Source organism: Acuticoccus kalidii, assembly GCF_021556395.1.
In the GTDB taxonomy this organism is placed as follows: domain Bacteria; phylum Pseudomonadota; class Alphaproteobacteria; order Rhizobiales; family Amorphaceae; genus Acuticoccus; species Acuticoccus kalidii.
In genome coordinates this window covers 172669-230184 of the sequence record NZ_JAKGCS010000008.1, presented here as the reverse complement: position 1 = coordinate 230184, position 57516 = coordinate 172669, and the positions used below count along the sequence as shown (strand labels likewise).

Sequence of the window (57516 nt, the reverse complement as noted above, 5' to 3'; positions counted from 1 at the left end):
CTTGAAAAGGTCAAAAACTACGAAGCAGACAATATTAACCGCGCGGGTATCGTGGACGCCGTGTTTGCGACGCTCTCTTCTCGGGCGGACAACGGCTTAGGCCAATTCCGCGCCATGTTACAGGCGCTTATGAACTGGTCGCATTTTGATCCATACTATTTTGAGAAACTGCAGAAGCTGGATCGAAAAGAAGCCCAGAAGAATCTAGATCACCTGCGCCAGCTTGCCGAGATCAGGGACGCGAGAATCAAAAAAGAGCGACGGGATCGTGAGGAAAGGCGCAAGGCGGGACAATCGACGAAGGAAACTCTCTCATCGCTCCGTGAACGGTTTTTGGAGATGTTCGCCGAACGTTCCAGGGCTCAGGAGAGAGGGTACAAGCTCGAAGCCTTACTGAGCGACATGGCGAAGCTCGAAGAAATCGAGGTGACGGCACCTTTCAAATGTCTGGGGGAGCAAATTGATGGCGCGATCAAATATGATGGCGAGCACTACATCGTAGAAGCCAAATGGCACGACCGCTTTGCCAGCACGGAGCCGCTATACGCATTTGCCCATAAGATTGATGGAAAGATGTATGGGAGAGGCATTTTCATTTCTGTGAACGGGTTTAGCAAGGATCCGGTTGATGCGCTTGTCCGGGCTCTAAGGCCGGGGGGCAGTACTGCATGTCCAAGGCTCCGGCCCAAAGAGTGCTGCGGTCGTCTTGCGGCGATTTTGAAACGGTGCGCGCAGGACGGCTTCCCTTCTGGTTTGTCGACCCCTGGGGAAGCTCCAGCGGGCACGGCAAGATCCTGGTGCGGGACGAGCCGAACGCCTCGATCTTGCAGGAAGCCCTTGAGGGCTACGCCTCGGGCCGCTTTGCGGCCCAGGTGGAGGTCAAACGCTTTCTGGAGCGGCAACCGTCCTTCCCGAAGGACCTGCCCAACGGCGAAATCCGCAACCAGCGCATTTTCGAGCTGCTGACGCGCCCGATCTATGCCGGGTATGTCGAAGCGCGCAACTGGGGCGTCGGGCTGCGCAAGGGCCATCACGAAGCGCTGATCAGCTTCGAGACCTTCGAGAAAATCCAGGCGCGCCTAAAGAGCACCGCCAAGGCTCCGGCCCGCAAGGATATCAACGCGGACTTTCCGCTGCGCGGTTTCGTTCTCTGCAACGACTGCGGCAAGCCGCTGTCGGCCTGCTGGTCGCAGGGCAAGTCGCGGAAGTACCCTTATTATCTCTGCCCGACGAAGGGATGCGCGAGCTACCGCAAGTCGATCCGGCGCGAGGAGATCGAAGGGGCCTTCGAGGACGTCCTCCAGCGTCTGGAACCGTCAGAATCCATGTTCGCTCTTGTGCGGGCCATGTTCAGGGACGCGTGGGACATGAGGCTTGCCCAGGCTACCCATGCGGCGGGCGCGATGAAAGCGACCGTGCAGAATGTCGAAAAGCAGATCGACCAGCTGCTCGACCGCATTGTCGAGGCCAGCAACGACTCGGTCGTGGCCGCCTATGAGAAACGGATTGCGAAGCTGGAGCGCGAGAAGCTGCTGGCGGAGGAAACTCTCGCCAAGACAGGCAAGCCTCGGCACACCTTCGAGGAGTCGTTCGAACTCGCGATGCGGTTTCTCTCAAGCCCTTGGAGTATATGGAGAAACAGCGATCTGACTATGAAGAAAACGGTCCTGAGACTGGCATTTTCGGCACCCTTGCCGTACTGCCGGAATCTGGGACTTCGAACACCAGATTTAGCCTTCCCGTTCAAGGCTTTAGATGGGATTCACAGTGGAAACTGCGAGATGGCGCGCCGGGGAGGATTCGAACCCCCGACCCCCAGATTCGTAGTCTGGTGCTCTATCCAGCTGAGCTACCGGCGCCTGCCTCGGTTCGGCCTTGCGGAGAACCGCCGCGCGTCGTGCGCGGGAGCCATCATCTAGCGGGATGGATCTCGAATGGCAACACCAACGGGCGACGAAATCGGGAAAATCACGTGACGGCCGCGCGCCTGTGGAATTCTTCCTGGTCCCAGACGCCGGACTCCAGGATTTCCGCCAGGATCTCCATCGCATCGAACACGTCGACGAAGCGCGTGTAGAGCGGAGTCAGGCCGAAACGCAGGATGTCCGGGGCGCGCATGTCGCCGATCACGCCGCGGGCGATCAGCGCCTGCATCACCGGATAGGCGTCCGCGCAGCGCAGCGACACCTGGCTTCCGCGCTCGGCCTGGTCGCGCGGGCTCGCGAGGGCGAGCGAGGGGCAGCGCGCATCGGCCCGTGCGATCATCATGTCGCCGAGCGCCACCGATTTCTGACGGACCAGATTCATGTCGACGTCGCCATAGACGTCGAGCGCGGCATCGAGGGCCGACAAAGAGAGGACGGGCGGGGTCCCCGTCAAAAAACGGTCGATGCCGCTCGCGGCGCGAAAACCGGGCTCGAATGCGAACGGCGCCGCGTGACCGAACCAGCCCGATAGCGGCTGCACCGCATTTTGATGGCGCGGCGCGACCCAGACGAACGCCGGCGCACCCGGACCCCCATTCAGATATTTATAGCCGCAGCCGATCGCGAAATCGGCACCCGCCCCCTCGAGATCGACCGGAAACGCCCCCGCCGAATGAGCAAGGTCCCAGATCACGAGCGCGCCGAGCTGATGGGCGCGTGCCGTCACCGCGCTCATATCGTGGCGGCGGCCGGTGCGATAATCGACCTCCGTCACCATCAGCACCGCGACGCTCTCGTCGAGATCGGCCATCACATCGTCCGACAGGCGCAGCGTCGCGCCGAAGAGCGGGGCGACGCCCTCGGCGATATAAAGATCGGTCGGGAAATTGCCGCGCTCCGACAGGATCACCTGGCGCCCCGCCGACTTGTCGAGCGCGGCCGACAAGACCTTGAAGAGGTTCACCGAGGTCGAATCGGTCACGATGAGATCGGCGGCCGACACCCCGATGAGAGGCGCGATCTTGGCCGCAACGGTGTGTGGAAGGTTGATCCAGTCGGCCGTGTTCCACGACCGGATCAGCCCCTCCCCCCACTCGCCTTCGACGGCCTCGACCAGCCGCCTTTTGGCTGCGCGGGTGAGCGGGCCGAGCGAATTGCCGTCGAGATAGATGACACCCTGCGGCAGGATGAAGGCGTCGCGAAAGGGCGCGAGGGGGTCGCGTTCGTCGAGCGCCGCAGCGTCCTCACGCGTTTCGACGGACTTGGGAGACAACACGCTCAGCTCTCCTTTCGCGGCTTGGCCGGTCGGGAGGGAGCTTGGCCCTGTCCGCCCGTCCGCGTCGACCGCATTTTTACGGTCCCCCCCGCCGTCCGTTTCGGCTTCGTTGAAGCCACTCCCGGTTTCGAGGCCCGCTTGCGGCGCGCGGCGGCGAGCGCGCCGTCGATATAGGCGGCGAGCATCGCCGTGTCCTCGAAGGCCGCCTCGGGCAAGCGCCAATAGCTCGTCTCGACCCGCCGGGCTCGCGTCTCGTAGACAAAGGGCGCGGATTGCGCCGCGACGAAGGCCTCGCGGTTGATCGGGTCGGTCTTGAAATAGAGCTCGCCGTCGGCGACGAGGGCGAACATCTCGCCGTCTTGGAAGACGCCGATCCCGCCGAACATGCGCCGCGTCGCGAACGCGAGATGCGGGCCGAGAAGGTCGGCGAGATCGTCTTCGTTCATGATCGGGGGCGCGGTGCGAAGGCTGCGTTCATCGAGGCGGACGACACCATGTCGGGCAGCGCGACGCGCCCCGCTTTGAGCGCGGTGGCGGCGTCGAGAAAGGCGCCGATCGCCACCTTCATGAGGTTCGAGCCGAGCGAGATCCGTGTCACGCCGAGCGCTTCGAGCTTGGCGAGGTCATCGCTCACGCCGCCGAGCCCGGCGATCACGTTGACCGGCACATCGACCGCGTCGACGATCGCCGCGACCTCCTCCTCCCGCGTGAGGCCGGGCGCGTAGACCACGTGGGCTCCCGCCGCCGCATAGGCCTTCAGCCGCTCGACGGCGATCGAGAGCTTGTCGGGAAGGTCGGTGAAGAACACTTCGGTCCGCCCGGTGAGGACGAAGTCGCTGCCGGAGCGGTCGATCGTATCGCGGGCGGCCTCGATGCGCCGTGCGGCCATATGGACGTCGTAAAGCGGTTCGGGACGGTCGTGCGCGAGGTCCTCGACCGAGCAGCCGGCGACCCCCGCGTCGATCGCCGCGAGGATCGTGTCGGCGACCTCAGCCGGCGTCTCGCCATAGCCGGATTCGAAATCTCCGTTGACGGGAAGCCCGGTCGCGGTCGCGATCTCGACCGCATGGGCGATCGCGCGTTTGCGCGTCACGTGCCCGTCCGGCCGCGCGTCCGACCAGGCGAGCCCGGCCGAGGAGGTCGCGATCGCTTCAAATCCAAGATTGGCGAGGAGCTTCGCCGTTCCCGCGTCCCAGGGATTGGGCATCACGAGAAAGCGCGAATGCAGCGCGCGAAACCGCGTCGCGGAGTCTGGCATCGAGACCTTCGGCTCGAGCGGATAGGGGTGAGGTCCAGGCACGGGAAAGCTCCATTCGCAAGCGGCCGGCAACCTTAGACCGAGCCTTCATCCGGTGCACTAGTCGGTCGTCGCCGGGCCCCGACGATCCCGACCGGAGCCACGCGAGCGACGGCGGCGAACGGACCGGGCCAACCATTTGGAGCGCGGCGCGCCATGGCCAAATGGGACGGGGATGGCGTTAGCCGACCAGCGCGTCGGTAAGCCCCGAGGCCGGATCCGTCAGATCGGCGATTACGTCGAAATGGTGCCGATCGGGGGCCTCGACATGGCGGACCGAGCGGGCGAGCCCCTCCCAGATCAGCGGCAGAAGGCGCGACTGGCGGCGCAGTTGCGGGCGCTCCGCATCGCCCACCCAGGCGACGAGATCGATCTCGGCGGGATCGGCGAGCGCCGGGCTCTCCCGCCGCGCCTCGGCACGGTCGAGGCCGAGCGTCTCGTTCATGCGTGTCGCGAGAAGGGGGCGAAGATCGTGCAAGCCGGAGATCGTGACGATCCGGTCGATGCGGCCCGCGGTGTCCGGCGAAAGCGGCGCGTCGCGGCACCCCATGCGCGCCGCGAGATGTCCGCCGGCCGAGTGGCCGGACACGGCGATCGGCCCGTCAATGGTCGCCGCGGCATGGTCGATCGCAGCCCCCACCGAGGCGACGATCGCGCCGATCCGCACCTCGGGACACAGCGGATAGCTCGGCAACATGACCGCCCAACCGCGCGCCAAGGGGCCGGCGGCAAGGTGCGACCAGAATGACTTGTCGAACGCCATCCAGTAGCCGCCATGAATGAAGACGGCGAGCCCTTCGCAGCGCCCTCCGGGCGGAAGAGATCGTAGCGCTCGCGCGGGGCGATGCCGTAGGCGACGTCGATCGCACCGCGATACGCCGCACGGAATGCGGCCGCCGCATCGGCCCAATGGCGGGTGAAAGCCTCCGCGCCCGGAATATAGGCGCTGTTCTCATAGGCGCGGTCGATCGCCCGTGGCGGCGCGTCGTCCGCCATGTCTCAGCCCGCGGGGACCGACGGCGCGTCGAGCGTCGCGACCGTCTTCAACGCGCCGTCGAGCTGGGTGCCCGCCTCGTCGACGAGCGCCGCCTCGCGCAGACGGCGCAGCCAGTCCGCACCGTCCGGCCGCCCTTCGAGGAGCGGCAGCGCGGAGAGGACGCGGTCGAACTTGGAGAGGCCGCGCGCGTGCGTGTCGCTGTAGCCTTTGACGAGACGGCGACAGCGCAAGACCTCAACCGCGAGGTCGTAATTCGTCGGGGCGAGACGGTGAGCGGTCGCGAGCCAATCCTCGAGATGCGCCACCTCGATCCGATGGCGCAGGAGACGGCGCCGGACCGGACGCATCGCGGAGACGAGATAGAGCGGCAGGAACCCGCGCAGCCGGTCCGTGCGGATCCGCCGGCCGCGATTGACGGCGGCGTCGACGAGATCGAACGCCCAGCGCCGCTTCTCGATCGCCGCGCCGAGGCGCGCCGGCAGCATTCCGCACACCTCCTCGCCGCGCGGATGCATATATTCGGTAACGTTGAGGAGCTCCGCCTCGCCGGCGCCGACCTCGCGTTTCACCCGCGCCATGCGCGAGGCGCGGACCTTGAGATCGGCGACGCGGATCACGTCGTCATAGGCCATCGCGTTGGCGATCGCCTTGGCGGCCGCCTCGGTGAGGCTCGCGCCCTCGCGGCCCGCGGTGATCTCGTGCGCCGCGAACGCCTCCACCCGATCGAGATAGTCCGCACCATAGGCGACGTCTTGGAAGTCGACGACCTTCTGAAGGCCACGCCGCGCCATCGCCGCCGCCCCCTCCGGCAGCGCGTCGGCGCGGGCGAGAAGCGCCGCATAGGCCGAGCGGAGCGCCTCCGGGCCGGAAACGGCCTCGTCCGCGGCGGCGGTGGGGGCGGTCTCGGCGGGCGCGGACTCCGCAGTCCGCACGGCGTCGTGGCCTGCGGCGAAGGCGGCGAGGCTCGCCGCCACCCCCTTGCCGGAGCGGCGAATGGTGTCCTCGAAGGCCCCGCGCGGGAAGGGCAGCGCCTCGGAGCCGGCGAGCGCGCCGAACAGGCTCGACGAGATCACCGAGCCGTTCTTGATCGCGAGCGTGTCGAGATCGGCGGCGAGGAAGCGCAGCGAGGCCTGCTCCGCCGCCTCGAGAACCGGCTCGCGATCCAGAATGCCGAGACCGGGCGCGGCCTTCTCGGAGACGGCATAGGTGCGGTGGCTGGAGGCGATCAGCGTGGTGCGGCCGGGTGTCACGAAGCCGCGCTGGATCGCGCGGCCCGCCTCCATCAGTTCGGCGGCCAGCACGATATCGACGTCGCCGGGCGACGGCATCAGGGACAGGATCGGCGCCCTCTCCCCCTCCGGCACCATCTCGACATAATAGACCGTCGCCCCGGTGCGCTGGGCGACACCCGGCACCGACGTCGACTGCGCATAATAGCCGTTCGCCTCGGCCAGATCGATCAGCCAGGCGGTGACGACGCCGCCCCCCTGCCCGCCGACCGCGAGGATCGCAATCTTGATCACCCCGCCCGTCTGATCGCCCCGCTTCGCGGGCTCAACATGAACGTTCATGCCCCCTCCTCAGCGCGCGAACACCAGGCGCCGCGCGTCGCGCCGGCGTTGAAGCCAGGCGATGACGCCGCCGCGCCACCGCGCGAAGCGCGTCTCCAACCGGCGCGGATTGTGGACGATATCGGCCTGATAGAAAGACGGGCACAGCACCGCCGCCTCCGCGACCTCGCCGCAATTGCCGCAACCGACGCAGGAGGAATCGATCGCCGCGACCGGATCGTCACGCAACGGATCGTCGAGCCGTTTTACCGAGAGGGAGGGACAGCCCGAAAGGCGGATGCAGGCATGGTCGCCGGTGCACACGTCCTCGTCGACGCCGAAACGGGGCTTCACGAGCCGCTTGCCGTCCTTGATCGCCTTGGCGGCGAGCGGCTTCTCGCGCCGCTGCCGGTTCAACATGCATTCCGACGAGGCCACGATGACCTTCGGCCCCGTCTCGTCGGTCGTCAGCGCTTCGGTGAGCGTGTCGCGCATCTTGCCGACATCGTAGGTTCGATCGATCTGACGCACCCAACCGACGCCCACCCCACGCACCGCCTCGGTGATCGGATGCTTGGTCGACCGGCTCTTATTGTCGGCACGGGAGGAGAGGATATCCTGGCCGCCGGTCGCCGCCGAATAGTAGTTGTCGACGACGAGGATCACCCCGTCCTGTTGGTTGAAGACGGCGTTGCCGACGCTCGACGAGAGACCGTTGTGCCAGAAGCCGCCATCGCCCATCACCGAGATCGGCCGCTTCTTCGCCTTCACATTGAAGGCGGAGGCGGACGCCGGGCCGAGGCCGTATCCCATCGTCGTCGCGCCGAGATTGAAGGGCGGCATCGAGGAGAAGAGATGGCAGCCGATATCGGCCGCGATATGATGCTCGCCGAGCTCCTTCTCGACGAGCTTCATCGCCGCGAAGATCGGCCGCTCGGGGCAGCCGGTACAAAAACCAGGCGGACGCATCGGCACCTTGCCGGCAAGGTCCGGCAACTCGATCCGCGCGTCCGGCGCATTGGGGGATCGCTCCTGCGGCGGCAACAGCTCCGGCGCATAGGTGCGCAGGAAATCGGTGAAGCCGTTCAGCATCACCGTGCCGGTATATTCGCCGGCCATCGGCAGGATGCCTTTGCCTTCGAGCTTCACCGTCCCGCCGGACTTGTAGAGCATGTCGCCGATCGCCTGCTCGATATGCTCGGGCTGGCCCTCCTCCACCACGAGGACCGCATCCTTGCCGGCGCAGAAGTCGACGATCTCGTCCTTGATGAGCGGATAGGTGACGTTGAGGCAATAGATCGGCACGTCCGACCGGCCATAGAGATCGGCGAGGCCGAGCCGCTGGAGCGCGCGGACCACCCCGTTGAACATCCCGCCTTGGCAGATGATGCCGACCTTGCCCTCGGCCGGCCCGAAGAACTCGTTGAGCTTGCGCGCCTTGACGAACTCCACCGCCTTCGGCCAGCGCGCCCTCACCTTCTCCTGCTCGTGCATGAAGGAGGCGGGCGGCAGGACGATGCGCGCGGTGTCGCGCTGCGGGTTCTCGACGGCCTCCGCCATCGTCATCCTGGGGCGCTGATTGTCCTTGGCGATGAAGCGACCATGCACGTGACAGGAGCGGATGCGCACCTCGAGCATCACCGGCGTGTTGGTCGCCTCGGACAGCGCGAAGCCGTCCTCCACCGACTTGACGATGGTTTCGAGATTGGGACGGGGATCGATGAGCCACACCTGGCTTTTCATCGCGAAGGAGTGGCTGCGCTCCTGCATGATCGAGGAGCCTTCGCCATAATCCTCGCCGACGATGATGAGCGCCCCGCCCTTCACCCCGCCGGACGCGAGATTGGCGAGCGCGTCGGATGCGACATTGGTGCCGACGGTCGACTTCCAGGCCACCGCGCCGCGGACCGGATAATGCACCGAGGCGGCGAGCGTCGCGCAGGCGGCCGCCTCGCTCGCGGAGGCTTCGAGGTGGACGCCGAGATCGGACATGATCTCCTCGGCATCGGCGAGAACGTCCATCAGATGGCTGATCGGCGCGCCCTGATAACCGCCGACATAGGAGACGCCGCATTGGAGCAACGCCTTGGTGATGGCAAGGATCCCCTCCCCGCGAAACTCCTCACCGGCGCCGATCTTGAGCTGCTCGACTTCCTTGGCAAAGGATCGCTCGGCCATGGCTCGCCCCCCTCGCGACATTTGATCTATTCAAATGCATATATCGGCTCGACGCGCAATGCATCGCCGCCCCGCCAAGAGCGAACGATACGCTTCGAACGCCCGGTTCGCCGCAACTTTTGCGACGAGGGCGCCGCTCAGAACGGGTTTCGCCGGATGTTGCGCAGGATCGTGTGGAGCGCGGCGAGGAACGCATCGCGTTCGGCCCGCCCGATTCCGGCGAGCATCGCCTCCTCGGCCTCGCGCATCGTCGGAAGAACGCTCTCGAAGGCGGCCTCGCCCGCCGCCGTCAGCGCCACCTCGCGCACCCGCGCGTCGCCGACCCGCGCCTTGCGGGAGACGAGGCCGGCGCTTTCGAGCGCGTCCAGCGTGCGGCTCATGGTCGACTGTTCCATCACCGCATAGACCGCGAGCTCGTTCACCGTGATGTCGGCATGGACAGAGAGGACTGCGAGCGCCCGCATCTGCGGCGTGGTGATCCCGCGCGCCTTGAGCGCTTCGGCCATGTCCGCGTTGTAGCGGGCGGAAATGCGGTTGATGAGGTACGGCGCGAACGCTTCGAGATCGAGCGCATCATGCGTCTCGACGGGATCGACGGGCTCGGCCGCCACAATGTCCGGGCCCTTCATGACAGCGCCTTTGCGAGGAGATAGCCGGACGTGCCCGAAAGGCCCGGTCCGGGATGGGTCGATGCGCCGATATGATAGACGCCGGGCGCGAACGTCTTGTGATTGACCTGACCCGTGAAGGGCCGGAACAGGAAGGACTGGTCGAGCCCGCACGCCCCGCCATAGGGCTCACCGCCGACGAGATTGATGTTCATCCGTTCAAGGTCGGCGGGCGACAGCACCTTGCGGACGATCACCGTGTCGCGAAAGTCCGGGACATGGGCGGCGATCATCGCCTCGACCCGGTCGGCATAGGCCTCCCGGACGGTTTCGCTCCAACGGCCGTCGGAAGGAATGTCGATCGTCCCCGCCGCATCGCCGAGGATCGTGGTCGGACAATCGGGAATCTGGAGCCACAGGACCGCCTTTCCCTCCGGCGCGCGGGAGGGATCGGCCGCGCTCGGCTGTCCGACACAGACGGTGGGGCGCTCCGGAAGCAGCCCGCGCTCGGCCTCGTTCGAAGCTTTCGAGACGGCGTTGAGCCCGTCGCTGAGATGGAGAAGCTGAACGTCCGCGAGCGCCGGATCCGGCCAATCGACGGGCCGCTCCAAGGCATAATGGATCTGCATGTCGCCGCGGCCATATTGGTAGCGCCTCACGGCGGCGCGAATGTCGGCGGGAACCTTCCATTCGCGCAGGAGGCGGCCATAAAGCTGCGTCGGCGTGACGGAGCAGATGACCGACCGGCCGGCGATCTCCTCTCCGTCCGAAAGCCGCACGCCGCGGGTGCGGTGAGCCCCGTCGGCGAGGACCGCGTCGACATCGGCATCGGTGCGCACGCTGCCGCCCCGCTCCTCGATGAGGGCGACGAGCGCCTCGGCGACGCGGGCCGCGCCCCCGGTCGCGATCGACGCGCCGATCGCCTCCAGCGCGAACGCCATCACCTCCCCCATCTTGCCCGAGAAGGGCTGTTCAGGCGTGAGCCCGGCATGGAGAGGCCACGGTGCATGGAGCGCGGCGACGAGATCGCTGCCGAACGCGGTCGACAGGCGGCGACGGTTCGTGACGAGCGCCTCGCCGAAAAATGCGGCGAGACCGCGCGGCCCCATCCTGAAGGCCGCCTTGCCGAGCTGCATCGCCATGTCGCGCGTCCACAAAGCGGAGTTGAACAGGCCGAAGATCAACGCAGCATTCGCCTCGATCCCCGCCATCTCGGCGGCATAATGCGCCCCGTCCCCCGGATGGAGCGCATCGAAGGCGGCGACGTTCGCCGCCCGGTCGTTCGACATCGCGAGCGCTCGGCCGTCCGACATCAGGACGCCGGTCGGATGGCCCGTCTTGGAGAAAGCGAGCCCATGGCGCGTGAGATCGGCCTCGAGGGCCGCGAAGGCCGGCGCGGCCTGGAAGAGCACGAACGTCGCGGCCATCGGGTCGTAGGTGAAACCCGGATGGAGCGTGCCGGACCGCATCGTCCCGCCGGCCACCGCCTCGCGCTCGAGGACCGTGACACGCGACTTCGCCGACAGCATCGCCGCGCAAACGAGTGCGTTGATGCCCGAGCCGACGATGATGTGGTCCCTGGTCGCCACGCTTTCCTCCTGCCCGACAGGAAGACCCGCGCCGCGGGCGAACGGGAGCGCGGCGCCCGCACGCCCCGCCAGTATCAGCCCCCGACGAGCGCCAGCGCGCGGATCGGGCTTCCCGTGCCGTGCACGATCTTGAGCGGCGCGGCGATCAGCACCGCCCCTTTCGGCGGAAGCTGATCGAGCCGGCAGAGGCTCGCAAGCCCGTAGCGCCCGCTTTTATGAAGAAGATTGTGAGCCGGGAACGGCGGATCCATGCCGCCGGCCTGACCGGCGTCGGTGCCAATACATTCGGTCCCCCAGCCGATCGCCCCGCGCTCCACCACGAGCTCGACGCAATCGACCGACGGGCCCGGCGAATGCGGCCCGGTGGCGTCGGCATTGAGGAAGGTGTCTTCCGAACCATTGCGCTTGTACCAGTCGGTGCGCATCACCACCCAGGAGCCGGGCTCGATCGCGCCATGCTCGGCCTCCCAGGCGCGGATCCCATCCGCGGTCAGGAGAAAGTCCGGGTCGGCGGCCGCCTCCTTCGAGCAGTCGATCACGCACACCGGCGCGACGATCTTCTCGACCGGCAAGGTGTCGGTGGTGTTGTTCGGCTGGTCCTTGCCGGTGATCCAATGGGCCGGCGCGTCGAAATGCGTGCCGGAATGCTCACCGAGCTTCAGCCAGTTCCAGGCCCAGAAAGGGCCGTTCTGGTCATATTCGGAGATCTTGTGAATCTCGATCTTCGGGGTGTCGACAGCAAGCTCCGGCGGGAGCTTCAAAAGCGGCGTATCCGGCCCCAGCGGCGCCGACAAATCCACCACCTTGACGCGTCCCGAAACGAGTCCCTCGGCCAACTCTTTGAGTGCTGACATCTGAAGCCCTCCAACAGCGCGCCGGAAGCGTAGGGGCAATTTCCATGCAAATGCAAATGCCTCTTGCGCCGACATCGAAGCGCCCCCGCGCGCACCGCCGGCGCGAAGGGCACGCCGCCCGAAGTCGACGCACCCGCTGGACACCCGCGGGGGCGCCGCCTACCTCGTTCACAGGATCCGGAACGCGCCGGACCAGGGTCAGGAGCCAAAGATGTCCGCCGATCATCCCGTCGGAACCAGCGTCCGCGACGCGGTCGAGCAGAAATTTTGCTATCGCTGCGGTGCCTCGATCCCGCTCGACGCCACCGCCTGCCCGACGTGCGGCGCCCCGCAGGCGCCGGTCTATCCGCGGAAGAACAAAGTCATCGCCGCTGTCCTCGCCTTCCTGTTCGGCTCCTTCGGCGCTCACCGCTTCTATCTCGGCCAGATCGGTTGGGGGCTACTCTATCTCGTCTTCTTCTGGACCGTGATCCCGGGGATCGTCGCGATCATCGAAGGCATCATCTACCTTGCCACCAGCGACGAAGCGTTCGCCCGCAAATATGGCTGATCGCCATTCCCCTTTGCGCGATGTCTCCAGGAGTTCGGTGGGGTCAAGCGTCCGCCCGGAGCCACGCGCAGCGCAGCGAGCATGGCGAGGACGGGCGCTTGACGCCGCCGAACTCCGACCCAGCCTCATGGCGGTTTGAAGGTCAGCCGGGCGCGCAGCGACCGTCTGTCCTGCAAACCTGCCGGCCGGCGAGGCGGGGGGAGCGCGAGGGGGGAACGCCCTCGCCGCAGCGGTTCCGCCGGCACCACCCCACGACACGACGGACCTTGCCGCAGCGCCGCCCCCCGTCGTGCCGTGCCGGGGACGGCCCGATCCATCATGCCGCGAGGGTCGCCCGGCGGCCCGGATCCGTCAACGGCTGCGCCGTCCTCCGCTTCGCTCCGGCCCTTCGGGTGACCGATCCGGGCCGCCGGGCGATGGCGTTCGCATGACGGCTCCGGAGGAATGACAGGGCCAGACTCTCCAAAGGAATGAGAGGGCGTCGTTCAATCACGGCCCCGCCGTGCGTGGAATCTAGCCGGTGTGGGCGCGCTTCGACCTGATTTCGAGATAGGACACCAGGCGAACCGCCGGCCACAGGATCACGAAATAAATGAGGGCGGCGGCGATCAGCGGGGACGGGTTCGCCGTCAACGCCTGGGCATCCGTCGCCTGTTTCAAGAGGTCCGGCATCGCAACCACCGAGGCAAGGCTCGTGTCCTTCGCGATCGCGACGCAGTTCGAGGTCTGTGGCGGCACGGCGACGCGCACCGCCTGGGGCAGAACGACCTTCCAGAGCGTCACCGGAAAGGGCAGGCCGAGGGCGCGGGCGGCCTCGAACTGACCCGGCGGCAGGCTCTCGATCCCGGCGCGGAAGACCTCCGCCGTGAACGCCGCGAGCACCAATGAGAGCGCGAGGGCGGCCGATGTGAAGGACGACAGGCTGATGCCGACGAACGGCAACGCATAATAGATCACGACCAGGATGACGAGGATCGGGATCGCGCGGAAGACGTCGATCAGGAAGACTGTCGTCCAGCGCAGCGCCAGCGTCGGCCCGTAAAGGCGCAGCAGGCACCACAAGATACCGAGGAGCACCCCGCACACGATCGCCGTCGACGACAGGAAGACCGTGTTGACGAGACCCCGCCAGAGCATCGGCAGGGTCTCGGCCATCACCTCGACATTGAAGAACGTGTCGAGGAGGCTCATCAATCGGCGGTCGGCAGATCGAGCACCGTCACCGTGCTCGTCCCCGGATCGGGCGCGACTCCGAGATGGGTCTCGTAGATCGCGGCGAGCGTGCCGTCTTCCTTGAGCGCCGAAATCGCGTCGTTGACCCGTTCGGTGAGGGGCGAATTCTTCGCGAGCATCATGCCGTAACGGTCGCCGGTCTTGATCCGCGCCGCGACCTTGAGGGCCGGCATCTTCTCGAAGGCATATTGGAGGCCCGTGATGTCGCTCACCGCGCCCGCGATGCGGCCGGCCTGCAGGTCGAGGAGCATGTCCTGATAGGCGTTGTAGCCGCGGATCGCCGAGAAGCCGTAGACGGCCTGGTTCTCCTTCGCCCACGCCTCGCCCGTCGAGGAGGAGAGGACGCCGACGGGCTTGCCGTTGAGGTCCTCCACCGTCGCGACATCGCCGTCGGCGCGCACGCCGAGCCCGATATCGGCGTCATAATAGCCTTGCGTGAAATCCTGGTTCTTCAGGCGGTCCTCGGTGATCGTGATCGAGGAGATCGCGACATCGACACGGCCCGAGCTCGTCGCCGCGAAGAGGGCCTGAAAGCCGAGATCCTGAAAGGCGATGTCCATGCCGAGCTTGCCGGCGATCGCCTCCGCGAGGTCGACCTCGAAGCCTTCGAAGGAGCCGTCGGCCGCTTTCACCTCCCAGGGCGGATTGGCCGGATAGGCACCGACCGTGAGCGTCTCGGCGGACGCCAATCCGGTGCCGGCGACGAACAGAATTGCTGCGAAAAGGCCTCTCATCGTGGTCCTCCCGATCTGAGTGTCAGGGTGAGTTCGGACCAGGACGTATGAAAATGCAAGCACCTCTTCGCGGGGGATCGGCGTTTGGGCGGCCGGTCTTCAGGCCGGCCTTTTCGGCGGCCGTTCGGCAGGCGACACGCCGAGCTCGAGCTTCATGCCGAGATGGGTGCCCTTGAAGCCGAGCCGCTCATAGAAGGCGTGCGCGCGGGTTCGGCTCTTGTCGGAGGTGAGCTGAACGAGCGAGGCCCCGTTCTCGCGAGCAATCCCGACGAGGTGGCGGATGAGGCTCGCGCCGACGCCCGTACCGCGCTCACCGCCGGCGACGCGGACCGCTTCGATCAGCGCGCGCCGCGCGCCGCGGCGGCTGAGCCCGTGCAGGATCGTGAGCTGCGCACACGCGATCACCACGCCATCCCGCTCGGCGACGATGATCCGGTCGTTCGGGTTGGCGAGCACCGCGTCGATCGCCTCGAAATAGGCGGGATCGGGCGGATCGGACACGGTCTCGCGGGTCTTGCCGAGCTCGTCGTCGGCGAGCATGGCGACGATCGACGCGACATCGTCGCGGCCGGCTTCACGGTAGATCACGCTCACGAAGTCTCCTCTCAGCGCAGGGCGGCGGCGATGCGGCCGGCCGCCTCGCGCACGGTGCCGGTATCGCGAAAGACGCACATGCGCAGGAACGGCCGCGCCGCCTCCCCGAACATGAAGCCCGGCGCGAGCCCGACCTTCGCCTCCTCCAGGATCCGCCGGCAAGCGGCGCGGCTGTCGTCCTCACCCTCGAGGCGGAAAAAGGCGTAGATGCCGCCGAGCGGCTTTTCCGGCAGGTGGACGGACGGAATCTCGGAGAGGATCTCATAGGCCGCATCGAGCCCGCTGCGGCAGCGCTCGCGGATCTCGGCGACCAGCGGCTCGCCCTCTTTGAGCGCCGCGGCTGCACCCGCCTGGACGAACGCGGCCGTGCCGGAATTGACGTATTGGGTGACGGCCGACAGCACCGGCTGGATCGACGGCGGATGGCCGAGCCAGCCGACGCGCCAGCCCGTCATCGCCCACGCCTTCGAGAAGGAGTTGACGGTGAGGACGCGATCCTCCGGCTCGGCAAGGCGCATCATCGAGGGCGCGGCCGCTTCGTTGCCGAACCAGAGCCGGTTGTAGACCTCGTCCGAAATGACCCAGATGCCGCGTGCCCGGGCGAAGTCGAGGATCGCGGCGAGTTCGTCGGCCGAGGCGGTCCACCCGGTCGGATTGCAGGGGCTCGAAAAGCAGATCGCGGCGGTGCTCTCGTCGCAGGCGGCGAACAGGCGGTCGAGGTCGAGCCGCGGCCGGTGCACCGTCATGTCGAGCCCGACGGCGATCGGCCGGCCGCCGGCAAGGGTGATCGCATGGCGGATATTGGGCCATTGCGGCTCGACATAGACGACGTTCTGGCCCGGATCGCACACGAGCATCATCGCCAGGTGAACGGCCTGCATCCCGCCGGGCGTCACCGTCGATCGATCCTCGCCGATCGGCCGGCCGTGGAGCGTGGTCTGATACCGCGCCAGCGCCGCGACGAGCTCCGCTCTGCCGCGCATATCGGGAACGTAGAACGTGTCTCCGGCGTTCATCGACGCCGCCGCCGCCTCGCGAATGAAAGGCGGCGTCACGATATCACCTTCGCCATACCAGAGGCGCACGACATCGCCCATCGCGTTCGCCTTGGTCGCGAGATCGGCGATATTGTCGGTTTCGAGATTGCGGATCAGGGGGCGAAGACCGGCCTCCGCCAGTCCTTCGCGGGGCCCGTTCGACGGCGATTGATGCATGGACATCGACTTTCGTTGCTCGGCGTGACGAGGCCATGTTTGGAGCGGCGCGGTCAACCCAATACGGTCCTTCGGCGTCAGCTCCCACCCGCGCCACATCGCGGCCGTGCGGTGCGCGGTCAAGACCGCTAGAGTGCCCTTCGCCGACGAGGGCCGGACGCCCTCGTTCTCCGATCGCAAGCGTCTCACGACCGGTCGATCCGACCGAGAGCGAGTCGCTCCGAAAACCGAAGCGAGGCTCCCGATGCTCGACCCCTCGAACCCGCGGCTGAAGCCCGCTCTGACCTCCGGGACGCCCGTCGGCGTCATCTGGTTCACCCTCGGCCATATCCCGCTCATCGAGATCGCCTGTCGGCACGATCCGGACGCGATCGTCGTCGACATGCAGCACGGCCTCTTCGACCGCCTCTCGCTCGAAGCGGCGATCGGTATCTCCTCCGCCCCCGTCATGGTGCGCACGCGCGATGATCATCCCGCCTCGATCGGCGAAGCGCTGGACGCCGGCGCGGAAGGGATCATCGTGCCGCTCGTCGAAAGTGGCGCGGCGGCGCATGCCGTGGCGCGCGCGTGCCGCTATCCGCCGGATGGCAATCGCTCCGGTGGCGGGATCCGGCCACTCGCCGACTTCGCCGGCCACATTGCGAACGCCAACGGGGCGATCGTCGCCGGCGTGATGATCGAGACGGCGGCCGGGGTCGAAGCGGCCGAGGAGATCGCCCGGTCGGGCATCGATTTCGTGTTCATCGGGACCGGCGACCTGTCGCTCTCGCTGGGTGCCGCACCCGGCTCGCGCGAGCACGAGGCCGCGTGCCAGACGATCCTCGCCGCCTGCCGCAAGGCCGGCATTCCCTGCGGCGCCTTCGCGATGGATGCAGCCGGCGGCACGGCGCGCGCCGCGCAGGGCTTCGCGCTCTCGGTCAGCGCGATCGACAGCGAGATCTACGAAAAGGGGATGGCCGCCGCGCTCGGTGAATTCGGCGCGGGAACCGCGGCGACCACCACCCGCCAAGCCCGCGCCGCCCGGCGGGGACGGGCCGCTGCGCCGGCGGGCACGTCCCGCCCACGGCGCCGACGTTAGCCAGCCCCGGCGCGCATGATTCGGCGGCGGCGCGATCCGGACGGTTCGCGCGGGCCGGGTCATCGCTCGCGGCCGGGCGCGCGACGTTCAGAGATAACCCATACTCTCCCGCTCGAGGCGCATCGGGTCGTTGCGCCAGCTCTCGAACGTCGCGGCGGCGCGCGGGCCGATCGCCACATAGTCCGACGTCGCCTCGAACACGTCGAGGAGCGCACCGGCGAGCGTCACGGTGTCCACCGTGTCGTCGACGAGGGCGGTGACGACGCGGAGCCCCTCGGGGCGCCATCGCTGGCGTGTGGCGCTCACCAGGCTGAAGGCGGCGGCCGCGGCGGCGGCGCCTCCGCTATCGTTCGGCGCGGGGCAGAGCGCGCGGTCGGGCAGAACGGCAACGAGCGTCACCGGCTCCTGCGCCACACGTTCCATCAGGAGTGTCGCCGCGGTACGCAGATGGTCGGCCATCCGCTCGGTCGCGAGGAGGAGGTCGCCGAAGCGCATGTCGCGCGCGCCCGCGTCGATCGGGTCGAGCGTCGGTAGCATCACCACCACGCCGTCCGGCGCTTCGCCACCTCGTCCGCTGATACTCACCCTCGGACCGATGCGCTCGATCGCATCGGCGAGGCGGGATCCGCCCCCGAACAAGGCAATCTCTCTCACGCTCATCGACAGTCCCAGACTTTCCCGCACCTCGGCCACGCTCGGATGGCCCATCCCCCGCGGCACCGCGACAAGGACGGCGCGGCCCGTCCGGTCGAGTTCGGCGAACACGTCGACCCGATCACCATAAGTGACATTGGCATGGGTCAGCGCGATGATCTCGGCGCCGAAATCGAGATGGACGATCGCGACCGGCACCGGCGGGCGATCCACGTGCGCACGGCCGAGGGCGGCGTGGACGAGCGTCATCGCCTCGATCCGGCCGCCGGGTCCGACCTCGCACCAGCGCGGCGTATCGAGCGAATGACAGCGCCCACACACAAGCCGCGGCGGCCATGCGATCTCCCCGCAATGATCGCAAGTCGGAAGTTGAAGGCCGCCCCCGCGCGCGGCGACGAGATCGAGCGTGCCGAGACCCTCGCGCCGCGCCTCTTGGACGGTCACGCCGGCTCGCCTTGCGCACCGGCGCCATCAACATCTCCGGCGCCATCGCCGGCGATGACCATCGCAGCCGATGCGAGGCCGCGATCATAGGCGACGCCGCCCAAGGCGGAGACGAGGCCGACGCGCGCGCCGGCGACCTGCCAGGACACCCGCCCCTCCGCGGTGTCGGCGAAGGCCGATCCCGTCACCTGGCGGATCGCCTCGACGAGGGCGAGATGACCGCCCGCCGCGCCGGGGCGCCCGGCAGCGAGGAGACCGCCGGACGTGTTATGCGCGAGCGATCCGTCGCGCGTCAGCGTGTGCGCGCGGACGAAGGCCGGCCCCTCGCCCTTGAGGCAGAGGCCCGCGTCCTCGAACTGCATGATCGAAAAGGCGGGGCATTCATCGTTCGTCTCGACGATGTCGATGGCATCCGGCTCGATCCCGGCTTCGAGCCAAAACGTTTCAGCGTCCCGCGCAAGGCCGCCACGGAACTGCAGATCGTCGAACCGGTAGGCGTTGTGCCGCTCGGTGGCGGCGAGGATGCGCGCGAACGGAAGCCGGGCGGCGACCGCATCCACCTCACGCAGCACCAGAAAACCCTCACCGCCCGAGATCGGGGTCGGCCGGTCGTGGACGACGAGGGGCGCGGCGAGGACGGAGGCGTCGAGATAGTCCTCCAACGCCATCGGGCCGTCATTGTGGAGCGCGAAAGGGAGGCGGTGCGCGTTGGTCCGCTGCGCAAGACAGAGGCGGGCGAAATCCTCCCGCGTCGCCCCGCGACGCATCATGGCCTGGGTGATGAGCGCGAGAACGATCGTCTCGCGGTCGGCCGCGACAGGGTCGAACGTTTGCGGCGACACCGGCGGCGCGGCCACCGGTCCCCGATCGGCGCCGATCACCGCCACCATGTCGACATCACCGGCAGCGACGAGACGGGCGGCACGCCGGGCGGCAGCGATTGCGCTCGCTCCGTCGAGGACCGGACCGTCGAGATAACGGCAGGAAAGGCCGAGATGGTCGGCGATGCCGAGCGCGGTTTCGGCTCCCGTCGTCCCACTCGTCACGCTGAGGCCGTCGAGTTGGCCGTGGCGCAGGCCCGCTGTGTCGAGAACGCCCGCGATCACTTCGGCGACGAGGCGAAGGGTCGGCGCTTCACTCCGGTGCGGCTTCAGCGAGAAAGGGGCGGCGAGAACCACGCCGTCATAGGCCGCGCTCACGCTCGATATCGCGCCTTTGCTGGCATGACGGACGCCCGTACGATCATCGCTCGCCTTCGTGATGGAAGACGAGCTTGCGCAGCAGCGCGCGCAGCATCTCGACCTCCGTCGCATCGAGGGAGCCGGTGCTTTCCCGCTCCCGCTCGGCGGCATGGCGCAGGAGTTCAGCGAGCTTTGCTTCCCCCTGGGCGGTAATCGCGAGCGCCCCCGCGCCCGCGCTGGTCACATAACCGAGCCGGCCGAGGACGTTGCAGGCATCGTCGAACCGGCTTTGGGAGAGCATCGTGCGGGTCAGCAGCTCGCCGATGCTGGTGGGCCCGGCGGCGGAGAGGATCGAGAGGATCCGCATCTGGCCGCCATCGGTCTCCTCGACCGTCAGCGAATCGGCGAACCCTCTGAAGAGGTGGCTGTAAGCGCGGAAGAGCAGCGGCAGGAGGAAATCGTCATAAGGGTGGCGGGCGCCCTCCTCCTCCACCGCGACGCCGCCGGCGCCCGGATGCGGCGCGATCGCCCCATAGCGCCCCTCGGCGAAGACGAGCCCGCGCCGGTCGTATCGCACGAAGCGCTCGACGCGGCCGACGATGATGAGATGATCCCCCCCGTCGAAGGCCGCGTGGCGCGTGCACTCGAAATGGGCCGCGGGGTCGGGAAGCAGCGGCACGCCGCCGAGGCCGGGGCGCCAAGCGATATCGGCGAACTTGTCGGCGCCGGGTTTCGCGAAGCGGTTCGACAGCTCGACCTGATCCTGGGAGAGGACGGAGAAGGCGAAGCGCTCGGCCTGCGACAGGGCCGCGAAGCTGCGCGCCCGGCGGTCGAGGGACCACAGGACGAGCGGCGGATCGAGCGACACGGAGGCGAACGAATTCGCCGTCATGCCGACCGGCGCACCCTCCTCGCCGAGACACGTGACGATCGTCACCCCGGTTGCGAACTGACCGAGCGCGCGGCGCATTTCGCGCGTGTCGATCACCTCGTGTGCGCGGACCACTTCGTTCATGATCCGCGGCGTGCCTCGGTCCCGCAGCCGGTCATCGACGCCGCCTTTGCGATCTTCCCCGTCATCTCAAACTCACGCACGTTGTCCGCTACACCCTTCGACAAGGGTCCAGTCCACCGGCCCGTTCCATTCCACATAAGCGAGGACACGCGGATTCTCGACGATCGGCAACCCGCCGCTCACCGGAAAGTGCGCATGGGCCGGCACGGCGCGCGAGGCGGCGGCCGCGCGCCTGCGTCCATGATCGGAAAGAGCGTGGCGTGGTTCCGACGGGGCGAACATCAGGTCCTCCAATTGTTGGAGGATAGAGCACACTTTCGGCCATACGGCCAAGGCGCGGATGAAACCCGGTGGCGACACCGATCGCATCGATCGCGCCGACCGTGAACGATTAGGACAGCGTCGCGTCGCACACCAGCCCGCCGGGTGGCGGCTCGATGGGACCGGGGTGGCGGCGATCGACGATGCCGTTTTCGCCGGAGAGATAGGCTCGCAACGCGTCGATCGGCAAAGCGGGCGCGAAATATGGCCCATGCGCGAACGATACGCCGAGCTCAGCGAGCGCTCTGGCGTCCGCCTCCGTCGCGATCCCGTCGAAGACGAGGTCGAGATCGAGCGCCCGCGCGAACGCGATGATCGCGCGGACCACCGTCATGTTGGCGGGATCGGCGTCGATGTCGGCAAGGAGGCGTTTGGCGAGCCTCACCTCCGATAGGGGCAGCGTCGATGCGTGGACGAGCGAGCCGTAGCCTTGCCCGAAATCGCCGAGAGCGAAGCGGACGCCGGCGTCCGCCGCCTGCCGAAGCCGCGCCGCCAGCCTGCCGAGCCCGTCGTCGAGGAGGATGCTCTCGGCAATCTCGACCGTGATCGCCGGATCGCCTGGCAGTCGCTCGTACGAGAGGCTTGCGACCCGTTCGAGAAAGTCCGATCGCATCAGCTCCGCCACCGACGCGTTGACCGACAAGGCGAACGGCTCCCCGAGTGCGCGGCTGAGGGCGCCGATTTCCTGGACGGCGCGTTTCGTGACATGATGGCCGATCTTCACGGCAAGGTCCGCGTCTTCGACGATGACCGCCCAGTCCGCTCCGGGCGACACGCCCCCGTCGGCCCAGCTCGCGCCCGCCGCGAGGCCGACGACACGGCCCGTCGCGACCTCCACCTTCGGCCGGTAGGCCGGCACGATGCGCCCTTCGAGCAGCGCGTCGCGTGCGCGGGCGAGAGCGCGGTTGCGCTCGTCCGCGATCTGCCCGAGCACGGGCCGGTAGATTTCGAGCGCCGGCTCCGGCGTCGCCTTCATCCGGTAGAGGGCGAGGTCGGCCGCGGTGGTGAGGTCGTGCTCCGTCAGCCCGTGATCGGGCGCGATCGCGACACCGGCGCTCAGCGTCACATGCATCGACCGCTCGCCCCAGACGAGTCCGACGCGGAGGGCACTCCGCAGACGTTCGAGCACCATCTCGACGTCTTCGTGGCTGCGCAGATCCTCGAGGACGATCGAAAATTCGTCACCGCCCGTTCGCGCCACCGTGTCGTTCGCGCGGGTCCCCTCGTTGAGATGCTTCGCCACGAGCTTCAGAAGCTCGTCCCCAGCCGCGTGGCCGAGCGTGTCGTTGACGCGCTTGAAATCGTCGACGTCGACGAGGACGAGGCAGACGAGCGCGTTGGTGCGCCGCCGGCGCTGGAGGGCGAGGCGAAACCGGTCGGCGAAGAGCGCGCGGTTCGGCAGGCCGGTGAGGCTGTCATGGTTCGCCATCCACCAGAGCCGCTCGTTCGCTTTATGCTGGGTCGTCCGATCCTGAAAGATGCCGACGAGACGGTCGCCCTGCTCGCCACCGCGTTGCATCTCGCCGATGATGTGAACGGTCCGTTCGATCCCGTCGGGCGTGACATAGGGCAAGGTGAGATCGCACACCGTGCCGCTGTGCTCGAGGTCGCGAAACGCTTGCGCGAGGCGCTGGCGACCGGGCTCGGGATAGCTCGCGATCGTCTCGTCGATGAGCGGGGCGAGGCCGGTGGGGAGACCATGAATGCGGAAGACCTCGTCCGACCAGTCCTGCTCGCGCGAATGCGGGTCCGCCTCCCAGACGCCGATCTTGGCGGTCCGCTCGACATGGCCGAACATCTTCACGTGGCGCCGCAACTCGGCGCGATATCGTTGAATCAGCGCGAACTCACCGAGGAAACGGTTGCCCTCCGCACCGAACCGCTTGGCGCGCCGGACGAGAAGGCCGGGCGCCAGCGGGAAGACGAGACACAGATTGCGCCGGGCCCCGCTCGTCAACTCGATCTTGACGACACGGGCGAAGGGCGGCGCGAAGGGCAGCGGCGCGCCGGCAAGCGCTGCCTCCCCGTCGCGCAGCGCGGCGAGATCGACGGTCTCGGCATTGAGGGCGAGTTCGACCACCCAGGGCGTGATCGCCGAGGCCGCCCGGCCGCGCCCGACGAGGACCGGCTCCGGGTTGAGGTCGACGATCGCCACCGCGGCGTCGAGCATGAGCTCCGCCATGTCGGCGAACCGATCGAACGGCTGATCGCGGGCGAGCGAAGACAGCGCGGCATTGAATGACTTCAGCATCGCTGGCTTCCCGTTCGCGACGACCGCGGGGAACGCTAGCGCCTGAAGCGTGCCTGGAGCTTGCACGCGCTCCAGGCCGGGATCTTACTCCGGCTCGCGCCGCACGCCGGCCGGTCGGCGGACAGCCGCCGCGCTCTGCGCCATCGAGACGCCGACGCCGGCCGACATATAGCCGCCGTCGACATAGAGCGTCTGGCCCGAAATATAGTTGGCCTCCGGCGAGGCGAGGAAGGCGACCGCGTGCGCGACCTCGGCCTCCTCCCCGAAGCGACCGAGGGGAATCGTGCGGATATAGTCCGCCCGCGTCTCGGCGGTGTGCACCTCGCGGGAAAAGGGCGTGTCGACGGGACCGGGCGCCACCGAATTGGCGGTGATGCCGTAGGGACCGAGTTCCAGCGAGAGCTGGCTCATGAGGTGGATCAGCGCCGCCTTGGAGGTGCCGTAGGCGGTGCGGCCATACCCGGCGCGCACGCCGGCGATCGAGGTGATCGAGACGAGGCGGCCCGCGGCGCCGCGCTCCACCATGTCGCGTCCGGCGAGCTGAAAGAGGCCGAATGCGGCGCCGACATTGACCGCCATCGTGCGATCGAAGGTCGCCCGGTCGGTGTCGAGGAAGGGAGCGACCGAGACGATGCCGGCCGCATGGACGACGATGCCGATCGGTCCGAGCGCCTGCACGGATTCGCCGTAGGCGCGGCGGAGCGCGTCGTCATCCGAGACGTCGCAGGTGAGGCCGAAACCGTCGGGCAGCGTCGCGGCGCGCTCGGCGACGTCGTCCCCGATATCGATCATTGCGACACGGTTGCCCGCCGCGGCGAGCCGCTCGCAGATCGCAAAGCCGAGCGCACCGGCTCCGCCGGTCACGAGCGCGGTTCGCGGCAGAGGGCCCGGCTCGAACGGCTGGGATCCGTTACCGAGCATGGGACGCCTTCGTGGCGCGTGGCGGCGCGATACTGCAGTGCAGCGACGGACGGCGGAGCGACGGGGTCGGCATGTTCACGTTCGCTGAAGTCCCTTTCGGCGGAGGGGGAGACGACGAAATGTTCCGGCGAACCGGCCGCAAAGCGCCGGAACGCCTTGCGAATCGCACGTGCACTGTGCGCTTCGAGCGCCCCGCCGGGCCGCGCGGCCTCACCGAGGCGCAGGTTCGCACCGACGACGCGGCGCCAAGGCGCGCGCCAACCGGCCCGGCATTATACCGCACTGCGACACGAGGGCCAGTATATTCGGAAGAGAATCGATCGCCGGACGTGAAGAGACGGCATGGCCATAAAGACCATGCCGTCAGGGATAATGCCTCGCCGTTTGTTTTTATCGTCTCCGATGCCACGGCCGCTGCAGAACCGAGGCATCATCGCGAGGCAATCACAGTGCGAGCGACAATGCGCTGACAGGAGATCTACTCCCATGCGGCGCAACGGCTCACGCTATCCGTCCGAACCTAAGGCTAGGGCAGCCAAACCTTGCTGCCCACCCGCGAGTTCACGGGAACGTCATGACAGGCTCGGGGCGGCGCGTCCAGCAAATAAAGCAATAATCTGGCATTCTTCTTTATCAGCCAGGCTCCGTGCGGGCTTTTTTATGACCAAAGCGCACCATCGGCGCCCAACACACCCCATCATCGCGCGTCAGTGTGGCGATGCTTTGATCCCGATCATCGCAATCGCGGTATTTGGATGGTGTTCGGCCTTCCCAATTCCTGGCGCCCCTCGCCCACCCTACGAAAAAAGGCGCGGCCCCTTGGGCCACGCCTTTCCTTCTGATCGCTCCGGACGGACCGAGGCGCGGGTCTACGCCGCGACGCGGGCGCCCTTTCCCTTCTTCTCGGCCTGAAGGTTCTCGGCCATCAGGAAAGCGAGCTCGATCGCCTGCTCGGCGTTGAGACGCGGGTCGCAATGGGTGTGGTAGCGGTCCGACAACGTGTCGGCCGTCACCGCCCGCGCGCCGCCGGTGCACTCGGTCACATTGGTGCCGGTCATCTCGATATGGATGCCGCCGGCGTGGGTGCCCTCGTCCCGGTGCACGGCGAAGAAGGACTGAACCTCCTTCACGATCCGGTCGAACGGCCGCGTCTTGTAGCCGGCCATCGACACGGTGTTGCCGTGCATCGGATCGCAGGACCAGACGACCTTGCGCCCTTCCCGCTCCACCGCCCGGATCAGCGCCGGAAGATGATCCATCACCTTGTCCGCCCCGAAGCGGCAGATCAGCGTCATCCGACCCGACTCGTTCTGCGGGTTGAGGACGTCGAGCAGCTCGAGAAGGCCGTCCGGCGACAGCGACGGGCCGCATTTGAGACCGAGCGGGTTCTTCACGCCGCGGCAATATTCGACGTGCGCATGGTCCGGCTGACGGGTGCGATCGCCGATCCAGATCATGTGGCCGGACGTGTCGTAATAATCGCCCGTCAGGGAATCGACGCGGGTGAACGCCTCCTCGTAGCCGAGAAGCAGCGCCTCGTGGCTGGTGAAGAGGTCGGTCGACTGAAGCTGCGGCGTGTTCTTCGATTCGATGCCGCAGGCGCGCATGAAATCGAGGCTCTCGGAAATCCGGTCAGCCAAGTTACGGTATCGATGGCCCTGCGGCGAATCCTCCACAAATCCCAGCATCCAGGTGTGGACGTTGTCGAGGTTCGCATAACCACCCTGCGCGAAGGCGCGCAAAAGGTTGAGCGTCGCGGCCGACTGACGGAACGCCATCTCCATCCGCTCCGGATTGGGCGTACGGCCTTCGGGCGTGAAGGCGATGTCGTTGACGATGTCACCGCGATAGGACGGCAGCTCCACGCCGTCCTGCGTCTCGACCGCCGAGGACCGCGGCTTGGCGAATTGGCCGGCGATGCGGCCCACCTTCGTCACCGGAGAGGCGGCGCCGTAGGTGAGGACGACGGCCATCTGTAGAAAGACGCGAAAAAAGTCCCGGATCCCGTCGGGATGGTGCTCGGCAAAGGCCTCCGCGCAGTCGCCGCCCTGCAGCAGGAAACCGTTGCCCTCGGCGACGCGGGCGAGCTCGGCCTTGAGGGCGCGAGCTTCACCGGCAAACACCAGCGGCGGATAGGACGCAAGACGCGCCTCGACGGCACGCACGGCATCCTCATCCGGATACTCGGGCAATTGCTTGGCCGGCTTTGCACGCCAGCTTGAGGGACTCCAGGTTTTCGCGTTCGAGATCATGGCACTCACCAACTGTTTCGCGGCGGACCGCCGTCATCCGCCGGCAAGAGCCTCGCGTCAACATTTGATAGCATCCGATCGACCAATTTTCGCTCATCGGCGCTCAATTGTTGCGCACGAGGATACCTCGGTTTGGCGCGATCGTCGACGATCGGAACGGACCAACCTTCCGTGGTCTCCATGAAGCGAGACACGCCGTCGGCGCCGAATTCTCGCAAGAAGCCTTGCAGGATGCAGTCGATATAACTGAGCGTGATGGGATTGTCTTCGTCGCCGAAATGATCGGACCCGGCAGACGCTTTGAAGATCAGCATCGGCCCATCGAGCGACAGGCCGTCCGCGTAGTCGGCCCCCGAAAGCGGGATCGCGTCATAGCGATATTCTCGCGCTTCGATCGTCGGCCAATAGGTATCATCGAAGGTGCACAGTAGGCCCTCGATCTCGCTCCCCGCGTCCTCCATGACCGACACCGCGCACACGCCGCCCGTCACCTCGCGGCTCGAGGCGCGCCAGGCGCGGCGCCAACCTTTGACCCGCGCGGGCCGCACGTCGATCGTCTCGGGCAGCGTCGCCCGGTTGACCAGTGATCCGTATCCGAAAACCGAAAAGCTCAAGCTGCCTCGCGACGAAGCTGGCGGGTCGGGGAGCGCATCGTGACGAGCTCCTCCGCCGCGGTGGGATGAACGGCGACGGTGGCGTCGAAGTCGGCCTTGGTCGCACCCATTTTGACGGCGATGCCGAGAACCTGGGCCAACTCGCCCGCCCCGTGCCCCATGACATGGACGCCGAGGACGCGGTCGGTCTCGCCATCGACGATGACCTTCATGAACGTGCGCTCGTCCCGCCCGGTCAGCGTGTGGAGCATCGGACGGAAGCTCGTCGCGTAGACGTCGACCGCATCATAGACCTCGAGCGCCTCCTCCTCGGTGAGGCCGACGGTGCCGAGCTCGGGCTGGGAGAACACCGCCGTCGGGACCAGCGTGTGGTCGACCTTGCGCGGGGTGTCGCCGAACACGGTGTCGGCGAAAGCGTGGCCCTCGCGGATCGCGACGGGGGTGAGATTGATGCGGTCCGTCACGTCGCCGATCGCGTAGATCGACGGGACGGAGGTCCGGCTTTCATGGTCGACGCACACCGCGCCGCGCTCGTTGAGCGTCACCCCAACCGCATCGAGGCCGAGCCCTTCGGTCGCCGGCCGGCGGCCTGTGGCGAAGAGGATCGCGTCGGCGGCGAGCGTCTCGCCCGACCGCGTGGTGGCGAGGAGTTCCTCGCCCCGCTTCTCGATGTTGGTGAAGATCGTGTCGAAGCGGAAATCGACGCCCTTCTTCTCCATCTCGGCGCGCAGATTGCCGCGCAATTCGTCGTCGAAGCCGCGCAGGATCTCGGAGCCGCGATAAATCAGCGTCGTCTCCGTGCCGAGGCCGTTGAAGATCCCGGCAAACTCCACCGCGATATAGCCACCACCGGCGACGAGAAGGCGCTTCGGCTGCCTCTTCAGATAAAACACCTCGTTCGAGGTGACGACGTGCTCGATGCCGGGAAGCGTGGTGTCGAGCCAGGGCCGGCCGCCGGTCGCCACGAGGATCACGCGCGCCGTCACGGTGCGCTCTTCCATCGCGATGCGCACCTGGTGCGGCCCCTCGATGGCGGCGCTGCTCATGAACAGCTCGACGCCGGAATTCGTCAGATTGCGGATATAGATCGCGTTGAGGCGGTCGATCTCGCGGTCCTTGTGGCCGATGAAGGTCGGCCAGTCGAAGGTCGCTTCGCCGCTCGTCCAGCCATAGCCGGCCGCGTCCTCGAAATGCTCGGAGAATTGCGAGGCGTAGACCATCAGCTTCTTCGGCACGCAGCCGCGAATGACGCATGTGCCGCCGACGCGATGTTCCTCGGCGATCGCCACTTTCGCGCCGTGTTGGGCGGCGATCCGCGCCGCGCGCACCCCGCCGGAGCCAGCGCCGATGACGAAAAGGTCGTAATCGTATTGGCTCACCAGTCCGCTCCTTGCCTCGTCGGCACCGACGGTCGCCGGCACCGATCGTCGCCGACATCGCCGGCATCCACCGGGGCGCCACTGCGCCCGCGTCAAATCCGCTCGTCATATGGGCGCGGATTCGCCGATTGCGTCCGTGTCGGGCGCGGATCAGATCCGCGCTCGGACATGCCGGCGGAGCGCGACACGGCTCGCGCGCCGCGAACGCTCGGCAGAAAGCGCGGCCCGCCTGGACATGAACCGTCCAACCGGGCCGGCAAAGGGCGCCACTTCACGCCATGATCAAAGGGCGGTGAGCGCACCGCTCCCGACATTAAGAGGGCGGTGAAAACACCGCCCGCGCCCCGCGATCGCGGGACGCGTGCGCCTTAGAGCAGGCCGTCTTCGCGCAGCTTGGCGCGCGTCGCCTCGACCATCTCGTTCGACAGACGCTCTTCCCACTGGCGTGCCGCACCGATCGACAGTGCGGTGATCACCGGGGTCTCCTCGGCGAACTTCGTGCCGACCGGCGATTCGAAGAACGCCTTCAGCTCGTTGAGCTCCTCCTCGGAAAAGCGGCGCGCCCAAACGAGCTGCATCGTGTTCGACAGCTCGACGCGGCGCTTTGCGAAATCGATCGCGATCTCCATCACCGTGTCCTCGATCTCACGCGTCAGCGCGGGATTGGACCGGATGAAGACCCCGCGGGTCTGCTCGGCGAGGCGGGGCAGGATGTCGTCGAACCCTTCGTCGGAATGGGTCAGATCGATCACATCCTGCGCGGCCTGCAGGTGGGATTGGGTGAAGTCCTCGTCCGTCTGCGCCGGCTGCGGAGCAGGCGCTTCGTTCTGTGCGGCGGCGGGTCCCGCCATCACGAGGCCGGCGAAGAGCGCGGCAATCAGAGAGGTGGTACGCATCGGGGCATCCCTAAACAGGCAGCATTGCATCGTCGGCTTGAAGCAATTCGCGCCGCAACTTGCAAGGTCTGGCGGCTGGCCACCCCCCAAAGGGTGCGCTATGCCCCCCTCTCGCCTCCCCCGATCAGCGCACGAGACATGATGACAGTGGATAGATTGGCCGTGTTCGACCTCGACGGAACGCTCGTCGATACGGCGCCCGACCTCGTCGACACCTGCAACGTCGTGCTCGCCGCACGCGGCATCGCGACCGTCGATCCCGCGCGGCTGCGCTATGAAATCGGAATGGGCGCCCGCGCGATGATCGAAGGCGCCCTCCGCATCAACGGGGTGACGCTCGGTGCCGACGAACTCGACCGCGCGCACGAGGAGTTCCTCACCCACTATGCGAGCCGGATCGATAAATTGAGCCGCCCCTTCCCGGAGCTCCTCGCCGCGCTCGACCGTCTGACGGTCGAAAATGTCGCGCTCGCGGTCTGCACCAACAAGGCCGAAGGGCTCGCCCGCCAGCTTCTCGACGCGCTCGGCCTCTCCCCGCGATTCGTCGTCGTCACCGGCGGCGATACGTTCGCGGTGAAAAAACCCGACCCCGCCCACCTCCTCCAGACGATCGCGCTCGCCGGCGGCGACAAGGATCGCTGCGTCTATGTCGGCGACAGCCGCATCGATCGGGAGACAGCCGCCGCGGCCGGCATTCCGATGGTCGGCCTCACCTACGGTTATTCGGACGTGCCGATGACCGAGCTCGCGCCGGAGCGCCTGCTCGCCCCCGGCGAGGATGTCGGCGCGGCGATCCTGTCCCTCTTCGTGGATGAGGTGAGCGCGGCCTGACGCGCCGCGCCCGCTCAACCCGTGCGGTCGAGCGGGAGCACGGCGGTAAAGGTGGAGCCGCGCGGCCCGCTGCGCTCCAGCTTCAAATCGCCGCCGAGACGGACCATGATCTGCCGTGAGATCGCAAGGCCGAGCCCCGCCCCGTTCCGCGTGTTCGCGCCCCAGGCGGCGCCGAACTTCGTGAAGAGGCGCGGGCGGAGGCCGTCCGGCACACCCGCCCCGTGATCGGAGACGCGCAGCACCGCCGCCCCCTCCTCCGCCGCCACGGCGACCGTCACCTCCGGCGGATCGCCGTGGAATTTCACCGCGTTCGAAATGAGGTTGACGAGCACCTGCTTCAGCCGGTCGCCGTCCGCCGCCACATGGACCGGCGCCGGCGCGTCGATCTTGATCGTCACGCCGTTGCGCTCGGCAAACCCCTCCATCGCCGCGGCGGATGCGGCGACGATCGACGCCGCGTCGACGCGCTTGACGGTGATCGGCGCAATTCCGGCTTCGAGCCGTGACAGGTCGAGAATATCGTCGAGCAGGCGGGTGAGCCGCTCCGATTCGGTGAAAATGATCTCGATGAAGCGGGCCGAGCGGTCCGCGTCGGCCGGGCCGTCGCGCAGGAGCTCCGCAAAGGCGCGTACGGCCGTCAGCGGCGTGCGCATCTCGTGGCTGACGCGGCTCAGAAAATCGTCCTTTTCCTGCAACAATTCGGTGAGCGTCGCGTTCGCCGTGCGCAATTCGGCGGCGGTGCGCTCGAGCTCGACGGAGCGCACGCCGAGATGGCGCGCCGCCTCGATCGCGTCCTGCGTCTCGCGCAAGAGGGTGATCGCCGCGTCGACGCTGAGCGGCTCGCCCGTTGCGACGCGGGTCACCATGGTGTGCGCCGAGGCGGCGCCGACGGCATAGCCGATCTCGCGCTCGACGTGCGAGACGAAGGCGCTGTCGAGCGCCTGATGGTCGGTCGTGCCGCCCTCCTCGGCGAACATCGCATGGGCGCGCGCCGGGCCCAGAATGCGCTGGGTGAGGCGGTAGAGATCGCGCCGGCTCACGGAACGGCGCAAGGTGGGCTCCGGGCCGCCGCGATGGAGCGCGTCGACGAACAAGGTCGCCTGAAGTTGGTCGATCGCCGCCCCCTCGGTCGCGAGCGAGACGGCGACGTAGAGCGCGGTGTTGAGCGCGAGAGACAAGGTTACGCCGAACACCAGCGGATCGACCGCGCCCGGCCCCGACGCCATCCGCTCGGTGAGGACGAGCTCGCGCAAGACGAGGACGAACCCGTCCCCCGCCCCGAAACTCGGCAAAAGCAGCGTGACGATCCACACCGCCGCGCCCGCGACGAGGCCGGCCGTCGCCCCGAACCGGTTCGCCCGCCGCCAGAACAGCCCACCGAAGAGCGCCGGCGCGAATTGGGCGACCCCGGCAAAGGCGATCAACCCGATCGAGGCGAGCCCGTTGTCCGCCCCAGAGGCGCGGCTATAGAGATAGCCGAGCGTCAGGATGACGACGATCGCGACGCGCCGCGTGAAGAGGACGGCGGCGGTGAGCCCCGTCGCCTCGCGCGATGGCCGATCGGCGAGCTCCGGCGCGACGAGATGGTTGGAGATCATCACCGCGAGCGCCAACGACGCGACGATCACCATCGACGTCGCGGCCGACAGTCCGCCGATGAAGGCGACGAGCGCGAGCGCGCTCACCCCTTCGGCGAGTGGTACGGTGAGGACGAAGAGGTCCGGCTCGGCTCCGGCCGGCAGATGGGTGAGGCCGGCCGCCGCAATCGGCAGCACCGCGAGCGTGATCAGGAAAAGGTAGAGCGGAAAGAGCCACGACGCCGCCGCGAGATGCCGCTCGTCGCGATTTTCGACCACCGTCACCTGGAACTGGCGCGGCAGGCACACGATCGCGATCGCCGAAAGGGTGGACAGGATCACCCACCGCACGCTGCGCTCGGCCGGCATCGCGGCGACGTTGCGCATCGCCTCGTGCCAATCGGCGAACGCCGCCCCCTCCGCCGGGCCGCTCCGAATGAGGAGGACCGCGAAGAGGCTGATCGCGAGCAAGGCGGCGAGCTTCACCACCGATTCGAAGGCGATCGCCGCGACGATGCCGGGTTGGCTCTCGTCGGCGTTCAGCCGGCGCGTGCCGAACAGGCAGACGAAGAAGCACATCGCGACCGCCACCCAGAAGCCGGTATCGGCCCCGTCCGCCCCCTCCCCGACCAGCGCCGAGAAAGAGCGCGAGATGGCGAGGAGTTGGAGCGCGATATATGGCGTGATCGAGGCAATCGCGATCAATGTGACGAGCACCGCAACGGGGCGGCTCTTGCCGTAGCGGGCAGAGAGGAAGTCGGCGATCGAGGTGATGCGCTGCGCCTTCGCGATCCGCACGAGCTTCGGCAGGAAGACCCACCAGGCCATCAGGACGAGGGTCGGCCCGATATAGATCGTGACGAATTCGAGCCCCGAGCGCACTGCCGTTCCGACCGCGCCATAGAAGGTCCACGAGGTGCAGTAGACGGCGAGCGACAGGGTGTAGACGACGGGCGAGAAGAGCCCGACGCCGCGCCCCGCCGCCGCGAGCCTGTCGGTCGCGAAGGCGATGACGAAGAGGAGCGCGAGGTAGGAGCCTCCGACCGCGAGGACGAGGGGCGAAGCGAGCATCAGTCCCGCATCCCGCGATTGAGAAGGCGCGTCAGGAGGATCCCGAGAAGCCAGGCGGCGAACACGTAGATGACGAGCGAGGGAACGCCGAAGACCGTCCATTCGCGCTGGGCGAGCGCAAGGGCCGTCGGCGTGAAGAGCAGCGGCCCGCCGACGGCGACGATGGTGCGCAGGTCCGTCCGTTCCGGGGCGATCGGCTCCGGCGGCGCGCGCGGAGGCTCCTCGCGCTTCACGCCTCGGCGAGCAGCGTGCGCACGGTCTCCATGAGCGCACGATTGGAGAAGGGCTTCGTCACGAACGCGTCGACGCCGAGCGCTTCCATGCGGGCCCGGTCGGCGGCCTGTCCCTTCGCGGTGAGAACGCACGTCTTCGGCCGCACCGCGAGCCCCCGGACAGCCTCGGCGACGTCGAAACCGGAGCGACCGGGCAGCATGATATCGAGCACGATGAGGTCGTAATCGCCGACCGCCGTCATCGCCTCCTCGCCGTTCGCGATCACCTTCGCCGTGATCCCCTCCCGCTCCAGCAGGTAGACGAGCGCCTCGGCGATGTGCGGCTCGTCCTCGACGATCAAAACCCGCGTCATCGCCTAATCCTCCCGTCCGCCATGGGCGCGCTGACCACAGCCCGGACGCTTGCAGGAAAGGCACTCGTAGCCGGCGCGGGTGATGAGGCTTTCCCGCCCGGAGGCGAACGCGTCGCCATAGACGATCGCATCGGCGTGGGCGGCGTCGACGCCGAGCATCACCGCAAAGCGCGTCGGCGGCTGGGCCTGGCGGCGCGGCGCCTTTTCGACGGCGCGGGCGATGAAGAGGAAATGCTCACCCTCGAGGTCGGCGAGCTGGGCGATGGTGCGCCCCGGCTGGCCGAATGCCTCGTAGATGGCCCAGAGCGGGCAGGCACCGAACAGCGGCAGACGCAGCGTCGGCGTCGACAGGCGCTTCGACACCGTGCCCGCCGGATCGACCCGGAGAAAGGCGAACGGCACCCCCTCCGCCTCCGGCCGGCGCAAGGTCGCGAGGCGATGGGCGATCTGCTCGAAGCTCGCGCCGAAGCGGGCGGCGAGCTCGTCGACATCATAGCGCAGCGCCACGGCGGCGTCGTGGAAGGCCTCGTAGGGCATGAGATAGGCCCCCGCCGCATAGCGCGTGAGCGCCCCCCGTGCGCGCCGCTCGGCGCCTTCGGTGCGGAACTGGTGCCGTCCGAGCTCGGCCTCTACGACCGCGCCGAGTTCCTCCACCATCAGGGCGTACGCGGCGGCGAAACGGCCGCTCGGATCGGTCTGCGCGAAGGGCGGCGCGTCGAGCGCCTCGACGGCCATCTCGATCGCGTGGAAATAGTTGTTGCGGTCCTGAAGGAAGGCGTCGACCTCGCGCACGTCCGCGCCCGCGGCATCGACCGCGGTGCCGGATTGGAGCGCCTTGATCATCTCGCGCGCGACGTCGCTGAGGCGTGCACTCTCGGAGGCGAGCGTCTCGGTGAAGCGGCGGCGGTGCGCGTCCTCCATCGTGTCGAAGTCGGACAGGATCTCGGACGCGGCGCGGATCGAGGTGATCCGGCTCAGAATATCGTGCGCGAAGGAGATCCATTGCGGGTCGCGGGCGAACCGATCGGCGAGTCGGAAGGCGCGCGCCTCCGCGGTGAGCGCGCGGGCATGAAGTTCGAGAACGACGCTCGCCCAGTCCGGGGAATAGGCGACGAGGCCGGCCGCGTTGCCGGGAGAGCCGTCCGGCAGCGTCCGCGAGACCTCGGCGAGATCGGCGGCGAGGCGATCGTCGCTGACGGCGGTGAAGGCGTCGGCCGGGACGCCGAGCCGCTCGGCGATGCGGTTGAGAAGGCGTCCGCCGATCTGCCGCTTGTCGCTCTCGATCAACGACAGATAGGCCGACGACACGCCGACGGCGGACGCGAGATCGCGCTGCGTCACACCGGCGGTTCTGCGTTGCGTGCGAATCCGATCACCGATCGGAACGCGCTGCGCCGTCGTCATATCGTCCTCGCCCGTTTCCTCAACGGCCCCGTTCTTGTTGTCGCGTTTACAGGTGCCGTGCACTTAGCGTGTCGAGTTTACAGCGCTTTGCAAGCCCAAACGCGAAACAAATCGAGGCGTCGGGGATACTTTTTTCTGACACGGCGCTCCTCAGGTCCGCCAATCGACCGCCGTACCCCGGCATTTTCGCCCCATCTAAAATGATCGGCGCCTTAATTCTGGACGCGTCACCGCCTTGTGATTGAGTTTACAGTCTTCGCCCACCCAGAAGCAGATTTTTACAAATGTTTGACAACCGCAAACCTCTGCCTTGTGACGCCGAGACAGGCTGAATTAGACGTAAATAAGGCATTGGAGCCACGCCAAGAGCTTCAGCCAAGGGAGGACTTTTCAATGACCAAGTTCGAGCGTCCGTCTCGCCGAGGCTTCTTACAGGGCACCGCGATCGCCGGTGCCACGCTGGCCGTACCGACCTTCTTCACCCGCGGCGCCTGGGCTCAAGCGAATTTCTGTAACGCCCCCAAGGGCGCGAGCGTCGTGCTCGGCTTCAACGTCCCGCAGACCGGCTCCTATGCCGACGAGGGCGCTGACGAGCTGCGCGCCTATCAGCTCGCCGTGAAGCACCTCAACGGCGAGGGCGACGGCGGGATGCTGAACACGATGAAGCCCTCGAACCTCAAGGGGAACGGCATCCTCGGCAAGAAAGTCGAGTATGTGACCGGCGACACGCAGACGAAGTCCGACGCCGCCCGCGCCTCGGCCCGCCGAATGATCGAGAAGGACGGCGTCATCATGTTCGGCGGCGGTTCCTCCTCCGGCGTCGCGATCGCCCAGCAGTCGCTCGCCCAGGAAATCGGCGTCGTCTACATGTGCGGCCTCACCCACTCGAACGACACGACGGGCAAGGACAAGCGCCGCTACGGATTCCGCCACTTCTTCAACGCCTACATGTCCGGCGAGGCGCTCGGCCCGGTGCTCGCCGAAGTGATGGGCAAGGACCGCCGCGCCTATCACCTGACGGCCGATTATACCTGGGGCTGGACGCAGGAAGAATCGATCAAGAACGCCACCGAAGCCCTCGGCTGGGAGACGGCGCAGACCGTCCGCACCCCGCTCGGCGCCGGCGACTTCTCGCAATATCTGACGCCGGTCCTGAACTCGGGCGCCGACGTCCTCATCCTCAACCACTACGGCAACGACATGGTAAACTCGCTCACCCAGGCCGTGCAGTTCGGGATGCGCGACAAGCAGGTGAACGGCAAGCAGTTCGAGATCGTCGTGCCGCTCTATTCGGAGCTGATGGCCGAAGGCGCCGGCGAGGCGGTGAAGGGCATTTTCGGCACCTCCAACTGGGACTGGAAGCTGACCGACGAGGGCACCGCCGCCTTCACCAAGTCGTTCGGCCAGGAATATGGCCGTCCGCCCTCGCAGGCCGCCCACACCTGTTATGTGCAGACCCTCCTCTACGCCAACGCGGCCGAGACCGCCGGCACCTTCTACCCGCCCGAGGTGATCAAGGCGCTCGAGGGCTTCGAGTTCGACGGCATGGGCAACGGGCCGACCCTTTACCGGGCCGACGATCACCAGTGCTTCAAGGACGTGCTCGTGGTGCGCGGCAAGGAGAACCCGAGCTCCCAGTTCGACCTTCTCGAGGTCTACAAGGTCGTCCCGCGCGACCAGGTCACCTACAAGGCCGATATTTTCGGCGGTGAGCTCGGCCCCTACGAAGTGGCCGGCTGCGCCGCCTGACACCCGACCGATAACGGGCCGGCGCGCGCGCCGGTCCGCGTATCCGACGAGACGCGATGCGCCCGCGGCCCTCCGGCCGCGGCGAACGCGGATTTGTGGCCGCACGCGACGGGGAGTGCGATGGACGCCATCCTTCTTCAGGTTCTGAACGGTCTCGACAAAGGCGGCGCCTATGCGCTCATCGCCCTTGGCCTGACCCTCACATTCGGCACCCTCGGTGTCGTTAATTTCGCCCACGGCGCGCTCTTCATGCTGGGCGCCTTCTGCGCGGTCGGCCTCCAGGAGGTGCTGACCCTCTCGGTCCGCGTGCGCGACGAATCGATCACCTTCTTCGAGGCCTACAAGGAAGAGCCCTATCTCGTCCTCTGGTTCGGCGACACGGGCGCGGCGATCATCGACTGGGTGGTGCCGCTCTCCGTCCTCGTGACCATCCCGTTGATGCTGCTCATCGGCGTCGCGTTCGAGCGCGGTCTGATCCGCTTCTTCTACAAGCGCCCGCACGCCGAGCAGATCCTCGTCACCTTCGGCCTCGCGATCGTCATCCAGGAGCTGATCAAGGCCGGCTTCGGCGCCAACCCGATCCCGATTTCGGCGCCCGAGATCGCCCGCGGCTCGGCCGATATCGGTGCGATGCTCGGGCTATCGGGCGTCCTCACCTATCCCTGGTGGCGGCTCATCTATCTCGCCTCGTCGCTCTTCATCATCGGCGGCGTCTTCGCCTTCCTCAACCTCACCACCTACGGCATGGTGGTGCGCGCGGGGATGGCCGACCGGGAGACGGTCCAGCTCCTCGGCATCAACATCCAGCGGCGCTTCACGGTGGTCTTCGGCCTCGCCGCGGTCGTCGCCGGTCTCGCCGGCGCCCTCTACACCCCGATCCTGACGCCGAATTATCATATCGGCATGGACTTCCTGGTCCTGTCCTTCGTGGTCGTCGTGGTGGGTGGAATGGGCTCGCTCGGCGGGGCGGTTCTCGCCGGCTTCCTGCTCGGCATCCTGCAATCCTTCGCCTCGCTCAACGAGGTGAAGTCGATCCTGCCCGGCATCGACCAGATCATCATCTATCTCGTCGCTGTCGTGGTGCTTCTCGCGAGGCCGCGCGGGCTGCTCGGCCGCCGCGGCGTGATGGAGGCGTAGGCGATGGATACGACGAACACCACCGCCGACTTGAAGTCCGCGACGATGGACGCCGACACGCACTCGGCCCACTATCACACCAAGTCCGAGGTGCCGACGCAGCTTCCGCCGCTCGGCCCCGACATGCGCCCCTTGTGGCCGCCCAAGGTCGACATCCTGATGACGGTCCTCTTCGGGATCGCCGTCTTCTCGATGCCGATCTGGCTCCAGCCCTTCGGCGCGGCCTACCCGGACCTCATGCAGCGCTTCGCGATCTTCGGGATCTTCGCGATCGGCTTCAACATCCTGTTCGGGCTGACCGGCTACCTCTCCTTCGGCCACGCCGCCTTTCTCGGTATCGGCTCCTATGCGGCGGTCTGGTCGTTCAAGCTCCTGTCGCTCAACGTCGTGCCGGCGATCATCCTCTCGGTGTTGATCGCGGGCGTCTTCGCGGCGGCGATCGGTTATGTCTCGCTGCGCCGGTCGGGCATCTACTTCTCGATCCTGACGCTCGCCTTCGCGCAGATGTGCTACAATCTCGCCTATTCGGTGCTCACCCCGATCACCAACGGCGAGACCGGGCTTCGCGTCCTGCGGAACGATCCGCGCGTGCTCGACGCGCTCGTCGGCTCGTCCGAAGTCGCCATCCCCCGCGCCTCCTTTTTCGGCATCTCGATGACGGGGATGGCCGGGTTCTGGGCCTGCGCGGTCTGTCTGATGATCGCCTTCTATATCGCGCTGCGGATCACCCGCTCGCCCTTCGGCATGATGCTGCGCGGCATCAAGTCGAACCAGACGCGCATGGCCTATGTCGGCTTCAACACGCGGCCTTATACGCTCGTCGCCTTCATCGTGTCGGGCATGTATGCGGGCCTTGCCGGAGCGCTCCTTGCGGTCGTCGACCCACTCGCCGGCGCGGAGCGGATGCAATGGACGGCCTCGGGCGAAGTCGTGCTGATGACGATCCTCGGCGGGGCGGGCACCCTCCTCGGCCCGTTCATCGGCGCGGTTCTCATCAAATATTTCGAGAACATCTTCTCCGCGCTCGGCCACACCACCCTGTCGGACGCCTTCTCGTTCCTGCCCGACGGCGTCCGCGAGTTCGCCGTCAGCATCGTCTCGCCCTTCGTCGGCGAGGGGTGGCATCTCACGCTCGGCGTTCTCTTCGTCCTCGTCGTGATCTTCCTGCCGGGCGGGCTTGCCGAAGGCTTCAGACGGATCGGCCGCATGTTCCGCGGCGGCAACAAGTCGGAGACGTCATCATGAAGGGGAACGCCGTCCTGCACGTCGCCGACGTTCAGAAGAATTTCGCAGGGCTTCGGGCGCTGTCCGACATCGATCTCATGATCGAAGAGGGCAAGACCCACGCGATCATCGGGCCCAACGGGGCCGGCAAGTCGACGCTCCTCAATGTGTGCGTCGGCCGCATCGCCCCGGACGAAGGCGCGGTCGTCTTCAAGGGCCAGGTGATCACCGGCAAGAAGCCGCACGAGATCAACCAGCTCGGCATCGCCCGCGTCTTCCAGACGCCGGAGATCTTTCCCGACCTCACGCTCCTCCAGAACGTGATGGCGCCCGCTTATGCGCGGCGCGACGGTCCGATCCGGCTGAATCTCCTCTCCGCCCTCGACGCCGACAAGGACGTGCGCGCCGAGGCCGAGCACGTGCTTCTCGATCTCGGCCTCATCGAGAAGCGCCACCACGAGGCGGCCTCGCTCTCACGCGGCGACAAGCGACGCCTCGAGCTTGCGATGTGCCTCGTTCAGCACCCCTCCCTCCTACTCCTCGACGAGCCGACCGCCGGCATGAGCCGGCTCGACACCAACCGGACGATCGACATCCTGAAACGCATCAAGGAGCGCGGGATGACGAAGGTGATCATCGAGCACGACATGCACGTCGTCTTCTCCCTCGCCGACAAGGTGTCGGTGCTCGCCCAGGGGCGGATCATCGCCGAGGGCACGCCAGACGAAGTGCGCGCCGACCCCCGCGTGCAGGAAGCCTATCTCGGAGGAGCCCACTGATGGCCGCGATCGACACCGCCGCGGAGGCCCCCTCCGGCCCGCGGGCCGCCCCGGAGAAGGAAGCCTTCTTCCGGTGCGAGGACGTTCACGCCTATTACGGCGAGAGCTATATCGTCCAAGGCGTCTCATTCGGCGTGAAGGAGGGCGAAGTCGTCGCCCTTCTCGGCCGCAACGGCGCGGGCAAGACCTCGACCTTGCGCACCATCGCACGGATCGACACCCCGCAATTGCGGCGCGGCTCGATCCATCTCGGCGCGCACGACCTCACCAAGATGACGTCCTATCAGGCCGCCCGCCTCGGCGTGCAGCTCGTGCCGGAGGATCGGCGGATCATCGCCGGCCTCACCGTGGAGGAGAACCTCCAGCTCAGCCAGATCGCCGAGCCGAAAGGCTGGGAGCTCGCGCGGATCTACGAGCATTTCCCGCGCCTTGCCGAACGGCGCCGCCAGGAGGCGGTGACGATGTCGGGCGGCGAGCAGCAGATGCTGGCGGTCGCCCGCGCCCTCGCCCGCGATATCAAGCTCCTCCTCCTCGACGAGCCCTATGAAGGCCTCGCCCCGGTGATCGTGCAGGAGATCGAGAACATCGTCGCCGAGATCAAGGCGCTCGGCATCACGACGATCATGGTGGAGCAGAACGCGATCGCCGCCCTTCACCTCGCCGACCGGGCGATCATCATGGACATGGGCGAGATCGTGCACACCGGAAGCGCCGCCGACGTCCTCGCCGACAAGGCGCTGCGCGAGGAATTCCTCGCCGTGTGAGCCCCGGCCAGGCCGCCGCCGAGGCGGGCCGGAGGGGCGAGACGGGCGCGGGCGCGGCACCATCCGCGCTTGCGGACCCATGGAAGCGGCCCGATGATGGACGCCCGCGCACACGCGCGCGCTTCCATCCTGAGGACCGCTCCTTGGCCGATCCCACGTCCCCGCCGATCTTCGACGGCCACAACGACATCCTGTCCAAGCTCGCCGCCACCGGCCCGGCCGGGGCGGTGAACCGTTTCCGGTCCAACCCGTCCGCCGCGATCGACGCCGCCCGCGCCAAGGTTGGCGGGTTCGCCGGCGGGTTCTTCGCCGTCTGGGTGCCGTCCTCCAATATCGGCGGACCGGATTATGGGGCGATGTCCTCCCCCCGTTTCAGCGTGCCCTTGCCGCCGGAGGTTCCGCACGATGAAGGGGTCGCCGCCGCGGCGATGCAGATCTCGATCCTCACCGAACTGGAGCGGGCGGGCGAAGTGCGGATCTGCCGCACGGCCGCGGCGCTCGAAGAGACGATCGGCGCGAACGGTCCGCTGGCCGCGATCCTCCATATCGAGGGCGCGGAGGCGATCGACCGCGACCTCTTTTTGCTCGACGTCTTCCATGCGGCGGGGCTCCGCTCGCTGGGGCCGGTGTGGAGCCGGCCGAACCGCTTCGGCCACGGCGTCCCCTTCCGCTTTCCGAGCTCGCCCGACACCGGCCCCGGCCTCACCGCGGACGGGATCCGCCTCGTCGAGCGATGCAACGCGCTCGGCATCATGGTGGACCTCTCCCACATCACCGAGCAGGGCTTCTGGGACATCGCCAAGCGCTCCGACAAGCCGCTCGTCGCGACCCACTCGAACGCCCATGCGCTCTGCGCCACCGCCCGCAACCTCACCGACAGGCAGCTCGCCGCGATCGCGGAGACCGGCGGCATGGTGGGTGTCAACTTCGCGACGGCCTTCTTGCGCGAGGACGGGCGGATGCTGCCCAACGTCCCGGTCGAACGCGTTCTCGACCATATCGACCACCTCCTCGCCCATCTCGGCGAAGACGGTGTCGGCCTCGGCTCGGACTATGACGGCGCCCTCGTCCCCGAGGCGCTCACCGGCATCGAGACGTTGCCGTTGCTGCGCGAGGCGATGCGCGCCCGCTATGGCGAGACGGTTTGCGAGAAATTGTGCTGGCGCAACTGGGTGCGCGTGCTGAAGGCGACCTGGGGCGCGTGATCGCCCCCGCCCGGCGCCGCTGAAGACGAGCGCACGGCGCGCCCTGTCTCCTCGGCCACCCTCGCCCGGATGATCCGGGCGCGTGCCCGCCCGCGCGTCAGATCTGCGCGAGCGTCCAGTTCACGATATCGGCCGAGAGCTGTTGAACGGCCTGGTTCATGCCGACCATCGCCGGCTCCGGCGCGTCGGACGAGAGCGGCACCATCGTGTCGAAGATGCGGCTCGACAGGACGCGGCCGTTCGAATCGTTGAGGAGCTTCACCGCGACGACGACACGCGCCTTGTCGCCGGCATAGGTCTCGACCTGGAAGGAGCGCACCTCGGTCACGACCTGGTAGTTGATGAGGAGGCTCTGCCCCGGAAGGCCGACCGCATTGACGCGCCCGGTGTTCTGGAACGTGTCGAGCAGCACCCGCTGAAGCACCCGCGGAACGGTGTCCTGATAGGCGACCTCGGGATAGTAGGAGATCGTCAGCTCGGTCGGTTTGACGGCGATCTTGTTCGACGCCAACGCCTCCAGCGCGCGCGGCTCCGGCACCAGGATCTGCGCGGTCGTCCCGCGCGAGACCGGCGGTGTGGGCGAGGCGGTCAGCTCATAGATCGCGGAGATCTGCTCTCCCCCGCCGCACGCGGCGAGGGTGAGCGCTGCCACCAACGCAAGGATCCGGCTCAGCCCCATCATCGACGTTGCGGCTGGTACCGCGGGCCGTTCGGGCCGCCGAAGATCACGCGGCTTGGGTCTCTGTCAAAACTCGACACGGTGCTCTCGATCGACGCCAAAGTACTTCTTCCTTGGTTGATGAGCGTCCGCAGATCGTCAAGGCCGCCCTTCGAGAAGCGGCCGACTCCGCTGGCGATTTCATCGGCGCGTGATGCAAATGCAGCAGCGACTTGATTCACCGACCCGGCCGCGTTGCTGACATTGGCGATCATCCCCTGGACCGGACCGTCGAGGAGACCGTTGGCGCGGTTCATCACCGCGCCGACCTGCTCGGACGCCCGCTCGAGGTTCGCGACGATGCGCTGAGCCCGGTCGAGGATCTCCTTCATCGTCCCGTCTTCACCGCCCATCGTGCCCAGCGCATCGCTGAGGCCGCGGGAGGCATTGGAGATGTTGTCGATCGCCTGACCGATCTCGCCGGTGCGGGCGGCGACGGCGGAGACGACCGTACGGACATCGGTGAGGATGTCGTTGAGGGCTTCGGTGTTCACCTCCGAGAGCGTGGAGGACACCGACTTCACGGCCTCGTCCACCCCGTCGACGATTTCGCTGACGCGCGGCGCGGCCTCGCCCAGCGCCCCGCCGAGCTTGGCGACGCCGTCGATCGCCTGGTCGATGTCGGCGGTGCGGGCCGAAACCGTCTGCGTCACCTCGTTCACCTGCTTCACCACCGTGTCGGCGGTCGTGATGATCGCGCTGATCTGCTCGCTCGATTGCGAGAGCGTCTCGGTCACGTTGCGGACATTGCCGACGATGGTGGAGATCGCGGCCGGGTCGATCGACCCGAGCGCGTCGGAGAAGTTGGTGACGCCCGGCTCGACGCGCTGCAGGAGCGTCGGCAAGCCCTCGGCGAAGGTGCGGGCGCTGCCGATCGCCTCGCGGGCGTCGGCGATGCCGGCGGTGATCGTGTCGAGCTCGCTGCGGAAGCGGGCCGTGATGGCCGAGACGTCGGCGAGCGTCGTGTCGGCATTGGTCACGATCGCCTCGACCCGCGGCGACTGAGCGGCGAGCGCGTCGGAAAGCGACTTCACATTGGTCACGATGCCGCCGACGGCCTCCGGGTCGATCGACGCGAAGACGTTCGCGACATTCTCGATGCCGGGACGCAGCGTGTCGGTGAACTCCGGCAACGATGCGGCGAAGGTCTGGACCGACGCGGTGATCGTATCGACGCGGTCGATGACCTCGCCGATCTGGGGCGTCCGGGCTGCGAGCGCGGTCGCGACTTCGTCGATGCTGCCCGCCGCACCCGAGACGTTGTCGATGAGGCTCGCCATCTGGTCCCGCTTCTGCGCGAGCGCCGTGGTGACGGCGGCAACGTCGCGCTGGATCACGCCGATCGCTTCGGGATCGAGCGCGGAGAGCGCGGCGGAGGCGTTGTCGATGCCGGGCCGCAGCGAGGCGACGAGGCCCGGAAGATCGGCCGAAGCCGTGCGCAAGGAGGTCGAAACCGCCTCGGCATTGTCGAGGAAGGTGTTGATCTGCGGCAGCTTCTCGGAGAGCGCCGTCGCGATCTCGCCGGACCGCTGGGCAACCCCGGTCGCCGCCTCGACGAGCGGGCCGATATTGGCCGACTGCGCCGCCATCGCGTCGGCGAACGTGCCGACGTCCGCGACCACTTTGTTGATCGCTTCGGCGTTGACCGCGCTGACGACACCGCGCGCGTCCTGCAAGAGGCCGCTCGCATCGGTGAGGATCTGCGGGGCGCTGTTCGAGGCCTCGCGCAGGTTGGCGATGAGCTGGCTCGTGTCGTCGATCGTCTTTTCGATGACGGCGTTGCGGGCGGCCACGGACCGCGCGATCTGGTCGATGCTCTCTGCCGCGTCGGTCGCCGAATCGATCAACGCGCCGAACGCTTCGGTGCGCGAGGCAAGGCCCGTGCTGATCGACTGGACGCTATCGATGATCGCCGTCACCCGCTCGGGCGAAATCGCCTCGAGCGAACGGCTGAAGCTCTCGATGGCCGGGGTCGCGGCGGCGACGGCGCCGCGCGCATCGGCGATCAGCGTTCCGGCATCGTCGACCGCCTGGCCGATCGCCTCCCGCTTGCCGGCGAGGGTCTCGGTGATGTCGCGCACATTGCCGCTCACGACGGTCACGTTGTCGACGAGGGTGCCGATTTCCTCGGAGCGGCCGGAAAAGACGCTGGTCGCGGCGCGCACATTCTGGACGATCTCGTTGATCGCCTGATCGTCGATCGCGGAGATGACGTTGCCGGCCGCGCGGATCGAATCGCCGAGGACGCCCGCCGCGTCGTCGAGCCGGACGACAAGGCCGTTGACGGTCCCGACGATCGATTCGGCCTGCTGGCTGATCTGCGGCAGCGTCGCGGTGAAGGTCTCGACATTGTCGACGATCTCGCCGACGCGCTGCGGGTTGATCGCCGTCAGGATCTCGTTGGCGTTGTCGACGATGCTCGTGACGTGCGGGACCGTGGTCGCGACGGCGTCGGCCGCGCTCGAGATATTGTCGATGAGGCCGGAGATCTGCGGGCCGGACGCGGCGAGCGCGTCGGAGAAGGTCCGCACGTTGCCGACCACCGCGTTGACGTCCGAGCGGTTCGACGACAGGAGGCTGTTCACCTCGTCGAGCGTGCTGTTGAGATTGCGCAGGACATTCTGCGCGCTGTCGATGACGTTGGTGAAGGTCGACGTCGCGGCGTAGATCGTCGGCGGCGTGGTCTCGTCGTCGTCCGTCGAGGCGAAGAGCGAGGGCGCGGCCTCACTGCCGCCGCTCAAGGAGATGTAGGCGACGCCGGTGAGCCCCTGGAAGCTCAGCGTCGCGACCGTGTCGGTCTTGATCGGCGCGCGCTGGCTGAGCCGCGTGATGGCGATCACATTGTCGCCGCCTTCCGGCGCGAATTCGAGCCGTGTCACCTCGCCGACGCGAATGCCGTTGAAGAGCACCGACCCGCCATTCGACAACCCCGTGACGGGTTCGGGAAAGACGATGCGGACGACTTCCGTCGCCCCGGAATTGGCCGAGCGGTAAAACCAGTAGAGCGCCGCCATCGCCGCGCAGAGCACGACGATGACGAAGGCGCCAATGGCCACATAGTTCGCACGCGTTTCCATCGTTCAACTCAGCTCGCTGTACGGATCCGGGGTCGAAGTCTCCCGATGCCCTTCGGACGTTGCCGACTGCGGGTCATGCATGGCCGATAAACCGCCGACCACGAACACCGCGGAAATATTCGCGCACCCAGGGGTGATCGAAATCCAAAAGTTTCTGGACAGGTTCGGCCGCGACGACGCGCTTGTCGGCGAGGACGGCGACCCGGTCACAGACCGAATAGAGGCTGTCGAGATCGTGCGTCACCATGTAGACGGTGAGGCCGAGCGTGTCCCGAAGCCCCTTGATGAGGCTGTCGAACGCCGCGGCGCCGATCGGATCGAGGCCGGAGGTCGGCTCGTCGACGAAGAGCAGCTCGGGATCGAGGGCGAGCGCGCGGGCAAGGCCGGCGCGCTTGATCATGCCGCCCGACAGTTCCGACGGCAGCTTGTTCGCCGCGCTCCGCGCAAGGCCCACCATGTCGAGCTTCATCAGCGCGAGCTCGTCCATCAGCCGGGGGCTCATATTGTGGTTCTCGCGCATCGGCACCTGGATGTTCTCCAGCACCGTCAGCGACGAGAAGAGCGCGCCCATCTGAAAGAGCACGCCATAACGCTTGTTGAGCTCGGCGCTCTCGGCCGGGGGCAGCGCGTCGATATCCTTGCCGAACAGGCGGATGGTGCCGTGCTGCTTGGGCACGAGCTCCAGGATCGTGCGCATCAACACCGATTTGCCCGCGCCCGACGCACCGACGAAGCCGAGGATCTCGCCCCGCTTCACCTCGAGATCGAGATTCTTGAAGACGTTGAAGGTGCCGAACGAGACGGTGACGTCGTGCACCTCGATGACGTTCTCGTCCGCGTTGCCGCCTTCGGTGGGAGGAATGCGGCGCGGACCATCGGACGGCGCCGTCATATGCCGACCGCCGCGAAGAACATCGCGAACAGTCCATCGACGACGATGACGAGGAAGATCGCCTTCACGACCGCGCTGGTGGTGTGACGGCCGAGCGACTCGGAGCTGCCGCCGACCTTTAGGCCTTCCGAGCAGGCGACGAGGCCGATGATCAGCGCCATGAACGGCGCCTTCGAGATGCCGACATAGAGTTCGAGCGGCGTCACCGCCTCGTGGAGGCGCTGCATATAGAGGTCCGGCGTGATGCCGAGATAGAGCCAGGTGATCAGGATCGAGCCGCACATCGCCGCGATCGCCGACAGGAAGGCGAGGACGGGCAGCGCGATGATGAGCGCGATCAGCCGCGGGACGACCAGGACCTCCACCGGATCGAGGCCGAGCGTGTGCAGCGCATCCACCTCCTCCTGCATCCGCATCGAGCCGATCTCGGCGGTGAAGGCCGAGCCGGAGCGGCCCGCGACGAGAATTGCGGCGAGGAGCACCCCGATCTCGCGCAGAATGAGGACGCCCGACAGGTCGACCACATAGAGCGCGGCGCCGAAGGTCTGCAGATAGAAGCCGGCCTGCTGGGCGATGATGAGGCCGACGAGAAAGCTCATCAGCATCACGATCGGCACCGCGCCGCGGCACGTCCGGTCGAAATTCGACAGGATCGACGTCAGTCGCAGATGCCGCGGATTGGTGGCGGCGGTGGCGAGGCGGAGGCCGAACACGCCGAGAATGGCCAGAAGCTCGACGAGATCCTTGCCGATCGTGACCGTGGTCTCGCCGAGATTGGTCAGAAACCGGATCGCGGCATAGGGCCGCCGCTCGTGCGGCAGCGGTTCGGGAATGTGGTTCTCGATTTCGTCGAGCAGGAATTGCAGGCGCGGGCTGACATTGGCGAGTTCCACCCGCCGCCCCTCGAACTCCGCGTTCGCGCGCTCACGATGGATCAGCCAGGCCCCGGACGAATCCGCCGTCGTCACCCCCGACAGGTCGAGCGTGACGCGCATCGCCTTGCCGCAATCGACCGCGGTGACCGCAGCCTCGGCATATTGCGCGTTGCCGACGGTCCACGCCCCCGAGAAGACGGCCGTCGCCATGTCCCCGTCACGGGTGACGGTGATACTCGGTTGCTCTGGCGGTGAACGGACATCCATCGTCTGGCAAAAATCCTTGTGTATGTTAGCTGGTAACGGCTTCTCCGATCTCAGTCACCAGTCTCCGGTCCTAATGCTGAACGGCGTTGCAACAGTGCTGCAAATTCCTCACAGCGGGATTCATCGCGATGGAACTCGAACGACCCTACCTCCTGTTTCTGGGCGATGTGCCCGACGCGCTCGCCGCGAAGACGGCCCTCGGCATCGTCGACTGGCGCCGTGACTGGTGCGTCGGCCAATGGCGACTTCCCGGATGCAATGCGGACGCCAAGCTCCCCGAGATGAACGCGCGCGAGGCCGCCGACAAAGGCGCCCGCACCATGATCGTCGGCGTCGTCAATGCCGGTGGCAAACTCCCCGACCACTGGGTCCAATCGATCGTCGACGGACTTGATGCCGGGATGGATGTCGCCGCCGGCCTCCACTCCCGCCTCGGCGACGTGCCGGCGATCGCCGAAGCCGCGAAACGCAACGGCCGCAACCTCTTCGATGTGCGCCGTTCCTCTCAGACGTTCGAGACCGGAAAGGGCGTAAAGCGTCCCGGCAAGCGCCTCCTCACCGTCGGGACCGATTGCTCGGTCGGCAAGAAGTATACCGCGCTCGCGATCGAGGCGGGAATGCAGAATGCCGGATTCGACGCGACCTTTTGCGCCACCGGGCAGACCGGGGTGTTCATCTCCGGGCGCGGGGTCGCGATCGACGCGGTGGTCGCCGATTTCATCTCCGGTGCGGCCGAGTGGATCGCGCCGGCGACCGGCGAGAACGCCTGGCAGCTCGTCGAGGGGCAAGGCTCGCTCTTCCATCCCTCGTTCGCCGGCGTCTCGCTCGGCCTCCTGCACGGGGCGCAGCCCGACGCCTTCGTCGTCTGCCACGAACCGACGCGCACCAATATGCGCGGCGTGAAGACCCCGCTGCCGACCATCGGCGACGTGATCGACATGACGGTGGCGCTCGGCAAGCTCACCAACCCGGCGATCAAGCCGGTGGGCATCGCGATCAACACCGCCGCCTTTGAAGATGGGGACGAGGCGCGCGCCATCCTCGACAAGGCGGCCGCAGACTATAACCTTCCCGCAACGGATCCCATGCGTTTCGGGGTCGAGTCCATTGTGGACCGCATCACGCAAGAGTACGGAAAATGATCAACCTCGCCGTTGCCGCTGAGGAATTCCCAATCGCATCCTCGTTCAACATCTCGCGCGAACGGAGGACGATCGCTCGCGTCGTGGTGGTGACGCTGATCGATGGGGATCATCAGGGCCGCGGCGAGGCCGTGCCCTATCCGCGCTATGGCGAGAGCGTCGAAGGGGTGATCGCCGAGATCGAGGAGATGCGCGAGGCGATCGGGCACGGCATGAACCGTTTCGCGCTCCGCGAGGGGATGAAGGCCGGCGCGGCGCGCAACGCGCTCGACTGCGCCTTGATCGACCTCGAGGCGAAGCGGACCGCCCGCCATGCCGCCGACATTCTCGGCATCGTCCCGCAGCCGCTCCTCACCGCCTACACGATCTCCGTCGACGAGCCGTCGGTGATGTCGGAGAAGGCACGCAACGCGGCCGAATATCCGCTCCTCAAAGTCAAGCTCGGCGCTCCGGGCGACGATGCCGCGCGCATCGCCGCCGTCCGCAAGGCGCGCCCCGACGCCGCGCTCATCGTCGACGCCAACGAGGGATGGAACGAGCGCAATCTCCTCCTGAATATGCGGGCCTGCGCGAATGCGGGCGTCGAGTTGATCGAGCAACCGCTTCCGGCCGGGCGCGACGGCGTCCTCGCCACCGTGTCGCATCCGGTGCCGATCTGCGCCGACGAGAGCGTCCATGTCGCCGCCGATCTCGACAAGCTCGTGAAGCGCTATGACGCGGTGAACGTGAAGCTCGACAAGGCGGGCGGCGTGACCGAAGCGCTCGACCTCATCAAGGCGGCCCGCGAGAAGAACTTCAAGGTGATGATGGGCTGCATGCTGACGACGTCGCTCGGCATCGCGCCGGCGATCTACACCGGCCAGGGCGCCGATTTCGTCGACCTCGACGGCCCGCTCCTCCTCGCGCACGACCGCTCGCCGGGGCTGATCTTCGAGGAATCGAAGGTGAACCCGCCCTTGCCGGAGCTGTGGGGATAGCGCCTCCCCGCACCGAGACGCGCCGGTCGGATTCCGCGATCGTTTCCGATCGAGCGGCCTCCGTCCGGCCGCTCCGCTCCCATAAAGCGAGGGCTGGTCTGAAGCCGAGCGCGCCCCGTTAACGGGGGTCGTTCGCTTCGGCGCTCTCCGCGGCCCCCGCTTCGGCGAGCACGTCGAGGAGCTTCGACGTGTTGTCGATCGAGAATTGCACCCGCTCGCTCGGCCACACCGATTCCGAATAGGAAATCGGCACGCCCTTCATGTCGACGTCGACCTTCTTCGTGATGATCACCGGCTCGGTGGGCGACTGTTGGAGCTGGCGCGCCTCCTCGGCCGTCGGCATCCTGACGACAAGGTCGGTCCTGAGGCGGATATAGTCGTTGACGCCATATTCGGCGAGCGCGGCGGTGGTGCTGCGCCCGATCCGGCGCGCTTCGACGAGGCCCGGAAAACGGCGCACCGGATAATAGGCGTTCGAGACGTTCACGACCTCCTCGTCGGCAAGGCCGCGCCGCACGATATGGTAGACGCGTTCGCCGGGCGGCAGACGCAGCGCCTCGGCAACATGGTCTGGCGCGTCGATCTCCTCCTCGCGCAAGGACTGGCCGGACGGCTCGCGGCCCTGCCCGAGTAGATTTTGCGAAAAGCGGGTGCGGTTTGACAGGCGGTAATCGAGCCGGTTCGCCCGGACGAAGACCCCCTTCCCCTGGCGCACGTCGACGAGACCGCGACGCTCGAGCGCGGCGACCGCGCGGCGCACGCTGTGCCGGCCGACGCCGAATCGCTCCATCATCGCCGCTTCGGTCGGGAGCTGCATCGTTTCGCCGAAGGCGCCGGCGGCGATCTCGTCGGTGAGCGCCGCCTCGACCGTCTGCCACTGGCCCCGCGCCACCTTCGCCATCGCCGCTCCGCCCATCACCGTGCCGGGGCCCGGCGAGGTGTCGCCGCATCATGACGCCGGGCACGAGTCATTCGGACAACTGTTAGAAGCCCGCGCCCGCTCTGGCAAGACGCCGCCCGGAACGCGGGACGATGAAGCCGCCGCATGCGCGCCGTCGGGCGCAGCAAAGGCGCCGCCACACGGATCCGGGCCCGCCCGGCCGGCCTTCCGCTCAAGCGGGGCGCAGGAGATCGGACAGGCCGATCCGTTCGGCGAGTTGGGCGCGCACCCGATCGGCGACACCGTTGACGATCTCGGCCCCGTCCGCCGACGGATCGATGTGGCTGCGGAACGGGCGACGGCCTTTCGGCAGCGCCACGATCCGGGCGATCTCGCGGCCGACGGCGGTGGGATCGGCATCGGCCGGCTCGAGCCGGGCGAGCCCGTCGAGAACGCGCTGGTCGACACCCCGATAGGGGCCGGACCACCACGCCTCGGCGCGTGCGGTGTCTTCCGGCCGGCCGGCATGGGCGAAGTGCTGCGTCCCGCCGGTGAAGGCGCCGGGCACGACGATGCTGGTCTCGATCCCGAAGCGGGCCAGCTCCAAGGCGTAACTCTGCGCCAGCGCATCCATCGCCGCCTTGGCCGCAAAATAGGGCGCGAGGTATGGCGGCGTGCCGCCACGCGTCGAACTCGAGCCGACCCAGATCACCAATCCGTCGCCCCGTGCGCGCATTTGCGGAAGGGCGGCGCGATTGAGGCGCTGGGTGCCGAGAACGTTGACGTCGTAAAGGGCAGCGAGCTGCGCCGGGGTGAAGGCCTCGGCCGGGCCGAAGACCATGTGACCCGCATTGTGGATCAGAACGTCGATCCCGCCGGCAACGGCGACCGCCTCCTCGACCGCCGTCGCGACGGAGGCCTCGTCGGTGACGTCGAGCCGCAGGGCCGCGATGTCGAGCCCCTCGGCCGCGAGCGCGGCGATCCGCGCCGCCGGCTCGCCGCCATGCGCCTCCGGGTCGCGCATCGTCGCGAACACGTGGTGTCCGTCGCGGGCGAGCGCCTCCGACGCCATCGCGCCGAAGCCGCTCGACGCGCCCGTTACGAGGATCCGCGCCATCAGACCATCCCGCCGTTTACCCGGATCGTCTGCGCGTTGATCCAGCCGCTGTCCTCCGACGCGAGGAAGCGGACGACGCGCGCGATGTCGACGGGTTCGCCCAATCGGCCGAACGGGTTCATGCCCGCGATCCGGGCGACGAGCTCTTCGCTCTTGTCGGAAAGGAAGAGCTCGGTCGCGACCGGCCCCGGCGCGACCGCGTTCACCGTGATGCCGCGCGGGCCGAGTTCCTTGGCGAGCACCTTGGTCAGCGCCTCGATCGCCGCCTTGGTCGCGACATAGGCCCCATAAGTCGGCTGATAGAGGCCGACGACGCTCGATGAAAAGTTGATGATGCGCCCGCCATCTTTCAGCCGCTTCGCCGCCTCGCGCATCGTGCGGAAGGGACCGGCGAGATTGGTCGCGAGGTGCGCGTCGAGCATCGCGTCGCCGGTCTCGGCGATCGGCGCGAGCTGCATGATGCCGGCATTGTTGACGAGGATGTCGACCGAGCCGAACGCTGCCTCCGCCCCGTCGAACAGCGCCTTTGCCCCGTCCGGCGCGGCAAGATCGGCCCGGAGGGCAACCGCTCTGCCGCCCTTCGCCTCGATCTCGCCGACCAGCGCCTCGGCCTTGTCGGCGCTGTGGGCATAATTGACGACGACCGCGAACCCGTCACCGGCGAGCGCCTTTGCGATCTCGGCGCCGATCCCGCGCGAGGCCCCGGTGACGATGGCCGTCTTCGTGTGCGTGTCAGGCATGGTGTTCTCCTTTGCAGGCATGAAGATGCAGCGCGATCGCCGCGAAACAATCGCCGCGCAATTGACATCGCAATTCGGTTGAGGCGAACAATCTGCATGGACCGGATCGAACGCATGCAGCTCTTCGTGCGGATCGTGGAGCGTGGCAGTTTCAGCGGCGCGGCCCGCGAGATGGGCATCGCGCGCTCCACCGCGACGGAGGCGATCAAGGTGCTCGAGCGCGAGCTCGGCGCCCACCTCCTCGCCCGGACGACACGGCACGTCTCGCCGACCGCCGAGGGCGAGGACTTCCACCGCCGTGCCCGCGCGATCCTCACCGAAATGGAGGACGCCTATGGCGCCTACCGTGAGGAAACCCCGCGCGGCCGCCTGCGGGTGAACGCGCCCGGCCTCCTGACGCGCACCTTCCTCGTCCCCCATCTCGCGGCCTTCGTCGCGCGCTATCCGGCGCTCAGCATCGAGTTCGGCCAGACCGAGCGTTTCGTCGACCTCGTGCGCGACGGGATCGATTGCGTGTTGCGGGTCGGAACGCCCGAGGACAGCAGCCTGATCCTACGCCCGCTCGGCGAGCTGCCGGAGATCACCTGCGCGAGCCCTGCCTATCTCGCGGCCCACGGCGTCCCGAAGACGATCGACGATCTCGACGGGCACCACATGGTGGGCTTCATCTCCTCGCGGACGGGCCAGGTGATGCCGCTCGAATTCGTGCGTGGCGGCAAGGTCGAGCTGCGCACGCTCCCCGCCCCCGTCTCGGCTGACAGCGCCGACACCACGGCCGACCTCGCCCGCGCCGGGCTCGGCCTTCTCCAGGCCCCGAGCTATCGGTTCACGGACGAGCTGTCGCATGGCACCTTGGTCGAGGTGCTGGCCGACACGCCGCCCGCCCCCACACCGCTCAACGCACTTTATCCGCAGAACCGGCAACTTTCGCGACGCCTGAGGGTCTTTTTAGATTGGGTCAAAGATATTTTCGCAACGTCTCTTTGATCGATCCTGCTTATCGTTGCGCACCTTGCCCATTTGCGTTGCATCGACCGCAAGCGATAGGGTCGCCCGAACGCGACACGAACCCTCGTTGGTGACCCTTATGCCGATCTTCTCCCCCGCTCGAATGTCTCGCGTCGTCCTCGCGGGCACGCTGGCGTTCTCGCTGGTTTCGCAACAGGCCCTCGCTTGCACGCGCCTCGTCTATTTCGGCGCGGACGATTCCGTGATCACCGCCCGCTCGATGGATTGGAAGACCGATGTCGGCACCAATCTTTGGATCTTTCCCCGCGGCATGGAGCGGAACGGAGAAGCCGGGCCCGATTCCATCACATGGACGTCGAAATATGGCAGCGTGATCTCCGCCGCCTACGACATCGCGACGACCGACGGCATGAACGAGGAAGGACTCGTCGCCAATGTTCTGTGGCTGGTGGAATCGGAATATCCGCCTGAGGACAGCGACAAGCCGGGCCTGACGATCGCCGCCTGGGCGCAATATGTCCTCGACAATTTCGCCACCGTCTCGGAGGCCGTCGAGGCGCTGGAGGACGAGCCGTTCGTCATCGTCACCGACAATGTGCCGGGGCAGGACCGCCTCGCGACGCTCCATTTGTCGCTGTCCGACGCGACCGGCGACAGCGCGATCATCGAATATATCGACGGCAAGCAGGTCATCCACCACAGCAAGACCTATCAGGTGATGACCAACTCGCCGACGTTCCAGCGCCAGCTCGCCCTCGACGATTATTGGCAGGAGATCGGCGGCACCGTGTTCCTGCCGGGCACGAACCGCGCGGCCGACCGCTTCGCCCGCGCCTCGTTCTATGTGAACGCGATCCCGAAATTCGACGAGCCGAACCTTGCCGTTGCGGGCGTCTTCTCGGTGATCCGCAACGTGTCGGTGCCCTATGGCATCTCGACGCCGGATCAGCCGAACATCTCGTCGACCCGCTGGCGCACCGTCTCCGACCAGACGCGCAAGCTCTATTTCTTCGAATCCGCGCTGACGCCGAACACCTTCTGGGTGGACCTCAATCAGATCGACTTCTCGCAGGACACCGGCGAGACGATGAAGCTCGATCTCGGCCCGGAACAGACGAACATCTTCTCCGGCGACGCGACCAAGGATTTCGTCCCGAGCGAGCCGTTCGTCTTCCTCGGCACGCAATAAAACGGCGCGGGGCGCCGCCTCGCCTAGGTCGCGAAGAGCGCCCTGATGCGCGCCATCGGGGCCTCGATCCCGGCCGCGATGGGCGCGTCGGCGCGCTCTGCCTCCGCAATCCCGTCCGGGCGGGCCTCCTCCGCCCGCACCGCCGTGGCCGCCTCGCCGAGTTCGGCCGCGACCCCGTCGAGCCGCTCGCGCGATAGCGCGATCGACGGCAGCAACCCACTTGCCGCATTGAGAAGTCCCGTGAGCCGTTCGACCTCCGCCCGCGCGGGCTGAAGGCGGGCCGGCTCGAACGGGAGCGTGAACAGCGCATCGCGCGCGCGGCCGAGCGCCATCGCGATGCGGGCAATGTCGGGTGTCGCCGCCTCGCGCGCGGCCGGGTCCATCGCCGCGAGGCGCGAAAGGCCGCTCAGTATCTCGCCCGCCTTCTCCCTCACCTCGACGATCGCGCTGCGCGGCCACACGCGGGTGAAGATCACGTACATGATCGTGTTGCCGAGGAGGATGCCGGCGATCCGGTCGCCGGCATTCGACATGTCGGTGCTCGGCCCGAACCCGTCGAGGATCGTGAGGAGGAAGGCGAGGCCGACCTGGACGCCGGAATAAGCGATCCGCTCGTCCCCCGCCGCGATCCAGCCCGCGATCAGGATGGCGACGAAGACGAGGATCATCAGCCCGCCGACCGAGCCGAGATGCGGGATGATAAACATGATCGAGGCGACGCCGAGCGCGGCACCGAAGAGACAGCCGAGAATGCGCAGGACGAGCTTGTGCACCGTCTCGCCCGTCGTGCCGAGGGCGGTGACGTAGCAGGTGATCATCGCCGTGTGGATCCCCTGCCAGCTCACGCCGGTATAGATGAGGTAGCAGATCATCGCCGCCGCCGTCGCCTTCAACGCATAGCGCTGATGGACGGGGTTGGTGAACGCATCGGCCGCGAGGAGCGGCTCCTTGGCCGATTTCGGCGGCCCGCCGCCATCGGGTGCGGCGAGGCTCTCAAGGGCGCGCCAGGCTTCCGCTTCGGCCGGCGATGTCGGGGCGAGGACGTGCTCGGGCGACGGCGGGACGCGCCCTGCGACCACCGCCTCGTGATGCGCGCCGCATGTGGCGGCGAGGCGGTCGCGCTCCGCCGCGGCCGAGCGCGGCAGCGCCGCGGCGGCGAGGAGCAGGCGGTAACTCGCCTCCGATGCGCCGCCGAGCCACCGCGTCCGCTTAGACGGCACGAGATGGAGAAGGCGCGCGACCATCACCCGCTTCAGGCTGGCGGCGTTGCCTTCGTCGAGGCACTCGAACACCGCGTCGTCGTCGTCCGGGTCGGCGAAGGCGCGGCGGGCGGCCTCGATGCGCCGCGCGATCGTCTCGGCGACGATCGATTGCGGACCACGGCCGAAGATCAGAAGGAAGCCGATCATCACGGCCATCGGCATCGCCACCATCTCCCAGGCGAGCTTGAGGCCGATGGTGGCGACGATCCCCGCCGGCACCGCGCTCACCAGCGACAAGACAAACGCGATGACGAGGCCGATGATCGCCGCGGTCTCGCCGAGCGTGCTCGCCGAGGCGAAGAAGAGGGCGACGAACGAGGCCCCCGCCATGATGAGGATGCGCACCACGACCGAGTCGATCGTGGAGTTGATCAGCGGCACCATGACCGCGACGATCACCGTGACGAGGACGATGAGGCCGACCGCCTGGCCGAGCGTTTCGCTGGAATCGGGCCGCATCAGGAAGATCACGAGATAGCAGCTGATCGCCGCCTCCGGGATCTCGTAGAGCATCGCAAGGCAGGTCACGATCGCGCACATCGCGGCAACGCGCCAAGCGAAGCCGAAGCGGCCGGGAAACGAGGCGAGATCCTTGACCGTCTGGGCGTAGATCCTCGGCCAGGTCGCCTCAGCAATCGGTGTCATCGTGCACCGTGACGGTCGCCGAGCCCCCGACCCGCATCAACGAGGCCGGCGGATCCTCAAGGTGGATGCGCACGGGAAAGCGCTGCGCGACGCGCACCCAGTCGAGCGAGCGCGGCACCAGCGGCAGCGCCGTCGGAATGTTGACGACATCCTGGGAGATGACGCCCCATCCCGTTCCCTCGACGCGTCCCCGGATCGGTGTCCGCCGATCGGCGAGCGCGTAGACGGTCGCGCAATTGCCGATCCCGATGCGGCCGAGCTCGGTCTCGATGAAGGTCGCGCTCGCGAACCAGCTCGACGTGTCGATGAGGGTGAACACCGCCTCCCCCGGCACCACGAACTCGCCGGTGCCGATGGTGAGGCCGGCGACGCGTCCGTCATGCGGCGCGCGCACGATGGTGCTTTCGAGCTCGTGCTCGGCGATCGCGAGCGCCGCCTTACGCGCTTCGACGAGGGCGGCGGCGACGGCCGGATCGCCGACGAGGGTGTCCGCCGCCTCGGCCTGACGCAGCGATTCGGCGAGGCTGATCTCGGCATCGCGTCTCGCGGTGCGGGCGGTGTCGACCTCCTGGGCGCTGACATAGCCTTTCGGCTGGAGCGGCAGGAGGCGATCGAGGGTCTGTGTCGCGAGGGCGAGATTTTCCCGTGCGCGCGCCACCTGTTCCTGCGCGATCGCCGCGTTCTGCGTTTCGGCGCGGATCTCGCGATGGCGGTCGGCGAGCGCCGCCTCGGCCATCGCGAGGTCGCTCGCGGTCTGCTCATAGGCGAGCCGGTACGTCTGCGGGTCGACGCGGAAGAGAATATCGCCCTTCTTCACCGCCTGGTTCTCTCGCA

The 57516-nt window shown here is 67.5% G+C and carries 50 protein-coding genes, 1 tRNA gene and 1 pseudogene (2 of these 52 cut by a window edge); 15 read left to right on the top strand and 37 right to left on the bottom strand.

What is annotated here, in order from left to right; genetic code table 11:
• Nucleotides 1-966, top strand: partial view of a hypothetical protein gene (locus L1787_RS05485; RefSeq protein ID WP_235707526.1) — the 3' portion only. Its footprint begins 123 nt before the window's first position; only the last 966 of its 1089 coding nucleotides appear in the window; the start codon falls outside the window, past its left edge; the stop codon is at nt 964-966.
• Nucleotides 873-1289, top strand: a pseudogene (locus L1787_RS25955) (recombinase zinc beta ribbon domain-containing protein); the annotation flags it as partial. The gene L1787_RS05485 and the pseudogene L1787_RS25955, both read left to right, overlap by 94 nt.
• 27 nt (nt 1290-1316) lie before the next feature.
• Here the strand turns inward: L1787_RS25955 and L1787_RS05480 are convergent.
• The 11 genes from L1787_RS05480 to L1787_RS05430 all read right to left on the bottom strand — a co-directional run bounded on the left by L1787_RS05480 (nt 1317) and on the right by L1787_RS05430 (nt 12274).
• Nucleotides 1317-1574, bottom strand: a complete 258-nt coding sequence (locus L1787_RS05480) for a hypothetical protein (protein ID WP_235707525.1) — start codon at nt 1572-1574, stop codon at nt 1317-1319.
• Between the two features lie 208 nt (nt 1575-1782).
• A tRNA-Arg gene (locus L1787_RS05475) sits at nt 1783-1859 on the bottom strand.
• 109 nt (nt 1860-1968) lie between these two features.
• A complete protein-coding gene (gene kynU / locus L1787_RS05470) occupies nt 1969-3201 on the bottom strand; it encodes a kynureninase (protein WP_369415060.1) in 1233 nt (410 codons plus the stop codon).
• Nucleotides 3202-3203: 2 nt separating this feature from the next.
• Entirely contained in the window at nt 3204-3647 is a 444-nt protein-coding gene (locus L1787_RS05465; RefSeq protein ID WP_235707524.1) for a TfoX/Sxy family protein, read from the bottom strand.
• Nucleotides 3644-4501, bottom strand: coding sequence for an isocitrate lyase/PEP mutase family protein (locus tag L1787_RS05460; protein WP_235707523.1), 858 nt, complete (start codon nt 4499-4501; stop codon nt 3644-3646). The genes L1787_RS05465 and L1787_RS05460 overlap by 4 nt, the downstream gene beginning before the upstream one ends.
• Before the next feature lie 178 nt (nt 4502-4679).
• Complete coding sequence (locus L1787_RS05455; protein ID WP_369415059.1) at nt 4680-5261, bottom strand: alpha/beta hydrolase; 582 nt, start codon at nt 5259-5261, stop codon at nt 4680-4682.
• A 236-nt stretch (nt 5262-5497) separates the two neighbouring features.
• Nucleotides 5498-7066, bottom strand: coding sequence for an indolepyruvate oxidoreductase subunit beta family protein (locus L1787_RS05450; protein WP_235707522.1), 1569 nt, complete (start codon nt 7064-7066; stop codon nt 5498-5500).
• A gap of 9 nt (nt 7067-7075) precedes the next feature.
• Nucleotides 7076-9223, bottom strand: a complete 2148-nt coding sequence (locus L1787_RS05445; RefSeq protein WP_235707521.1) for a thiamine pyrophosphate-dependent enzyme — start codon at nt 9221-9223, stop codon at nt 7076-7078.
• A gap of 137 nt (nt 9224-9360) precedes the next feature.
• Nucleotides 9361-9852, bottom strand: a complete 492-nt coding sequence (locus L1787_RS05440) for a MarR family winged helix-turn-helix transcriptional regulator (RefSeq protein WP_235707520.1) — start codon at nt 9850-9852, stop codon at nt 9361-9363.
• Nucleotides 9849-11420, bottom strand: coding sequence for a phytoene desaturase family protein (locus L1787_RS05435; RefSeq protein WP_235707519.1), 1572 nt, complete (start codon nt 11418-11420; stop codon nt 9849-9851). The genes L1787_RS05440 and L1787_RS05435 overlap by 4 nt, the downstream gene beginning before the upstream one ends.
• Before the next feature lie 74 nt (nt 11421-11494).
• Entirely contained in the window at nt 11495-12274 is a 780-nt protein-coding gene (locus L1787_RS05430; protein WP_235707518.1) for a cyclase family protein, read from the bottom strand.
• A 211-nt stretch (nt 12275-12485) separates the two neighbouring features.
• Here L1787_RS05430 and L1787_RS05425 point away from each other — a divergent pair, with 211 nt between their 5' ends.
• Entirely contained in the window at nt 12486-12824 is a 339-nt protein-coding gene (locus tag L1787_RS05425; RefSeq protein ID WP_235707517.1) for an NINE protein, read from the top strand.
• A 513-nt stretch (nt 12825-13337) separates the two neighbouring features.
• Here the strand turns inward: L1787_RS05425 and L1787_RS05420 are convergent.
• From L1787_RS05420 to L1787_RS05405, 4 genes are all read right to left on the bottom strand, one after another.
• Complete coding sequence (locus tag L1787_RS05420; RefSeq protein WP_235707516.1) at nt 13338-14015, bottom strand: amino acid ABC transporter permease; 678 nt, start codon at nt 14013-14015, stop codon at nt 13338-13340.
• Nucleotides 14015-14791 (bottom strand): ABC transporter substrate-binding protein, encoded by a 777-nt coding sequence (locus L1787_RS05415; RefSeq protein ID WP_235707515.1) that lies wholly within the window; start codon nt 14789-14791, stop codon nt 14015-14017. The genes L1787_RS05420 and L1787_RS05415 overlap by 1 nt, the downstream gene beginning before the upstream one ends.
• Before the next feature lie 99 nt (nt 14792-14890).
• Nucleotides 14891-15385: a GNAT family N-acetyltransferase gene (locus L1787_RS05410; RefSeq protein WP_235707514.1), complete on the bottom strand. Its 495-nt coding sequence runs from the start codon at nt 15383-15385 to the stop codon at nt 14891-14893.
• Nucleotides 15386-15396: 11 nt separating this feature from the next.
• Nucleotides 15397-16605 carry a pyridoxal phosphate-dependent aminotransferase gene (locus tag L1787_RS05405; RefSeq protein ID WP_235707513.1) on the bottom strand — a complete coding sequence of 403 codons (1209 nt, stop codon included), beginning with the start codon at nt 16603-16605 and terminating at the stop codon, nt 15397-15399.
• 238 nt (nt 16606-16843) lie between these two features.
• Between L1787_RS05405 and L1787_RS05400 the strand changes: the two genes are divergently transcribed.
• Complete coding sequence (locus L1787_RS05400) at nt 16844-17677, top strand: HpcH/HpaI aldolase family protein (RefSeq protein ID WP_235707512.1); 834 nt, start codon at nt 16844-16846, stop codon at nt 17675-17677.
• An 87-nt stretch (nt 17678-17764) separates the two neighbouring features.
• Here the strand turns inward: L1787_RS05400 and L1787_RS05395 are convergent, their stop codons facing one another.
• The 9 genes from L1787_RS05395 to L1787_RS05355 form a co-directional block, all read right to left on the bottom strand.
• Entirely contained in the window at nt 17765-18775 is a 1011-nt protein-coding gene (locus L1787_RS05395; RefSeq protein WP_235707511.1) for a Zn-ribbon domain-containing OB-fold protein, read from the bottom strand.
• Entirely contained in the window at nt 18772-19974 is a 1203-nt protein-coding gene (locus L1787_RS05390; protein ID WP_235707510.1) for a thiolase C-terminal domain-containing protein, read from the bottom strand. The genes L1787_RS05395 and L1787_RS05390 overlap by 4 nt, the downstream gene beginning before the upstream one ends.
• A 43-nt stretch (nt 19975-20017) precedes the next feature.
• Nucleotides 20018-20971 (bottom strand): flavin reductase, encoded by a 954-nt coding sequence (locus L1787_RS05385; protein WP_235707509.1) that lies wholly within the window; start codon nt 20969-20971, stop codon nt 20018-20020.
• A 391-nt stretch (nt 20972-21362) separates the two neighbouring features.
• Complete coding sequence (locus L1787_RS05380) at nt 21363-23543, bottom strand: putative bifunctional diguanylate cyclase/phosphodiesterase (RefSeq protein WP_235707508.1); 2181 nt, start codon at nt 23541-23543, stop codon at nt 21363-21365.
• 84 nt (nt 23544-23627) lie between these two features.
• Nucleotides 23628-24464 carry an SDR family NAD(P)-dependent oxidoreductase gene (locus L1787_RS05375; RefSeq protein ID WP_235707507.1) on the bottom strand — a complete coding sequence of 279 codons (837 nt, stop codon included), beginning with the start codon at nt 24462-24464 and terminating at the stop codon, nt 23628-23630.
• An 869-nt stretch (nt 24465-25333) separates the two neighbouring features.
• The gene (locus tag L1787_RS05370; RefSeq protein ID WP_235707506.1) at nt 25334-26716 is read right to left on the bottom strand and encodes a class II 3-deoxy-7-phosphoheptulonate synthase; all 1383 of its coding nucleotides are present in this window, start codon (nt 26714-26716) and stop codon (nt 25334-25336) included.
• A gap of 5 nt (nt 26717-26721) precedes the next feature.
• Complete coding sequence (locus L1787_RS05365) at nt 26722-27330, bottom strand: gamma-glutamylcyclotransferase family protein (RefSeq protein ID WP_235707505.1); 609 nt, start codon at nt 27328-27330, stop codon at nt 26722-26724.
• A complete protein-coding gene (gor, locus tag L1787_RS05360) occupies nt 27327-28709 on the bottom strand; it encodes a glutathione-disulfide reductase (RefSeq protein ID WP_235707504.1) in 1383 nt (460 codons plus the stop codon). Before gor ends, L1787_RS05365 begins: the two co-directional genes overlap by 4 nt.
• A 368-nt stretch (nt 28710-29077) precedes the next feature.
• The gene (locus L1787_RS05355; protein WP_235707503.1) at nt 29078-29605 is read right to left on the bottom strand and encodes a DUF2059 domain-containing protein; all 528 of its coding nucleotides are present in this window, start codon (nt 29603-29605) and stop codon (nt 29078-29080) included.
• 147 nt (nt 29606-29752) lie between these two features.
• Here L1787_RS05355 and gph point away from each other — a divergent pair, with 147 nt between their 5' ends.
• Nucleotides 29753-30436: a phosphoglycolate phosphatase gene (gph, locus tag L1787_RS05350; RefSeq protein WP_235707502.1), complete on the top strand. Its 684-nt coding sequence runs from the start codon at nt 29753-29755 to the stop codon at nt 30434-30436.
• A 14-nt stretch (nt 30437-30450) separates the two neighbouring features.
• Here gph and L1787_RS05345 read toward each other — a convergent pair whose 3' ends face one another.
• From L1787_RS05345 to L1787_RS05330, 4 genes are read right to left on the bottom strand one after another with little or no spacing between them, the layout of a single operon-like run.
• Entirely contained in the window at nt 30451-33084 is a 2634-nt protein-coding gene (locus tag L1787_RS05345) for a sensor histidine kinase (RefSeq protein WP_235707501.1), read from the bottom strand.
• Nucleotides 33084-33317, bottom strand: coding sequence for a hypothetical protein (locus L1787_RS05340; protein ID WP_235707500.1), 234 nt, complete (start codon nt 33315-33317; stop codon nt 33084-33086). Before L1787_RS05340 ends, L1787_RS05345 begins: the two co-directional genes overlap by 1 nt.
• Nucleotides 33314-33670 (bottom strand): response regulator transcription factor, encoded by a 357-nt coding sequence (locus L1787_RS05335; protein WP_235707499.1) that lies wholly within the window; start codon nt 33668-33670, stop codon nt 33314-33316. Before L1787_RS05335 ends, L1787_RS05340 begins: the two co-directional genes overlap by 4 nt.
• Nucleotides 33671-33673: 3 nt before the next feature.
• Complete coding sequence (locus L1787_RS05330; RefSeq protein ID WP_235707498.1) at nt 33674-35074, bottom strand: helix-turn-helix domain-containing protein; 1401 nt, start codon at nt 35072-35074, stop codon at nt 33674-33676.
• 393 nt (nt 35075-35467) lie between these two features.
• Between L1787_RS05330 and L1787_RS05325 the strand changes: the two genes are divergently transcribed.
• The 6 genes from L1787_RS05325 to L1787_RS05300 all read left to right on the top strand — a co-directional run bounded on the left by L1787_RS05325 (nt 35468) and on the right by L1787_RS05300 (nt 41932).
• Complete coding sequence (locus L1787_RS05325; protein WP_235707497.1) at nt 35468-36823, top strand: ABC transporter substrate-binding protein; 1356 nt, start codon at nt 35468-35470, stop codon at nt 36821-36823.
• 120 nt (nt 36824-36943) lie between these two features.
• The gene (locus L1787_RS05320) at nt 36944-37960 is read left to right on the top strand and encodes a branched-chain amino acid ABC transporter permease (protein WP_235707496.1); all 1017 of its coding nucleotides are present in this window, start codon (nt 36944-36946) and stop codon (nt 37958-37960) included.
• A 123-nt stretch (nt 37961-38083) separates the two neighbouring features.
• On the top strand, nt 38084-39205 hold the full coding sequence (locus L1787_RS05315; protein ID WP_439648262.1) for a branched-chain amino acid ABC transporter permease: 1122 nt from the start codon (nt 38084-38086) through the stop codon (nt 39203-39205).
• Nucleotides 39202-39963 (top strand): ABC transporter ATP-binding protein, encoded by a 762-nt coding sequence (locus tag L1787_RS05310; RefSeq protein ID WP_235707495.1) that lies wholly within the window; start codon nt 39202-39204, stop codon nt 39961-39963. The genes L1787_RS05315 and L1787_RS05310 overlap by 4 nt, the downstream gene beginning before the upstream one ends.
• The gene (locus L1787_RS05305) at nt 39963-40727 is read left to right on the top strand and encodes an ABC transporter ATP-binding protein (RefSeq protein ID WP_235707494.1); all 765 of its coding nucleotides are present in this window, start codon (nt 39963-39965) and stop codon (nt 40725-40727) included. The genes L1787_RS05310 and L1787_RS05305 overlap by 1 nt, the downstream gene beginning before the upstream one ends.
• Nucleotides 40728-40870: 143 nt before the next feature.
• Nucleotides 40871-41932, top strand: coding sequence for a dipeptidase (locus L1787_RS05300; protein WP_235707493.1), 1062 nt, complete (start codon nt 40871-40873; stop codon nt 41930-41932).
• A 97-nt stretch (nt 41933-42029) separates the two neighbouring features.
• On the opposite strand, the gene L1787_RS05295 is transcribed toward L1787_RS05300, so the two are convergent.
• The 4 genes from L1787_RS05295 to L1787_RS05280 all read right to left on the bottom strand — a co-directional run bounded on the left by L1787_RS05295 (nt 42030) and on the right by L1787_RS05280 (nt 47761).
• Complete coding sequence (locus L1787_RS05295) at nt 42030-42584, bottom strand: ABC-type transport auxiliary lipoprotein family protein (RefSeq protein ID WP_235707492.1); 555 nt, start codon at nt 42582-42584, stop codon at nt 42030-42032.
• A gap of 26 nt (nt 42585-42610) precedes the next feature.
• Complete coding sequence (locus tag L1787_RS05290) at nt 42611-45727, bottom strand: MlaD family protein (protein WP_235707491.1); 3117 nt, start codon at nt 45725-45727, stop codon at nt 42611-42613.
• Between the two features lie 73 nt (nt 45728-45800).
• Nucleotides 45801-46619 carry an ABC transporter ATP-binding protein gene (locus L1787_RS05285; protein ID WP_235707490.1) on the bottom strand — a complete coding sequence of 273 codons (819 nt, stop codon included), beginning with the start codon at nt 46617-46619 and terminating at the stop codon, nt 45801-45803.
• Complete coding sequence (locus L1787_RS05280; RefSeq protein WP_235707489.1) at nt 46616-47761, bottom strand: ABC transporter permease; 1146 nt, start codon at nt 47759-47761, stop codon at nt 46616-46618. Before L1787_RS05280 ends, L1787_RS05285 begins: the two co-directional genes overlap by 4 nt.
• 128 nt (nt 47762-47889) lie before the next feature.
• Here L1787_RS05280 and dgcN point away from each other — a divergent pair, with 128 nt between their 5' ends.
• Both dgcN and dgcA read left to right on the top strand, forming a co-directional pair.
• A complete protein-coding gene (dgcN, locus tag L1787_RS05275) occupies nt 47890-48903 on the top strand; it encodes an N-acetyltransferase DgcN (protein WP_235707488.1) in 1014 nt (337 codons plus the stop codon).
• Nucleotides 48900-49880 carry an N-acetyl-D-Glu racemase DgcA gene (dgcA, locus tag L1787_RS05270; protein ID WP_235707487.1) on the top strand — a complete coding sequence of 327 codons (981 nt, stop codon included), beginning with the start codon at nt 48900-48902 and terminating at the stop codon, nt 49878-49880. The genes dgcN and dgcA overlap by 4 nt, the downstream gene beginning before the upstream one ends.
• Before the next feature lie 118 nt (nt 49881-49998).
• Here dgcA and phnF read toward each other — a convergent pair whose 3' ends face one another.
• The 3 genes from phnF to L1787_RS05255 all read right to left on the bottom strand — a co-directional run bounded on the left by phnF (nt 49999) and on the right by L1787_RS05255 (nt 52617).
• Nucleotides 49999-50781 (bottom strand): phosphonate metabolism transcriptional regulator PhnF, encoded by a 783-nt coding sequence (phnF, locus tag L1787_RS05265; protein WP_235707486.1) that lies wholly within the window; start codon nt 50779-50781, stop codon nt 49999-50001.
• Between the two features lie 211 nt (nt 50782-50992).
• Nucleotides 50993-51877, bottom strand: coding sequence for an SDR family oxidoreductase (locus L1787_RS05260; protein ID WP_235707485.1), 885 nt, complete (start codon nt 51875-51877; stop codon nt 50993-50995).
• Nucleotides 51877-52617, bottom strand: a complete 741-nt coding sequence (locus L1787_RS05255; protein WP_235707484.1) for an SDR family oxidoreductase — start codon at nt 52615-52617, stop codon at nt 51877-51879. The genes L1787_RS05260 and L1787_RS05255 overlap by 1 nt, the downstream gene beginning before the upstream one ends.
• Before the next feature lie 96 nt (nt 52618-52713).
• Here L1787_RS05255 and L1787_RS05250 point away from each other — a divergent pair, with 96 nt between their 5' ends.
• Both L1787_RS05250 and L1787_RS05245 read left to right on the top strand, forming a co-directional pair.
• A complete protein-coding gene (locus tag L1787_RS05250; protein ID WP_235707483.1) occupies nt 52714-53604 on the top strand; it encodes a LysR family transcriptional regulator in 891 nt (296 codons plus the stop codon).
• A 124-nt stretch (nt 53605-53728) separates the two neighbouring features.
• A complete protein-coding gene (locus tag L1787_RS05245) occupies nt 53729-54775 on the top strand; it encodes a linear amide C-N hydrolase (RefSeq protein WP_235707566.1) in 1047 nt (348 codons plus the stop codon).
• Between the two features lie 23 nt (nt 54776-54798).
• Here the strand turns inward: L1787_RS05245 and L1787_RS05240 are convergent, their stop codons facing one another.
• On the bottom strand, nt 54799-56682 hold the full coding sequence (locus L1787_RS05240; RefSeq protein WP_235707482.1) for an FUSC family protein: 1884 nt from the start codon (nt 56680-56682) through the stop codon (nt 54799-54801).
• Nucleotides 56666-57516, bottom strand: partial view of a multidrug transporter subunit MdtN gene (gene mdtN / locus L1787_RS05235; RefSeq protein WP_235707481.1) — the 3' portion only. Its footprint extends 199 nt past the window's final position; only the last 851 of its 1050 coding nucleotides appear in the window; its start codon lies beyond the right edge, outside the window — the gene reads right to left on this strand; it ends in the stop codon at nt 56666-56668. The genes L1787_RS05240 and mdtN overlap by 17 nt, the downstream gene beginning before the upstream one ends.

What these genes read in the sequence shown, in the direction of transcription:
- L1787_RS05305 (WP_235707494.1), top strand. Translation starts at nt 39,963, where the DNA reads ATGGCCGCGATCGACACCGCCGCGGAGGCCCCCTCCGGCCCGCGGGCC.
- L1787_RS05430 (WP_235707518.1), bottom strand. Translation starts at nt 12,274, where the DNA reads ATGTCAGCACTCAAAGAGTTGGCCGAGGGACTCGTTTCGGGACGCGTC.
- L1787_RS05250 (WP_235707483.1), top strand. Translation starts at nt 52,714, where the DNA reads ATGGACCGGATCGAACGCATGCAGCTCTTCGTGCGGATCGTGGAGCGT.
- L1787_RS05465 (WP_235707524.1), bottom strand. Translation starts at nt 3,647, where the DNA reads ATGAACGAAGACGATCTCGCCGACCTTCTCGGCCCGCATCTCGCGTTC.
- L1787_RS05335 (WP_235707499.1), bottom strand. Translation starts at nt 33,670, where the DNA reads ATGACGCGGGTTTTGATCGTCGAGGACGAGCCGCACATCGCCGAGGCG.
- L1787_RS05290 (WP_235707491.1), bottom strand. Translation starts at nt 45,727, where the DNA reads ATGGAAACGCGTGCGAACTATGTGGCCATTGGCGCCTTCGTCATCGTC.
- L1787_RS05445 (WP_235707521.1), bottom strand. Translation starts at nt 9,223, where the DNA reads ATGGCCGAGCGATCCTTTGCCAAGGAAGTCGAGCAGCTCAAGATCGGC.
- L1787_RS05325 (WP_235707497.1), top strand. Translation starts at nt 35,468, where the DNA reads ATGACCAAGTTCGAGCGTCCGTCTCGCCGAGGCTTCTTACAGGGCACC.
- phnF (WP_235707486.1), bottom strand. Translation starts at nt 50,781, where the DNA reads ATGGCGAAGGTGGCGCGGGGCCAGTGGCAGACGGTCGAGGCGGCGCTC.
- L1787_RS05315 (WP_439648262.1), top strand. Translation starts at nt 38,084, where the DNA reads ATGCGCCCCTTGTGGCCGCCCAAGGTCGACATCCTGATGACGGTCCTC.
- L1787_RS05370 (WP_235707506.1), bottom strand. Translation starts at nt 26,716, where the DNA reads ATGATCTCGAACGCGAAAACCTGGAGTCCCTCAAGCTGGCGTGCAAAG.
- L1787_RS05425 (WP_235707517.1), top strand. Translation starts at nt 12,486, where the DNA reads ATGTCCGCCGATCATCCCGTCGGAACCAGCGTCCGCGACGCGGTCGAG.
- L1787_RS05415 (WP_235707515.1), bottom strand. Translation starts at nt 14,791, where the DNA reads ATGAGAGGCCTTTTCGCAGCAATTCTGTTCGTCGCCGGCACCGGATTG.
- L1787_RS05420 (WP_235707516.1), bottom strand. Translation starts at nt 14,015, where the DNA reads ATGAGCCTCCTCGACACGTTCTTCAATGTCGAGGTGATGGCCGAGACC.
- L1787_RS05345 (WP_235707501.1), bottom strand. Translation starts at nt 33,084, where the DNA reads ATGCTCGCTTCGCCCCTCGTCCTCGCGGTCGGAGGCTCCTACCTCGCG.
- L1787_RS05255 (WP_235707484.1), bottom strand. Translation starts at nt 52,617, where the DNA reads ATGCCTGACACGCACACGAAGACGGCCATCGTCACCGGGGCCTCGCGC.
- L1787_RS05310 (WP_235707495.1), top strand. Translation starts at nt 39,202, where the DNA reads ATGAAGGGGAACGCCGTCCTGCACGTCGCCGACGTTCAGAAGAATTTC.
- L1787_RS05330 (WP_235707498.1), bottom strand. Translation starts at nt 35,074, where the DNA reads ATGACGACGGCGCAGCGCGTTCCGATCGGTGATCGGATTCGCACGCAA.
- L1787_RS05375 (WP_235707507.1), bottom strand. Translation starts at nt 24,464, where the DNA reads ATGCTCGGTAACGGATCCCAGCCGTTCGAGCCGGGCCCTCTGCCGCGA.
- L1787_RS05280 (WP_235707489.1), bottom strand. Translation starts at nt 47,761, where the DNA reads ATGGATGTCCGTTCACCGCCAGAGCAACCGAGTATCACCGTCACCCGT.
- L1787_RS05320 (WP_235707496.1), top strand. Translation starts at nt 36,944, where the DNA reads ATGGACGCCATCCTTCTTCAGGTTCTGAACGGTCTCGACAAAGGCGGC.
- L1787_RS05455 (WP_369415059.1), bottom strand. Translation starts at nt 5,261, where the DNA reads ATGGCGTTCGACAAGTCATTCTGGTCGCACCTTGCCGCCGGCCCCTTG.
- L1787_RS05405 (WP_235707513.1), bottom strand. Translation starts at nt 16,605, where the DNA reads ATGTCCATGCATCAATCGCCGTCGAACGGGCCCCGCGAAGGACTGGCG.
- L1787_RS05450 (WP_235707522.1), bottom strand. Translation starts at nt 7,066, where the DNA reads ATGAACGTTCATGTTGAGCCCGCGAAGCGGGGCGATCAGACGGGCGGG.
- L1787_RS05385 (WP_235707509.1), bottom strand. Translation starts at nt 20,971, where the DNA reads ATGAACGAAGTGGTCCGCGCACACGAGGTGATCGACACGCGCGAAATG.
- L1787_RS05285 (WP_235707490.1), bottom strand. Translation starts at nt 46,619, where the DNA reads ATGACGGCGCCGTCCGATGGTCCGCGCCGCATTCCTCCCACCGAAGGC.
- dgcN (WP_235707488.1), top strand. Translation starts at nt 47,890, where the DNA reads ATGGAACTCGAACGACCCTACCTCCTGTTTCTGGGCGATGTGCCCGAC.
- dgcA (WP_235707487.1), top strand. Translation starts at nt 48,900, where the DNA reads ATGATCAACCTCGCCGTTGCCGCTGAGGAATTCCCAATCGCATCCTCG.
- L1787_RS05260 (WP_235707485.1), bottom strand. Translation starts at nt 51,877, where the DNA reads ATGGCGCGGATCCTCGTAACGGGCGCGTCGAGCGGCTTCGGCGCGATG.
- L1787_RS05440 (WP_235707520.1), bottom strand. Translation starts at nt 9,852, where the DNA reads ATGAAGGGCCCGGACATTGTGGCGGCCGAGCCCGTCGATCCCGTCGAG.
- L1787_RS05400 (WP_235707512.1), top strand. Translation starts at nt 16,844, where the DNA reads ATGCTCGACCCCTCGAACCCGCGGCTGAAGCCCGCTCTGACCTCCGGG.
- L1787_RS05245 (WP_235707566.1), top strand. Translation starts at nt 53,729, where the DNA reads ATGTCTCGCGTCGTCCTCGCGGGCACGCTGGCGTTCTCGCTGGTTTCG.
- L1787_RS05380 (WP_235707508.1), bottom strand. Translation starts at nt 23,543, where the DNA reads ATGCTGAAGTCATTCAATGCCGCGCTGTCTTCGCTCGCCCGCGATCAG.
- L1787_RS05240 (WP_235707482.1), bottom strand. Translation starts at nt 56,682, where the DNA reads ATGACACCGATTGCTGAGGCGACCTGGCCGAGGATCTACGCCCAGACG.
- L1787_RS05355 (WP_235707503.1), bottom strand. Translation starts at nt 29,605, where the DNA reads ATGCGTACCACCTCTCTGATTGCCGCGCTCTTCGCCGGCCTCGTGATG.